The organism is Dyella sp. SYSU CM1112 (genome assembly GCF_058216415.1).
Map to the genome: position 1 here is coordinate 1 of NZ_JBZEGI010000011.1, position 57671 is coordinate 57671.

Sequence of the window (57671 nt, forward strand, 5' to 3'; positions counted from 1 at the left end):
CCTGGGCTTTTACGGCCTCGCTGATTTCTTTACGTCCCATGATTCACCTCGACGGTCAGTTTGACCTATCGGGGTGTCCAAGGGGATTAGGCCACTACAACCGCCCATTCAAACCCTCAGGCGGGCTCCTTTCTTTCTTCGCAGGCGCGTTTGCCCCGGACTTCGATCCGAGGCAGGGAGGACGGACACCCGCTTGCGAAAGCCTCCAGGCAAGCACATGCCTCAGGCCTGCGAGATCAGCCCATACCGTTCCATGCGCCGATAAAGCGCCTGACGCGACAAGCCGAGTGCTTGCGCGGCACGGCTCACGACGCCATCCGCCCTATGCAAGGCTGACTCCACCACTTCACGGCTGGGTTCATCAAGATTGCGTACTACCGGTCCGGCCAGCTGCGGCAGATTGAGCTGCTCGGGTGTGATCGCATTCTGACCCGCCAACAATGCTGCGCGCTCGATCGCATTCTTCAGTTCGCGAACATTGCCTGGCCAGGGGTAAGCCAGCAGTGCTTCGCGGGCGGCATCGCTGAGTTCCGCACGGCCAGCCAGGAAGTACTCGGCCAACGGCAGGATGTCGTCGATGCGCTCGGACAACGGCGGCAGATTCACGTCGATCACGTTGAGCCGATAATAAAGATCTTCACGGAAGGTGCCCGCGCGGATCATCGCTTTCAAATCCGCATTGGTGGCACTCAGCACGCGCACCTTCACCTTGCGCGTACGCCCGGAACCCAGCCGTTCGAACTGGCTTGTTTCCAGCACGCGCAACAACTTCATCTGTCCCGGCAAGGGCAGATTGCCGATTTCATCCAGGAACAAGGTGCCGCCATCGGCCAGTTCAAAGCGGCCTTCGCGCGCCTTGTTCGCACCGGTATAGGCACCGGCCTCGGCGCCGAACAGCTCCGCTTCGATCAGCTCGCTCGGCAAGGCACCGCAGTTCACCGCTACGAAGGGGCCGCTCTTGACCGACGAATTGGCGTGGATGATTGCCGCAATCCGCTCCTTACCCGAACCGTTCGGTCCTGTGATCAACACCGGGACATCCGAACGCGCTACCTGGCAAGCCAGATCCAGCGTGCGCGCCATGGCTTCGGAAGCGAAGACCAGTCCATCCAGATCGTATTTGCGCTGCAGGGCATCGCGACGCTTGCGGCGCTCCTGCCGCGTGCGATTGACCTCGCGCGTGGATTCCGACAACTCCAGCAGGTTTTCCACCGTCGCCAGCAGCTTGGCGTCGTCCCAGGGCTTGGCCAGGTAATCGGCCGCACCGGCTTTCACCAGTTCAACTGCCGTTTCCAGGTGGGTCCAGGCGGTGAGCAGGATGACCGGCAAATCCGCATGGCGCTCGCGGATGGCGCGAAACAGCGCCACGCCTTCCTCGCCGGACGTGGTGTCCGTGGTGAAATTCATATCCTGAATCACCACGTCCACGATCTCGCGCGCCAGCGTTTCCAGCCCCGCATCCGGCGTATACGCCACTAAAGGCCGCACGTCATGCAGGGACAGCAATAGCGACAGCGCCTCGCCCACGGTCGGGTTGTCGTCGATGATCAGTACGGTACGCATTCGTTTTCTACACATGCAGGCATGGATGCCGCTCCTGCCAAAAAGGTTGCCATGCCGAATGGCCTACGTATATGAATTTTTACTCGCAACCGCCCCGTGCGATCACCGGGTGCGCGTTGAAGGCGTCCTGGCGCACGCTGTTCTTCGGAAGAACTCGCCAAAGCCAGCACGGTAAACATCGTCATGCTGGCGCCGCGGCTTCGCGTCACGCTTCGAAAGGCGAGATCCACGTAATCCGCAAGCATGACGGCCGCCTCCCCGTATCGCTCAGGCCGAACGCGTCGCCACTACCGGCGGTACGTTGGATGCCCGCCGAGCGGGTACAAATACCGCAGCCTGACCAAGCAGCATGACCACCAATAGCCCTATCAACACGTAGTACATCGGCATCCTGTTCATCTCGAAATGCTCGATCAACACCATGTTGAGCCCGACGGCCAATGCAATGCCGACGATCGCGCCGATCCCTGCGATCATCAGGTTCTCAAGCTGGAAGTAATGCAGGATGTCTATTTTGCGTGCACCCAGCGCACGACGCACGCCGATCTGGCGATGCCGCTGCCCCACCCAGAAACTGGTCAGTCCGACGATGCCGGCCGCCGTCACCGCGAGCAGAATCAAGCACACCACGCTCATCAGCACGGCCATGCCGATATCGGCGCGGTAGGCCTCCGCGCGAATGTCCGCAAAGGACTTCACGCTGTCGTCGTCGAGCACGCGCAGCGGATTTACCTTGTAGAGCGTATCCGGCACCTCATGCATGGCCGCCACCAGGCGTCCCGGTTTTGCACGCACCGCGTAGCGCGAGAAACTAGCGTCCAGTCGCACCGGCTCGATCACCGCGTTCCATACAAAGGTGCTGGCCCACGAATCGACCGAAGGGGATTGCAAGCGCGCAACCTCGCCGATGATCGTAGTGGGTTTGCTGCCACCGTCCAGGTAGATCACCTTGCCGACCGCGTCGCCCTTGGGAAACAGTTTGTCCGCCAGCGCCTTGGTGACGATGGCGATCGAAGGCTCGGCCGGATCGCGAAAACCCTGGTTGGTGATGTCCGCCGCATTGAAGGCGCGCCCGGCAATGAGTCGAACGCCCAGGGTGCTAAGCAATTGATCGTCGCCGAAGTAATAAGTCGTTCTGGCATTGCCTGCACGCAGGTCGCTACCCGGCTTGAGCGCTACCGAACCATTCCAGCTCGAATTCAATAACGGAAGCGAATTGGCGGACGCCACCGACGCAACATCCGGAAGCGCACGCAACGCCGCCACATCCTCGCGCTGCATGGCATCCAGCTTCTGCACGCCGGCGGGATCGTCTCCGCTTGGCGCGCCGACCCATTGCTGAGTCACCAGAAACAAATCGTTCTCGTTAAGCCCGGTCGGCCTTCGCACATTGTCGATGCGCGTGTAAATGATGAAGATCGCATTGCACACAATCGCCAGCGTAAGCGCGATTTGCAAAGCGATGAGGACGACGCCGGCCTTGTGCTTGCGTAGTGCGGCAATAATCGGATGCACGGTCATGACACGTCCTCAATTGGCTTTGAGCTGCCACGCGGGTTGTACGCGTGAAGCTCGAAACGTGGGATAGAGTCCTGCAAGCATGGTCGAGACGACCGCTACCAGCAGTGTAAGCGCCAGCAGGGCGAGGTCGAGATGCGCCAGCGATGCAATCTCTTTGGGCAAGACCCAGGAAACCCCGACAATGCCGAGCCAGGTGAGCAGCAAGCCGAGCACACCGCCCACCAGGCCGACGATGGCCGCTTCGACCAGGAACTGCACATAGATCGCCAGGCGTGGCGCCCCCAGTGCACGGCGCACGCCGATTTCCGAACTGCGGCGCAGGAATTTCGCCAGCAGCAAACCTGCGGTGTTGACCAGGCAAACCACCAGCAAGCCGAGCGCCACCAGCAACGAAACCTTGGTATCGCGAGGCACGACGTGCTCGGACTCCAGCCACGCCGGTAGATCGCGCAGGCGATTATTCGGAGCCCAGCTGAAACGTCCGCTTTCCTTCTGCTCGCGTGCGTAACCGTCCAGGTAATTCTTGTAGGCCGTTACCGCAGCCTTGTCATCGAGCTCCACCATATAAGCGATCCACACACAGGTGGACTGCTGCAAACCGACAAAGCCTTTACCTGCTGGCATCTCCGAGCAATTGGTGTTGCCATCATTGCCCATGCCGACGTCGATGGCACGGCGGAACGGCAGGAACACATCGTCCTGCCCGCTGGTAAAGCCGCCCGTGTTCACCACATCGTAGAACATCGGCTTGGGATCCCAGTGGTTCAGCACGCCGACGACGCGGTAATCCTTGCCTTCCATGTCGATCGTCTTGCCGACGCTGTTCGCGCCCGCAAATAACTTCTGGTTGAGCTTACTGCTGATAACCACCACCGCAGCACGTTGCGCATCATCTTCCGCACTCCAGCCGGCGCCGTATTTGAACGGCACGTCCAGCATGGGAAAGAATTCGCTATAGACGGCGTGACCGCTGACATTGATGGGATGCTTGGAGGGATCGGCCGGTACGATCGATGGCGATACGCGATACATCGCCGACTGAAACGTGGCGCGATGCGCCTGCATCAGTGCGACGGCATCGTTGTAATCCATCGCATCCGGCGGATCACCGCCGGCACTGCGGCCTTTCGGTCCCCATATATCGATCTGGGGAACGAACAGCCGCGACGACTTCCAGGGAATCGGATCTCCTGATACCGCCCGGAATACCGAATACGTCGTCATCGATGCCGCCACGCCAAAACCGATCGCCAGAATCATCAGCAACGTGAGGCCGGGGCTTCGCTTCAGACTGCGTACTGCCAAATCAACGTAATAGCCCAACATATGTGCTCTCCATTTTTCTTGACCACTCTCTCGCGAGAGCCCCTCACCCTTTACACCGACCGTGTGGCTTCCACCGGCGGCACCTTCGACGCGCGCATCGCCGGCGCCAATACCGCCGCCTGTCCCAGCAACAACAAGGTCACCACCCCCGCCACCACATAGCCGGGCGCAAGCCGTCCTATTTCAAACTGCTTCATCAGCCAAAGATTCAATGCTGTCGCAAGCACGCATCCGAGCACCACGCCAGCTACCCCGATCAACAGGTTTTCCGTCATGAAATAACTGAGGATGTCATGTCGGGTGGCGCCCAAGGCACGGCGGACACCGATCTGCTTGCGGCGCTGGCCGACCCAGAAACTGGTGAGCCCCACAATGCCCGCGCCGGTCATGGCAAGCAGGATCACGCTGATACCACTCATCAGGATGGCCACGCCGCGATCGCCCTTGTAGGCAGCCGCACGCACCTGGGCGAAGGTCTGCACGCCGTCCTTGGGACTGATCACCCGCAACCGGTTCTCCGCGTATAACGCACTGCGCACATGTCTCGCGACGTCCAGCAATTGGCCCGGCTGCGTTCGCACCATGTAGTAGGTCGTACCCGTCAATTGGCGGAACGGCAGTAGAACCGAGCAACCGGACCACTGCGCCACGCTCACGTCCACGAAAGGCGATTGCATGCGATCGACGACGCCAACGATGACACTCGGTTTATCGCTCACATACGCAAGCTTGCCGACGGCCGAGCCATCCGGAAAAAGCCGTTGCGCAAGGTCGCGCGTGATGATGATGACGGTCGGCACGATTTTGTCGCGCCCGCCTAGCTGGCCGATTTCGTCCGCACGGAAGTTGCGGCCAGCCACCAGTTTCAAGCCGAGTGTCGGCAGCGCGTGTTCGTCGGCAAAGTAAACGGCCGTCGTCGCCACGAATTTACGCTTGTCGGGATCATGGCCAATGCCATATCCGATGCCGCTGCCACTGAGCGGATAGCTGTTGCTGGCATAGACATCTTGTACGCCCGGTATCTTTCGTACCGTATCGAGGTCTGTCGCCATCAACGAGGCGATCTCGTCCTTCGATGGCTTGCCTACCCATTCGTTTTGAACCACCAGCAAATTCGTCTCATCGAGGCCGCTCGGTTGCCCAAGGCGAGCCAGGCGTTCGTGGATGATGAAAAGTGCGTTGCAGACAATCGCCAAGGTCAACGCAATCTGCAAGGCGATCAGCAAGGTGCCTGCCTTGTGGTGTTTGAGCGCGGCGAGAATCGGTCGGATCTGCATCATCGGTCGCCGCCTCAGTGGGATTTCAACTGCCACGCCGGCTGCACCCGCGAAGCGCGCCAGGTTGGATAGAATGCCGCCGCCACCGTGGCAATCACGGCAGCGGCCAGCGTCAGACCGACCAGGCTTGCATTGATACTGGCCAAGCGGGCAATGTCCGGTTCAAACACCAGGCCAATACTCAAGACGCCAACACCGGTCAGCAGCACTCCCAACACACCGCCGCTCAAACCCACCATGGCCGCTTCGGCAAGAAACTGGGCCCAGATTTCCCGCCGCGATGCACCGAGCGCACGGCGCACACCGATCTCGCCTGCGCGACGCATGAACTTCGCCAGCATCAGTCCCACCGTATTGATCAGGCAGACCAGCAGGAATCCAAGCGCCAGCCACAGCGAAATGCGCGTTTCCGGCGGCACCACTTTTTCGTAATCCATCCATTGCGTGAGATTGCGCAAGGTGTAATACGGCGCCCAATGGAAACGTCCGCTGCGGTTCTGCTCAGCGGCGTACGCTTGCAAATAGCTGCGGTACGCCAGGACCGATGCGGCGCTTGGCAACTCCACCCAATAGGACACCCAGGCGCAGTCCGAATTGAGCCAGCCATTGAATCCCGGTGCACGACCGGTGCTGCCATAGCAATTATTGTTGCCCGCAGTATCCGTCTGCACATCGACCGCCCGGGTGAATGGCATGAAGACATCCGGAGGATCGCTGAAGCCATTCGAATTGTTCACGTCGTAGAAACGCGGATGTGGATTCCAGTCCTGCAGCACACCGACGATTTCGTAATCGTGATCATCCAGCCTCACGGTGCGGCCAACACTGTTCGCGCCGCCAAACAATTGCTGATTGAGTTGGCGACTGATCACCACCACCGGCGCGCGCGCCTCGTCTTGCGTGGCAGACCAGCCACTCCCATAGAGAAACGGCGCCTCGAACATCGGAAAGAAGTCTGCGTAGGAAGCGTAGCCGCTCACGCCAAACGGCTCGGCAGACGGATCAGGCGGCACCACCGTGAACTGCACGGGATAGATGGCCGTCTGCCGTTTGGCCTTGTGGTCGCGCATCAATGCCATAGCGTCGGCGTAAGTAAGAGCGTCAGGAAGATCCTCGCCACGCATGCGGCTCTGTGGACCCCACACGTCGATCTGCGGAGCGAACAATCGAGCTGATTTGTCCGGCAGCGGATTACCGGAAACCGCACGAAATACCGCGTACGTCGTCATCGACGATGCCACGCCGACACCGATGGCAAGCACCATCAGTGCCGTGAGAACGGGGCTGCGCCGCAGACTGCGCCATCCCAGGCGAAGGTAATAGGCGAGCATCTGCCGGTCACTCCCCTGGCTGCTTAGGTGTATGCATCATTGTCATGCCGGACGCGTGGCCTCCACCGGTGGAACACGCGACGCACGCAGCGCCGGCGCAAAAACCGCTCCCTGGCCTAGCAGCAGCAAGAGCACGCCCCCTCCCAACACATAAGTGAATGGCAGCATGTTCAATTCGAAGCGCGTGACCAACCAAAGGTTCAGGCCAAATGTCAGCAGCACACCGATGACGATGCCACCCAGGCTGATCAGCAGGTTTTCCGTCAGGAAGTAATTCAGGATGTCCCGATGCGTGGCACCCAGCGCGCGACGCACGCCAATCTGCCGCCGCCGCTGCCCCACCCAGAAGCTGGTGAGTCCGACGATGCCCGCGCCGGTAATAGCCAGCAGCACGACGCAAATGATGCCCATCAGCAAAGCCATGCCGCGATCAGTATCGAAAGCACGGTGACGGACCTGCGCGTAGCTGAGCACGCCGTCTTTGGGCGGGATGATGCGCATGCGGTTTTCCGCGTACAAAGCTTTCGGTGCTTCGCGCATCGCAGCCTCAAGCTGGCCGGGCTTGGCACGTACCACGTACTGAAGGCCGTAAGGCTCCGCCAGACGAATCGGTACCAGCATCGACTCTCCGGCATACGGCGTGCTCCAGCTCGAAACATCCTGCCTGGCGAAGGTATCCACGATGCCAATGATGGTGATCGGCGTGGGACTCATCGCATAGAACGTCCTGCCTAGCGCATCACCGTTCGGATACAGCTTGTGAGCCATTGCCTTGCTGACAATGGCGACGGGCGGCATGGTGCTTTCCCGCAGCCCCTTGTTCTGCACTTCGTCCGCGCGGAAATTTCGCCCGGCAATAAGCTTCAGACCGAGCGTCGGCACAAACTGTTCATCGCCTACGTAAAAAGCCGCGTCGGTAGTCTGTTCGACCTGATCCGGCTTCAAGGTAATGAAGTTGTCCCAGTCCATGCCACCCAACGGATAACTATTGGTGGGCGTGGCGTCCTGCACGCTCGGCAACTGCCTGAGCGTTGCCAGGTCCTGCTGGATGCGTGCAGCGGCCTCATCGGTGGAGTACTGCTCTCCCCAGAGGTTTTGGATCACAAACAGGTTGGGTTCGTCGACACCGCTGGGTTCGGACAGGTGCGCCAACCGCTGATGAATGATGAACAGTGCATTGCAGACGATGGCCAGCGTCAGCGCGATCTGCAGCGCAATCAGCAGCGTGCCGGCTTTGTGTCGGCGCAGGGCGGCGAGAATGGGTTGAATATGCATAAGTGGTTCTCCGCCTCAGTTGGACTTGAGCTGCCAGGCAGGCTGCACTTGCGCGGCACGCCAGGCGGGATAGAACGCGGCGGCGACCGTGGCGAAGATCGCCACGGTGAGCGTCAACCCCACGAGTGAAAGATCAAGATGGGCGAGCTGGGCAATATCGGGGGCAAACAACAGACCCACGCCCGACATGCCCACCGCGGTCAGCAAGAGGCCCAGCAAGCCGCCAGCCAAGCCAACCGCTGCCGCCTCCATCAGGTACTGCGAATAGATTTCGTACCGGGTCGCACCCAACGCGCGCCGCACGCCGATCTCGCCAGCGCGACGCATGAATTTGGCAAGCAGCAGTCCGATCGTATTAACCAGGCAAATCGTGAAGAAGCCCAAGGCCACCACCAGGGAAATGCGACTTTCAGGCGGAACCACCTCCATGTACGCCAACCACTCGGTCACGTTGCGCAAGCGCGTATTGGGTGCCCATCCGAAACGTCCGGCATGCTGCTGGTCGGCGGCATAGGCTTCGAGAAATCGGCGATAGTGCGCGACATCCGCGGAGGTATCCAACTCCACCCATGGCATCAGCCATACGCAATCGCTCTGCAGCCATCCATTCCAACCGTTGAAACTCAGATTTCCGCGGCAACTGTTTCGGCCTGCGTTATCTGTTTTTAGATCGAGTGCCCGATTGAGCAGCACATAAAAGTCGGGTGGGTTGCCAAATCCGGATTCACCCCAGACATCATAGAAGCGTGGCTTGGGGTCCCAATGCTTGACGACACCGACAATGCGGTAATCGTGCCCGGAAAGCGTGATTTCCTTGCCTACGCTGTTGGCGCCACCGAACATGCGTTGATTGAATGCTTCGGAAAGCACGACATCCGCTGCACGATTGTCATCGTCGGCCGTACTCCAACCGCTGCCGTACAGGAACGGTACGTCGAACATCGGAAAGAAATCGCCAGTCACCGCATAGCCGGTTACGGAAGACGGAACGCTGTTTTCGCTGCGCGGCAAGGCAGACAGCGTCACTTTATAAATGAAGGTTTGACGCGGCGCCTGATGCGCCTTCATCAAGGCCATGGCGTCGGTATAGGTCAACGCACCCGCAGGCTCGCCCTTTTCATTTTGCTGCGGGCCCCAGGCATCGATCTGCGGCACGAAAAGCCGGGATGATTTTTCCGGTATCGGATCACCAGACACGGCCCGAAACACCGAATAGGTGATCATCGATGCTGACACGCCAAAGCCGATCGCCATCACCATCAGCGCGGTGAGCATGGGATTGCGGCGCAGGCTGCGCAGGCCGAGCTGAAGGTAGTAGGTGAACATGTATGACTCTTGGTTTCGATGTGTAAAGAACCGCTTGCGAGGCTCCTTGCCGTCATCTGCTCGTGCGTCCCGTGAAGCAAGCATGGGAGCGCACGCTTCACGCGGGTGGCAAGCTCATGCCATCCGCCTGAGTCCTCCCCTGCTTAACAGGGGAGGAAGGCCGGTTATCCGCGCACCTGTCCTGCGGCGGTGGTGTACGCGGTGTGGAAGCGCGGATCCTCGGCAAGATCCACCACCTGGCCATCGATGATGTGCACGTTGCGCTGCGCACGCGCGGCCAGTTCCGGATCGTGCGTCACCATGACGATGGTGGCGCCGTCGCGATGGATTTCTTCCAGCAGCTCCATCACGCCACGCGCCATCTGCGTATCCAGGTTGCCGGTGGGTTCGTCGGCGAGCAGCAGGCGCGGCGTGCCGGCAAGCGCACGTGCAATCGCAACACGCTGCTGCTGACCACCGGAGAGTTCAGCCGGATAGTGCTTGGCGCGCGAGGCAAGTCCGACGCGGTCCAGCGCATTCATGATGCGCTCTTTGCGCTCCGGTGCCTTCATGCCGCGGTAGCGCAGCGGCACTTCGACGTTATCGAACACGTTGAGGTCGGGGATCAGATTGAAGGCCTGGAAGATGAAGCCGATCTTTTCGTTGCGGATCTTCGAACGGGCGTTGTCGTCGAGATGGCTGACTTCGATGCCGTCGAGATGGTATTCGCCGCCGGTGAACGTTTCGAGCAAGCCGGCAATGGTGAGGAAGGTGGTTTTACCGGAGCCGGAAGGTCCGGTGACCGCCACGAACTCACCTTCTTTCACGTCGATATTGAAATCGCGAAGCGCATACGTTTCCACCACTTCGGTGCGATAGACCTTGGACAGGTGCGTCATCTTCAACATGGTTGGTTTCCTTCATGGTTTTTTTGCCCCTCCCCTGTTCACCAAGGGAGGCTGGGAGGGGGTGAAGGCTTGCCGCAAGGACTCACCCACCCCAGCCCTCTCCTGCACGCAGGAGAGGGAGTATTCGCTATCGGCTGATAACTACGTGCTGTGCGCCTTTGAAGTTGTCGGTGCCGGAGATCACGATGTTGTCTCCTTCCTTCAGGCCTTCGAGGATTTCCACTTTATCGATGCTGCTTTCGCCCACGCGGATCGGCGTCTTGGTAGCGATACCGTCGCGCACGACATAGGCATAGGCGCCACCGGATTCGTCCACGAACGAACCGCGCTGCACCGTCAAGACATTGTTGCGGTGATCGAGCAGGATCCGCACCGACAGCCGCTGGTTCTGGCGCAATTGCCTGGGTGTGCCACCTTCGAAGCGCACGCGTGCCGCCACTTCGCCGTTGACCACTTCTGGCGAGATCGCGCTGACGATGCCTTTCCAGGTCTGGTCGTTGCCGCTGATCTCGCCCGTCATGCCGACGGCCAGATCACGCGCGAAGCTTTCCGGCACTTTCACCTCCACTTCCAGCGCGGAGAGATCGATCACGCTCAACAGCTGTGCATCTTTCGCGACCGTCGCACGCTCGGCGATGAAGAGCTGGCCGACCTGGCCGTCCACTGGCGAACGAACGTTAAGGTCATCGACCTGGCGTTGCAGATCCTTGACCAGCAACAGTTGACGATCGTGCGCGAGTTTCTTCGCCCTGATATCGAACGATCCGCTGTCACTGTTGAGGTTGAGATCGGATTGCGCATGCGCAAGTACGATCTTCGCCTTGGTGAGCGTGTCCTTGGCCTTATCGACGTCCATCTGCGGTACACCGCCCAGGCTATATGCTTTTTCATAGCGGGCAAGATTACGCGCGGCGGTTTCTTCATCGATCTTGGCGTTTTCGTAGGCTTCCTGCATCTGCGATTGCTTCTGGCGCGCGGCCACTTCCGCGCTCAGGTAGCCCACCTCCATCCCATCGGCGTTGGACTCTTCCTGCGCAAGCTTGTTGACCAGCTCGGGGCTGTCGATCACTGCCAGCACTTGCCCTTTCTTCACCGTATCGCCGGCATGCACTTTCAAAGTGACGGCGCCGCCGTAAGTGGCATACAACGTAGGACTGACCGCGGCGACCACCTGGCCCTCGGCGGCGATGTCGCGCACGAAAGGACCACGCTGCACGGTGGCAAAAGCCAACCGCGACGCACTGACCGACGCGTCGGCCGAGAACAGCCGCGCGATGCCCGGCAAGAAGAACGCCAGCACGGCCACGGCGACGACCGCGCCGCCGATCCACAGCAGTTTCTTCTTGGGGCTGGATTTGACCTCGATCAGGCGATCCTGGGCGGAGGTGTCTCGAATCATGGATGCAGTCCTAGGCCGCGGACAGTGCGGCCCCGAGCTCTACTCAGCAATCTGCGTGCCAGCCGCGGCACCGCCAATTAACTCCTTTCAATCAATGGCTTGGAGACAGCCTCACCCTGGAAAGCACTGTCCGCGGACAGACGCCGGACAGTGGACAGTCGTCCGGACGCCCGCCTGGGGAGGGGCTTGTCTTGCAGACGAAACGGTCGGCGGCAAGCAGCCGATCCCCGATAAAGCAATGCAAGGCTTACGGACGCAAGAGCGCGGATTCCGCCGCAGCAATACGTGCGGCAATGCATTGGCCCAAGGGTGAAAGCGGCAGCTCATCGTGTTCCAGCACACGCAGGCCAGCGAGCGAGCGCAAACGAAAATTCACCACACTGGCGCTATCCGGCCTCAGCGGATGCGCGTCGGCGAGCGGAGCCATGTCATCGACGTCCCGCGACGTGATCAACGCATCCCAGGCGAGATAATCCGTATCCGGCAACAGGTGCAAACGAGCACGCGTATAGCCTGTGCGGTCGATACATTCACACCACTCGCGCGGACCATCACTGGTGATCACGGTAGCAGTCAGCAACCAATGGATATCCAGCAGAGGGGCAAAGGCCCGCTGGTTGACGAGCAATCCGGCGGGCAAGGTTTCCGTCATCACTGCGCGTTTAGTGTCGTACAGATAAAGCACGCTGCCGAGTTGAGGCAATGCATCCAACCATGCGTGAGGCGTCGTCGACCGGATGCGGCGCGACACGACTGTCTGCGTTGCGTGACGGCAAAACCAGGATGAGCGAGTTGCCAGCCAGCCAAACATGGCCTTCTCCTGAGCAAGGACCCGGCTGGCATGGCGTGAGCGTGCTGGCGAACAGGTGGATGGGATCGCCCCTGCCCGGCAGAGGCGACCAGGTTTACTTGGTGAGAATCAATTTGCCGTTGCGGGTGACCCGCAGGTGGTATTCGCTGCCCAGATGCTGGATCACCAGCTCGCGCTCGCCAGCCAGCAAGCGCTGGCTGGAAATGCGCCGTATCGGAGAAGCGACCGGGGCACTGCTATCCACGCTCGCCAGCGTCAGTGGCTGCGACGAATGGGGGAGGCTGAGCGTACCGGGGGTGGACATGGCGAGGACTCCATCGTCTTGGGATGACGATTAGATGATAATAATTCTCATTTGATAGTCAAGGGACGCGAAAACGCGAAGCGCTTCCGCCTTGCAGGACAAGGCTGGAAGCGAACAGCCGGGCTTAACGCGAGACGACGCGCGGGAGGTGACCCTGATTTTGTGCAGATGTCTGCCCATGCCGCTCACCCGCCAACCCAACGGGATGGGTCTGTCTGTCCACCCTCCGGCCTCATCCCTCAGCCGTGTACGGACGAACACTCCCTCGCGCTTCCGTGGCTGGCGACCAAATAGATCCCTGCGCAGGCCATGCGAATCGTGTAGACAGGCCTTAGGCCAGCGTGCGCTCGATCCGTTCTTTCAGCGCCAGATCGAAGCGCGGAAGCAGATCCAGCGCCCCAAGATTCTGCTCCAGCTGCTCTTTGCGGCTTGCACCGAGCAATACAGTGGAAACGTTCGGATTGGCCAGGCACCAGGCGATGGCGAGCTGCGCCGCCGTAGCGCCCACTTCGGCCGCGAGGGCCGGCAGCTGCTTCACCTTATCTGTGCGTTCGCCGCTCTCGCCCAGCACCACGTCACGCAGCCATTCGTAACCCGGCTGTGTAAGGCGCGAGCCTTGCGGTACACCCTGGGTGTATTTGCCGCTCAGCAAACCCGAAGCCAATGGCGACCAGATGGTCGTGCCCATGCCGTAGCTGGCGTAGAGCGGCGCGTACTCTTGCTCTACGCGTTCGCGATGCAGCAGGTTGTATTGCGGCTGCTCCACCACGGGCGCATACATATGCGTTGCCTGCGCAATGCGATGCGCCTCATGGATGGCAGTGGCCGGCCACTCGCTGGTGCCCCAGTACAGCACCTTGCCTTGGCGTACCAAGGTGTCCATGGCTGCCACCGTTTCCTCGATCGGCGTTTCCGGATCGGGGCGATGGCAGAAATAAAGATCCAGATGATCCACGCGCAGACGTTCGAGCGCCTGATGGCAGGCTTCGATCACATGCTTGCGCGACAGGCCGCGCTGCGTGGGGCGCGGCCGTTCCGCGGTACCGAAATACACCTTGCTGGACACGCAAAAGCTATCGCGGGGAAAGCGCAGATCGGCGAGCACATCGCCCATCAGGCGCTCGGCATCGCCATGGTTGTAGGTTTCGGCATTGTCAAAAAAATTGACGCCGCGATCCCACGCCAGCGCCAGCATCTCGCGCGCTTCGGAACGTCCCACCTGACGACCAAAGGTCACCCATGCGCCGAACGAGAGCGCGGACAACTGCAAGCCGGTGCGGCCGAGACGACGGTATTGCATGGGACTCTCCCGATTTGTATCAGTGGCTTCCAATCAAAATAGCGTGCGCATGCTGACAACTATGTCTTTGCCGCTGTGCCTTCAAACGGATTGCGCACGCCCACCAAGCAAACACCCGCGCATCACGGTTCAATGAACGCTGAAATCCAGGATCGTGCTATCCACCGTGCGCTGATCGTTACTGATGCGCAGCGTGAGTGCGACGCCATAATGTTCGAGATACGCCAAGGTCACCTTGTCGGTAACGATGCCGTTGTTATCGATGGCGCGACAATTGAGTTCGCGCGCCTGGCCACCGATGGAAGGACCAAGCTGCGACGCCGGATAGGTCTTGCCGCTATCGCAAAGAAACTGGCCGGGATCCTGGAACAGAACGTCGCTCGCATTGCCGTACAAATACACGAAAGCGATATGCCCATGGGACTGGGTATCCAGCCGCAGGATTTTTCTGGCGACCTGGATCGGCGGCGCGTCATTGCTGTTCACCGACACGCCCTGGGTGAGAAACGGGAAATACCCACGGTATGTCAGGTTGAAACTCAGTCCGATCTCGGTACCGTTATCCTCCACAACCTGCATGCTGCGCACCAGGCCATGCCCGGCATTTTGCATGGTGACAATGCCGGAATAGGTCGAAGGCCGCTGCTGCTGATCCGGCATCGTCACCGTATCGCGCGTATGCACGACGATCTCGTTGAACGATACCGGTGCGAGATTTGCGCGAGCAATCGCTGCCTTCACGTCAGGGTTGAGTGAGTCGAAGGTGAAGTACTGCGACAGGTAACCGGACCGGTCACGAAGGATATCGGCCCTGCTCGCAGGCGCCCTATCCGCGGCCGGAGCGCTGCCGGAACCCGCCTGTATCCCCATGGCATCGCCTGCATGCGCCGCGACAGCCAGCGCCATGACAGCCGTTGCGATCAGCCCTTTCGTCCATGCCTTTGCCATGATGATCAACCTTCTGATGGAAGCGGTTCCATACGATAGCAAGGGTGCTTGTCGTTCTGTAACCGCAGAAAGAACAGCTTCTCGCAATAGACTGTGCGAACAAGCCTGCTGATAGCTTGCAAGGTAAAAGGTCGATTACGCGACATGCAGGATGAGCGCAAGCACGATGGCGGCAAAAACACCTGCAATCACGTCATCCACCATCACGCCCAGGCCGCCTTTCACATGCCGATCGACGTAACCAATCGGCCATGGCTTCCACACGTCGAACAAGCGGAATAGCGCAAACCCGATCACCACTGCCCACCATGGCGCCCATAGCGCCGGCAACAGTGCGATCCACTGGCCAACGAATTCATCCCATACCAGGCTGCGATGATCATCCACACCGAGCTTGCGCCCGGCGACATCGCAAGCCCATACACCAATAGCAAAACCCAGCACAATCACCAGCACATACAACGGCCACGGCAGATGGCGCCCTAGCAACCACGGCAGGATCGACGCAAGCGAACCGAACGTGCCTTGCGCTATCGGCATCAAGCCAGAGCCAAAACCACAGGCCAGCCATCCTGCCGGTGTCGAGAGCAGCGCGTGACGCTGTGCAGTGGTCAGAACTTTACGGTCGCTCATGCGCTGAAATGATTCCAGCCTTGGCGCTGCGGCTCCAGCATGCGGCCTCGGCGATCAAGGACCGCCACGCCATGACCCGCCACGATGCGGCCAATGCGCGTCGCACCGCAGCCCGCACGCGCAAGCTCCCCCAACACGGCATCGCACTGTGAAGCCGGTACGGTGAAACACAATTCGTAATCGTCGCCGCCACTCAAGGCCAGGCCGAGCGACGTATCGTCATCGAAATGCGTAAGCAAGGCCGGCGAACGTGGCAGACGAGCTGCGTCAAGCTCCGCACCCACGTTGCTGGCGATGCAGATGTGGGCCAGATCAGCGAGCAAGCCATCGGAGACATCGATGCATGCTGTCGCACACTCGCGCAAAGCAAGCCCGGCGGCAACGCGTGGTGTCGGCCGGTTGAGGCGTTCGACCAGATAGCTCGCCTGGGCATCGATACCGCCACCTTGTTGTATCCATCGCAATCCGGCTGCCGCATCGCCAAGCGTGCCGGTTACCAGCACCGCATCTCCCACCTGCGCACCTGCGCGCGTCAGCGCCTTGCCAGGCGGGACAAAACCGTGCACCGCAACGCTGATCGTGAGCGGACCACGCGTGGTATCGCCGCCAACCAGCGCCAACTTATATAGCTGCGCCAGATCGGCCAAGCCTGCCGCGAAGCCGTCAACGAAATCGATATCCGCATTTGGCAAGGTCAGCGCCAGCAGCGCCCACGCCGGCACGGCGCCCATGGCAGCCAGATCGGAAAGATTCACGGCCAGCGCTTTCCATCCGATATCTGCCGCCGCCGTACCGCTCGGAAAATGCACGCCTTCAACCAGCGTATCGATCGCTACCGCCAAGTGCTGTCCCGGCGGAACGGCGAGCAAGGCGGCATCGTCGCCGATGCCAAGCGGCACGTCTTCGCGTACTTGCGCAGTGCGCTCACGAATGCGGTCGATGAGGGAAAATTCCATGGGATTGCGCGTGTTCCCTGACCTTACAAAGATAGGCGCCTGTACATCTTTGTGACGCCGTATGCCGCATTGCCGTCGTTCCCGCGAAAGCGGGATTGACGACCGCATGAAACATGCACCTCACGCCGGATCATGCCGGCGCCAAGCATCCGTCAGCCCCGCTTCTCCGCAACTCTGAGCTGCGCCGCCAGCTTGTCCAGGACACCATTGACATAGCTATGCCCATGATCAGCACCGAAGCGTTTGGTTACTTCGATCGCTTCGTTGATGATCACGCGATAAGGCACGTCCAGGCGGTACTTCAGCTCATAGGCTGCCAGCCGCAACGCCGCGCGCTCTATCGGATCGATCTGTTCCACGTCACGGTCGATGTAGGGGCTGATCGACTCATCCAGATCATCGAGGTGCTTGTCCACGCCGTGAAGCAGATCCTCGAAGTACTCCTGGTCGGCTACTTCCATGTCCTGCTCGTGGCGAAACTGGTCGATGACCGCCTTCATCGCGCTGCCGCTCATCTGCCAGGCATACACCGCCTGCAGCGCGCGGCGACGGGCGCGCGAGCGCGCCGCAAGATCGATGCCTTCCGGCCGGGAGTTCATCACAACTTCCCGTACAGATTGACCATCTCCAACACGGCAAGAGCGACGTCGGCACCCTTATTGCCGGCCTTGGTACCGGAGCGCTCGATAGCCTGTTCGATCGTGTCGGTAGTAAGCACACCCAAGGCCACCGGCACGCCCGAGCCCAGTGCGGCCTGTGCAAGCGCCTTGGCGCATTCACTGGCCACGTAGTCGAAGTGCGGGGTAGAGCCCCGAATGACGGCGCCCAACGCAATCACTGCAACATATTTGCCGGAATGTGCCAGCTTATGCGTGGCGAGACCGATTTCCCACGCTCCGGGAACGCGAATCAGGTCGATGGCGTCATCGCTTACGCCGTGGCGAACCAGCACGTCGCGCGCGGCGGCAACCAGCGACTCGACAACGAAACCGTTGAAGCGACCGGCGACAATGGCAAAACGGCCTTCAGGCGTGGCGAAATCGCCTTCGATGGTTTTCATGCTTGCGTGATTCCTGGGAGCAGAGGAGCGGCCCGTGACAGACCGCCTATTTTACGTGTTTGAGGGAACGACTGCTTGACCTGGGGCGGGAGTTGCTCAGCCCATCGAGGGTTCGTGCGGCCGTTGCAGATGGGGATACCCGTGGAAATCCAGGCTGGCGCGCTGCCCCACCACGCGCAGACGCGCAGGCACGCCGAAGGGCAGGCTGAACTTGTCCGGATCGTGGCCGAATGGCATACCGGAAAGCACGGGAATACCCGCGATGCGGCGAATCTGGGCAAAGCCATCGGCCAGGTCATAACCGTTGTCGTAGGCTGCCGGCCGGCACTGCGTGAAGTCGGCCAGGATCAGGGCACGTTGCCGGCCCAGTATGCCGGACAGGTGCAGTTGATAAAGCAGCCGCTCGATACGGAACGGCGGCTCGCTGACATCCTCGACGAACAGGATGCCGCCTTCGATGTTTGGGAAATAAGGCGTGTGCAACAGGCTGCACAGCATGGCGAGATTGCCGCCCCATAGGGGGCCTTCCACGCTCAGCTCCGCGGCATCGCCGCAATCCCAACTGGCATTGCCATGCGGCGCGCTGAGCGTGCGCCAGAAATGCCGCCAGGTCAGCGGACTCAGTTTCGGAGCACCGAAATCCGGTCCGAGCATCGGACCGCCGAACGTGACCAGGCTGCTTTTCGCGTAGAGCGCCATCTGCAGGGCGGTGAAATCGCTATGCCCCACCAGTGCCACCGGCTGCCCGGCCAGCCGTTCGCGCAGGGCACCGTAATGTACGTGCTCCAACAAGCGCGTCGCACCATACCCTCCTCGGATGGACAGCACGATGTCCGGCAGGGTATCGAGCGTCGCCAGCCCGTTGATGTCCGCCAGGCGCTCCGCATCGCTGCCGGCATAACGCAATTCCGTGCGTTCAAGGACCTCCAGCCCTTCCACCACGCATCCTGCTTCCCGCAAACGCGCAACGCCGCGCGTCACCGCATCGCGATCGTGCGGATAGCCGGAGGGCGCAATCAGACGGACCGCGCAGGAGTGATCGACCTGCATACAGAGTTCCTTGTTACCGATTCATCCAGATGGGTGTCTCGCAACGCGACGTTGGTTTAAGCCATGCTCGAAAACAGGCCTTAGGGCGCCATCGTCGCCGCCGCAACATTCGCGTTGCCGTTCAATGCAAAGTCGCGCGAGGAATGTCCAACCTGGATCGGATAGCTCCCCGCGGCCACCTGCCAGCGATGCCCCTTCACATCAAAGATGGCGAGCAAGCGCGGATCGATGGTGACCGTGACGATGCGGCTTTGTCCTGGCTGCAGTGCGACTTTTTGGAAACCGGCCAGGCGGCGCGGCGCTTCGCCGCTATCGGCCGGCATGCCGACATAGACCTGCGGGGTATCCATGCCGGCGCGGCTGCCAGCATTGCTGACCTTGAAGCTCACCGTCACATGGTCGCCTTGAGCGCTGACGTGCAGATCGCTGTAATCGAAGCGGCTATAGGAAAGACCAAAGCCGAACGGAAACAGCGGTTGCAGATGCTTTTCGTCGAACCACTTGTAGCCGACCGCAGCGCCCTCGATGTTGTAATCGACTTCCTGCGCGTCGGTGATCTGCGGACGCGGCAACTGCTGCTCATCCTGCGGGAACGTCACCGGCAGGCGCCCGGATGGATTCACTGCACCAGTGAGCACATGGGCGATCGCCTCGCCGCCACGCGCACCCGGATACCACGCTTCCACCACCGCGCTCACTTTCGACAGCCACGGCATCTTGACCGGACCGCCATTTTCCAGCACGACGATGCTGTGCGCGTTGGCTGCTGCCACGGCATCGATCACGTCATCCTGCTTGCCCGGCAAAGCCAAGTTCGGTTGGTCGACGCCTTCGCAAGTCCATTGCGTCGCGAAGACGATCGCGATGTCGGAAGACTTCGCCAACGCCGCCGCCTTTGCCGGATCGCTGCCATCGTCGTACACCACTTTTGCGTTCGGCAGCAGTTTTTGCAGGGCCTTCATCGGCGAGGAAGGATCGTAGACCTTCCACTGCCAGTCCGGCCCTTTCACCGGTGGAATGGCAGGGCCGCCGATCGGCCACACCTGCGCCGAACCGCCACCGGACAGCACACCTTTGTCAGCATGACCGCCGATGATCGCAATGGTCTTGATGTCATGCTGCAATGGCAATTGCGCATGATCGTTCTTCAGCAACACGATGGCCTGCTCGGCAGCGTGTTGCGACACCAGCGCGTCCGCCTCGACATCAAGCGGCTTGATGACCGGCGGATCATCGAACAGACCCACCGCATACATCGAACGCAGGATGCGATGCACCATGTCATCCAGGCGGCTGCGCGGAATTTCGCCTTTGGCAATGGCCTGCATCAACGGCGCACCGAAACTGCTCGACATGCTGCCGAAGCTCAACCCCGTTCCAAGATCGATGCCGGATACCTGGTCGGTGCCTGCCATCGCATCCATCGGCCCGTGATCCGCGCCCCAGTCGGTCATCACCCAGCCGGGGTATTTCCAATCGCCTTTGAGAATGTCCGACAGCAAATGATGGTTGGAACAATCCCAAATGCCGTTGACCTTGTTGTAGCCGCACATCACCGAACCAGGATGGCCGTCTTCGATCGCCAGCTCAAACGCGAGCAGGTCGGATTCGCGCATCGCGCGCTCATCGATCTTGGAGCTGACTGTCAGGCGATTGGTTTCCTGATCGTTCAAGGCGTAGTGCTTGATCGTCGAGATCACATGCTGCGACTGGATACCGCGAATTTCCGCACCATCGATGCGTGCCGCCAGCAACGGATCTTCACCCAGGTATTCGAAGGTACGGCCATCACGCGGCTCGCGCGTAAGGTTGATGCCGCCGGCCAGCAGCACATTGATGCCCTGGCGATGCGCCTCGCCGGCAATCATGCGTCCGCCCGCATAGGCGATCTGCGGATTCCAGGTCGCAGCGAGTCCCAGCAGCGACGGCAATGGCGTGGCATTGCCCGCCTCGCCGCGCACATGCCGCGGCGGCTTGCCCGGACCGGCATCGATCGGATAGTTGTGCACGCCGATGCCGGCATCGTTTTCCTGCAGTGCCGGAATGCCGAGCTTCGGCAACGCCGGCACGTAGCCTGCCGTGCCGATGCCGCCGGGCGGTTGCTGGGGGAGCATGGTGTTGTAGCTCTGCACCATGTGATGTTTGTCGTCCAGCGACATGCGTTGTTCCAGCTTGGCCGCGCGCTGGTCCGGCGAAAGCGCCTGATCCGCAAGAGCCGGCGACAGGCAGGCCAGCGAAAGGGCCGTGAACAACACGGTCCGTGCATGGATGGAAGGCGATGGCACGTGGGAGAGCTTCATCCGGATCCCTTTCTTCAGCCGAGCAGATGTGATCATGCAGAGGATGCCATAGGATCCCCTGCATGATCGTCATGGCCTTGCACGATTGGCGTTCAAGCAACCGGGCTCAAGCCCTACTCCGTGTACTCCACGACTTCCAGTTCGAATCCCGCCAGGCCCACCATTTTGCGCGGCGTACCCAGCACACGCAGGCGATGCACGCCCAGATCGGTCAGTATCTGCGCGCCCAAGCCGTGCTGCCGCCATTCCTGCCGCTGCGCTTCGTCCGGCGCCTGCGTGGCCGGCTGGCGCGAGAGACGGCGCAGCAACGCATCCGGCGTGTCTTCGCCGGACAGCACCAGCAATACGCCGCGATTTTCATCGGCAATGCGGCGCAACGCTGCCGTGACGGTCAAGCCAAGATCGTCGCGCTGCAGATGCAATACGTCCGACAAGGTGTTGCGAACGTGGACGCGTGCAAGCACCGGCGCACCGTCATTCACCACGCCACGCACCAGCGCGAAATGCAACCCCTGGCGAATCACATCGCGATAAGCCACCAACCGGAAGAGACCGAATTCGGTTTGCACCTGTTCTTCATGCACACGCTGGATCGTTTTTTCGGTTTCCAGCCGATAGCGGATCAGGTCGGCGATGGAACCGATCTTCAGGCCATGCTTTTTGGCGAATACTTCGAGCTCAGGACGACGCGCCATCGAGCCGTCCTCATGCAGCACTTCGATCAGCACCGCTGCCGGTTCCAGGCCGGCCAGCGCGGCAAGATCGCAACCCGCTTCGGTATGACCGGCACGCGTCAGCACACCGCCTGGTTGCGCAGTGAGCGGGAAAATATGACCCGGCTGCGAGAGATCCTGCGGCTTGGCGTCGGACTTCACGGCGGCCTGGATCGTGCGGGCACGATCATGCGCGGAAATACCGGTGGTCACGCCCTCCGCCGCCTCGATCGAAACGGTGAAGTTGGTGTGATACGGCGACGTATTGTCGGCCACCATCGGCCGCAGCCCGAGCTGGCGCGTGCGTGCTTCGGTCAAGGTCAGGCAGACCAGGCCACGTGCTTCACGCACCATGAAATTGATGTCTTCGGGCCGCACCATTTGGGCGGCCATGATCAGATCGCCTTCGTTCTCGCGATCCTCATCATCAACGATCACCACCATGCGACCGGCGCGGATGTCTTCGATGATTTCGGGAATGGTGTTGAATGCCATGATCGTATTCCTTGGTATAGAAACCGCTCGGCGATGACGCACGAGCCGGCATACATCGATGTGTGCGACCTCCTCGCCTCACCGCCGTCACTTCCACGCAAGCGGAATGACGGCGATGAACAGAGAGATGCACCATCAAAAACGCAGTTCAAGAGATTGCCCCCACCCCTGCCTGCAGCATCGGAGGGAGAGGAAGAACAACAGCTACGCAAACCCGTGCTGCTTGAGAAACGCTTCATCGATGCGCGATGTTTCGCTGCCTCCGATCAAGCGCTCCACATAGCGCGCCACCACATCCACTTCGATATTCACCGCATCACCGGCGCGTCGTGCCTGAAACGCGGTATGTTCCACGGTATGGGGGATAAGGTTTACGCCGAAGCGCGATCCGTTCACTTCGTTGACGGTGAGGCTGGTGCCATCGATGCAGATGGAGCCCTTGGAAGCGATATAGCGCGAGAGAGGTGAAGGCACCTCGAACATCCAGCGCTGCGAACGGCCATCCGGGGTAATCGACACCACCTTGCCGACGCCATCCACATGGCCGGATACCAGATGGCCACCCAATCGATCGGCAAGACGCAACGCCTTTTCCAGATTCACCGGATCGCCCGGCTTGTGCTTGCCGAGCGTGGTCAGCGACAGCGTTTCGTTGGAGACATCGGCGGCAAAGCCGCGCGATTCCAGCGCCACCACCGTGAGACAGGCACCGGATACCGCAATGCTGTCGCCAAGCTGCACATCGGACAGATCAAGATCGGCGGTGTCGAGATGCAAGCGCACGTCGCCGCCGCGAGGTTCCAGCCGCACGACGCGGCCTATGCTTTGGATGATGCCGGTAAACATCAGCGCACCTCCCGCGGGGAGGCAGTTACAACGTGGCCGTAAGGCATGGACATGAACGTTCTCCACGAAATTCTGATGTGGGAACGCCCCAAGGCATGAGGCACACGCATCGCTTCACACGATGCATGCCGCCGTCTTCTTTCATCCGGACTGTGACCGTCGGCTCCGGCATTCGACCGGATCTGCTGACCTTCCGGCTTGACCGGAAGCGCTCGCGGGCTCAGGCCTTGCGGCCCCTACCGCCGGTGGGGAATTGCGCCCCGCCCTGAAGACGTTTGTGGTAAGTGCCGAAATCGGCCGAACAAGTTTAGCACCGAATGCGCGGCGCACTGTTCATCGGCGGATACGGAGCGTCCCGCGTATCAGCTAAGCAAACACCTGCTTCGTCTGCTGCCGGTAATCGCGCAACACCTGATCCATCACCCAGCTGGTGCGCGCCGCGGATTCGGCCGTCGAAGGGCAGGCGCCGCGCTCGCCATTGAGTTCCGCCACGATGGTTTCGATCAAGGGCTGCTGGATATGGGCCGGATTGGCGACGTGATGCTCCTGCACGCCATCCGCACTCTCCACGCGGATCGGTCCGTCGCCAAAGGTGGCAAACGTGATGCTTCCGCGCTCGCCGATCACCTCGACCCGGTCTTCATGGCGGTAGCCGCCGAACTGCCACAGGCCGGTACCCAACATGCCGTTGCCGAAGGCGAACGACATCGCCACGCTATCTTCGGCAGGATAGGCGCCGAGCTGGTTACTGGCGTGTCCACTCGCCGAAACGATGGGGCCAAACAGCCAATCCAGGATATCCAGCGTATGGCAGCCGAGGTCCATGAAGATGCCGGCGCCCGCGAGTTCCGGCTGCACCCGCCACGGTAGATTCGCCGCATCGTGATAGCGCGGATGATGCGGCTCGTAGAGCACCACGTTGACCATGCGCGGCGTGCCGATCGCGTGCTCCTGAAACAACAACTCACGCACCTTGCGGAAACGCGGCAGGCAGCGGCGGTAATAAGCCACGAACACCGGCACATTCGCCGTGCGTCCGGCGTTCACCATCGCCAGGCATTCGGCATGGTCGCGCGCCATCGGCTTCTCGACATACACCGGCTTGCCGGCGGCCATCGCCATCAGCGCATAGGACTTGTGCGTGGAGGGCGGCGTGGCGACGTAAATCGCGTTGACCTCGGGATCGGCGATCAACGCAGCGGCATCGCCGTACCATCTCGGCACCCTGTGACGTTCGGCGTAATCGCGCGCCTTGTCGGCATCTCGCCGCATCACGGCGACCAGCGCGGAGCGCGGCACGCGATCGAAGGCCGGCCCACTCTTTACTTCCGTAACATCGCCGCACCCGATGATGCCCCAGCGGACGGTGGCCTTGGTCATAGCGTCATTCACTCCTTCCATATCAGATTGCAGGACGCAATAGCATGCGCAGATCGTCGCCGACAGCGCGCCGATCCACCATCGCAAGTTTCCATCGCGCCGCCATGTCGCTCAGCGAAGGCAGCGACAGCAATGGCCTTGCCGTATCGCCCAGTAGCGAAGGCGCCATATAGATCAGCCATTCATCCACGAGTCCGGCCGCAAGCAGGGCGCCACATAAGCGAGCACCCGCTTCGACGTGCAACTCGCTGATATCGCGCTGCGCCAGTTCCACCAGCACGGCTTGCAAATCGAGCTTGCCATCCCGTTCTGCCACCACCGCCAACTGTGCGGACGCAAAACGCGCATCGACCGGCGTGGCATCCATCGCATGCAATAGCAAGGTCGGCGCCGATCCATCGAGCACATGGCTATCCGGCGGCGTGCGCAAGCGGCTATCCAGTACCACGCGCCAGGGCGGCGTGAACGCAGCGCCATCGGTCAGGCGTACGGTCAGGCGAGGGTTGTCGGCCAGCACCGTGCCCGAACCGGTGAGGATGGCCGAACTGCGCGCACGCCAGCGTTGCACATCCGCGCGCGCAGCTTCACCGGTAATCCACTTCGATTCGCCATTGGCCAGTGCGGTGCGTCCATCGAGACTCATCGCCAATTTCACGCGCACCCAGGGACGATGCCGCTCGATACGACTGAAGAAGCCAAGATTGAGTTCGCGCGCCGCCTCGCGCATCAAGCCGCTTTGCACAGCGATACCGGCCGCACGCAGCTTTTCGATGCCACGGCCATCTACCTTAGGGAACGGGTCTTCGGCAGCGATCACCACGCGCACTACGCCAGCGGCGATCAAGGCGTCCGCGCAAGGCGGTGTGCGTCCATGATGTGCGCAAGGTTCCAGCGTCACGTAGGCCGTCGCGCCCCTCGCCTGGTCGCCCGCTTCACGCAACGCGAACACCTCGGCATGCGGCTGTCCGGCGCGCTCATGCCAGCCCTGCCCCACCACGCGTTCGGCATGAGCGATCACGCAACCGACGCGTGGATTGGGATGCGTGGTGTAAAGGCCGCGTTCGGCCAGGCGCAGGGCCTGGGCCATGTGCATCGCGTCGATGGGAGAGAAGTCCATGGAACGATCTGAAATATGGATATGCAGGATTGTCAGTGTGCGTGAACCCGCGACGTTTGTCGCCTTGCCGACATCGGGAGTAGCCTTGAGGTCTTGCCTTCCACGCCGGGAAAACAGCCATGATCTACGAAAATATCCTCGACACCATCGGCAACACGCCCATCGTTCGCCTTCATCGCGTGGCGCCGGATCATGTCACCTTGTACGCCAAGGTGGAATCGTTCAATCCCGGCGGTTCGGTGAAGGATCGACTGGCCATCGCCGTGATTCTGGACGCTGAAAAAAAGGGACTGCTGAAGCCCGGCGATACCGTCGTGGAAGCGACCTCCGGCAACACCGGCGTGGCGCTGGCCATGGTGTGCGCCGCACGCGGTTATCACTTTGTCGCCGTGATGACGGAAACCTTCTCGGTCGAGCGGCGCAAATTGATGCGCGCCTATGGCGCCAAGGTGTTGCTGACGCCTGCAGCGGAACGCGGCACCGGCATGGTGAAACGTGCCGAGGAACTGGCCACGAAGCACGGCTGGTTCCTGCCTCGCCAGTTTCAGAACCCGGCCAACCCGGCCTATCACCGCAGCACCACCGCCGCGGAAATCCTGCGCGATTTCGCCGGCAAACAGCTGGACGCATTCGTCACCGGCTGGGGCACCGGCGGCACCCTGACGGGGGTCGGCGAAGTGCTCAAGCTGGCGCGCCCGGACGTGAAGATCGTCGTCTCCGAACCCGCCGGGGCATCGATGCTTGCGGACAAGCCATGGCAGCCGCACAAGATCCAGGGTTGGACGCCGGACTTCGTGCCGGAAGTATTGAACCGCAACATCTTCGATGTGGATGTGCCGGTCGATGAAGTGGTCGCTCGCGACACCTCGCGGCGGCTAGCGAAGGAGGAAGGTCTTTTCGTCGGCATTTCGGCTGGCGCCACGGTCGCCGCCGCACTCAAGTTTGCCGAGACGGCGGAAAAAGGCAGCGTGATCCTGGCAATGCTGCCCGATACCGGCGAACGCTATCTGTCCACCTTCCTGTTCGAAGGCGTGAGCGAAGGCTCGGATGACGAGTGGTTGGCGAGTCTTGGCTGATCGCGAGGGTGCTAGTACCCAAGACGCCAGGCCCCGGCGTTCGCCGGGGCGACGGTGAGGAATCGTTGCAGGACCTTGGTGGATGGCAGAGGTGGCTACCGCCGCTGATTCATCGTTCCAGCGAAGTCCCTGCTCTAGCGTCCGTCGTGCTGGCGCGACGGGGTTGGTGTGCTGAAGGGATGAGCGAAGCAAGCGCTCACCGTGAACTGCGGCCTTCGCGTGAAGCGGCGCGGGTGGATGTCCAAGCGATATCGCTGATAGGCTGTGCCGACTCGGGGCTTAGCGTCGCCCCTTCAAACGGCCTGACCCAAGCCAGCCATGGAAGATGCACCGGATGCACCACTGAGTTTTATCGATCGCCTCGATCATCTGCCCGCGAACAAGCGTCGCGAGTTGGCGTTTATTGCGCAGATTCTGTTTGAGGAATTCGCCGAAGCGCAGAAGGGCAAGGAATCGGAAAAGAACAAGAGTGGGCGCATCCTCAAGCTGATTCTGTTCGGCTCTTACGCACGCGGCGATTGGGTGGAAGACCTGGCCAGCGGCTACCGCTCCGATTTCGATGTGCTGGTGGTGGTGAACGACGACCACTTCGCCGAATTGCATGAGTACTGGAACCTGGCCACCGAACGCTTGTTGCGCGAAGAAACGATCACGCATCGATTGAGCACGCCGGTCAATTTCATCGTGCACAGCCTCCGCGACTTCAACAACCAGCTGGCACTCGGCAGGCCGTTCTTCGTGGACATGGCCCGCGATGGGGTGGTGCTGCACGAAGCACCGGGATTTTCATTTCCCTCACCGAAGATGCTGGAACCGGAGATCGCCAAGGCGGAAGCGCAGCGGCATTTTGAGCATTGGTTTCCAGACGCGGTGGAATTCCAGACTGTCGCCGAGTTCTGTCGTGAACGCGGCAACGTAAAACTTGCAGCTTTCAATTTGCATCAGGCTACCGAACGCCTCTACCACTGCGTGCTGCTCGTGCTGACGCTCTACAGCCCCAAGATGCATAGCCTGAAAAAGCTTCGGTCCTTTGCCGAAAACCTGGATGCCCGATTGATCGACGCATGGCCGCACGATACGAAATTCGCCCGGCGCAGCTTCGCTCGTCTCGATCGTGCTTACGTGGATGCGCGTTATTCCCCGCAATATGAAATCACCCACGAAGAACTCAGCTGGCTGTTCGAACGCGTCAAGGCTCTCACTGCCATCGTCGAAACGATCTGCGCCGAGCGGCTTGGCACGCAGCCCTGAACCCCAACTCGCCACTATCCCCCTCTCTTGCCTGCAGGGGTGGTGGGAGTCGTACGTGAAGTGATTGATCTGCTCTGGCGAAAACCAGGGCTCAGAGCCTTCCAAGCCTGCCTATTGATACGTCCCGGTGTTCGCCAAGGCGACGGATCACGCAGATTGGATGGCGCTCTGCAAATTTCCGGCAAGCTCGTACCACCCCACCCCGACCCTCCCCTGCGCGCAGGGGAGGGAGCCATGGGTTTGCCGTAGAACGAAACGTGCGCTCACATCATGGTCGACACGATCCGTATCGAACCGTTTGGCAAACAGCCGCAAAACACCACCCACCGACAGCCGCTCCCTCCCCTGCACGCAGGGGAGAGAGCCATGCGTGTGCCGTAGAACGAGACGTGCGCTCACACCATGGTCGACACGATCCGTATCGAACCGTTTGGCAAACAGCCGCAAAACACTACCCACCGACAGGCACTCCCTCCCCTACGTGCAGTAGGGGAGGGTTGGGGTGGGGTGAAGCCCTTCAGGCTTGCGATGCACTCACACAACCCTCCCCTGCTCAGGAGAGGAAGCCATGTCTACGCGCACGATGGAGAGGACGCTCAGCCTTTGCGCTGTCCACGCTTTGCGGCGGCAGCGCCAGCTTCGCCTAGCAAGGACAATTGCAGGCTATCCAGGCCCGGCAGGTCGCGTTCCAGTTTTTCGATCTCTTCGCGGAAGGCATGCACGTCTTCGAATTTGCGGTAGACGGAGGCGAAGCGTACGTAAGCCACCTGGTCGAGCTTTTTCAACTCGCGCATCACCAGTTCGCCGACAAAACGCGAGGGCACTTCCCGCTCGCCGCTTTTGCGCAAGTCGTCGATGACGGCGCGCACAGCAGCATCCACGTCATGGCTCGCCACCGGCCGCTTTTGCAATGCGCGTTCGAAGCTGGTGCGCAGCTTGCGTTCGTCGAAGCTCTCGCGCCGCTCGCCGCTTTTCACGATGGCGGGCAGTTTCAGTTCGGCCGTCTCGAAGGTGTTGAAGCGCTCGCCGCATTGCGGACACTCGCGACGGCGGCGCACGGTGGCGCCGTCGTCGGCAAGGCGCGAATCAATCACGCGCGTGTCTTCGTGCTGGCAAAAAGGGCAATGCATCGGAGCGAGCGTGAGTGCCTTGGCTTATGCGCCGTAAACGGGGAATGTCTTGCACTGTGCGGATACTTTCTCGCGCACGGCTGTAATCACGCTTTCATCCGTAGGCGCATCCAGCACGTCGCAGATCCAGTGCGTAAGTTCCACCACATCGGCTTCCTTGTAGCCGCGTGTGGTGACAGCCGGCGTACCGACGCGCAAGCCGGAGGTAACGAACGGCGAGCGTGGATCGTTCGGCACCGCGTTCTTGTTGACGGTGATGTGCGCCTTGCCCAGTGCCGCTTCGGCATCTTTGCCGGTGACGTCGCGACCGATCAGGTCGATCAGCATCAGATGGTTTTCGGTGCCGCCGGATACGACCTTGTAGCCGCGTTCGATCAAGGTCTTGGCCATCGCCTTGGCGTTCTTCACCACTTGCGCCTGGTAGTCCTTGAACGAGGGCTCCAGCGCTTCCTTGAATGCCACCGCCTTGGCGGCGATGACATGCATCAGCGGACCGCCCTGGATGCCGGGGAAGACGATGGACTGCAGCTTCTTTTCGATCTCCTCGCCCGCATCCTTGGCGATGACGATGCCGCCGCGCGGACCGCGCAGGGTCTTGTGCGTGGTGGAGGTGACGACATGTGCGTGCGGCAACGGGCTGGGATACACGCCGGCTGCTACCAGGCCCGCCACGTGTGCCATGTCGACGAACAGATAAGCACCCACCTTGTCGGCGATGGCGCGGAAGCGCGCCCAATCCATCACCTGCGAATAGGCGCTGAAGCCGGCCACGATCATCTTCGGCTTGTGCTCGACGGCGAGGCGCTCGACTTCGTCGTAATCCACCAGGCCGTGCTCGTTCACGCCGTACTGGACTGCGTTGTAAATCTTGCCGGACAGATTCACCTTGGCGCCGTGCGTGAGATGGCCGCCATGCGCCAGGCTCATGCCGAGGATGGTGTCGCCCGGATTGAGTAGCGCGAAATACACGGCCTGATTAGCCTGCGAACCGGAGTGCGGCTGCACGTTCGCATACGTGGCCCCGAACAGCTGCTTGAGGCGTTCGATCGCGAGGCGCTCGGCAATATCCACGTATTCGCAACCGCCGTAGTAGCGCTTGCCAGGATAGCCCTCGGCATATTTGTTGGTGAGCACCGAACCCTGGGCTTCCAGCACGCGGGGGCTGGCGTAGTTTTCCGAAGCAATCAGCTCGACGTGGTCTTCCTGGCGGCGGGCTTCCTCCGCAATGGCCTTGGCCAGCTCATCGTCATAGCCGGCAATCGTTTGATGCTTCGGGAACATTCGAGCCTCGTGGGGTTGTAGCGGGGGTCAAGACTTAAAAGTGTAATGGTCGGGGGTGTTTGCGGCCACAACCTGCACTTGCGACTTGGTCCCGTACTACGTACGGTACGTCGTACGAAAATCAAGGGGAGCCACAGAATGCGGTCCGCTCGCATCCGGTTTGCCGGCACCTGGCGCTGGTTCACGCTGGTATGGCTGTTGGCACCTGCCCCGCTCTTTGCACATGCGGTTACCGGTGTCGGCTTTTACGCCATCACCATCCCCGATCCCGTGAATGGCGGCACGATGCCCGGCTATGTGTTCTATCCGTCCGCCCAGGCCAGGGGCGTCACATGCCCAAAGCGCTAAGCGAAAACGAAACCGAAGCCTTTCGCGCCCGGGTCCGCCATGCGGCTGCGACGCTCTTCGTGGACGAAGGTCCGGCGGCGGTCACCATGCGCCGCCTGGCTAAAGCGCTCGGCTGCGGCACGATGACGTTGTATAGCTACTTCAACAACAAGGAAGACATCATCACTGCGGTGCGCTCGCACGGCATGCATGCACTCTCTGAAGCGCTAGAGAACGCGCTCGATACCCAAGGCGACGGGCGCACGCGCAGCCGCAATGTGCGTGACGCGTGCATCGAATTTGCGCGCCATAACACCGCCACTTATCGGCTGATGTTCGACTACCCGCAAGCGGACAGGAACGATCCCGCCTACCGCGAAGCGCATGCGCGCCTGTCGCAGCGCATCGCGGCGGATATACAGGTGATGATCGACGAAGGCCTGATCGATGCGGATCCAGCCCTTCTCGGTCACCAGGCCTGGGCCGCGCTGCACGGCGCGGTGATGCTGGAAATCGCCGGTCTGCTGCCGGAAGGCGTCGATGCCGCATCGCTGCACACCCGCACGTTTGCCGCGCTGATGGAAGTGGCACGGCCGACGTCGAAGCCCTGAACCCTGTTGACACCTGGTCATCATGGTGCCGACGTAAGCTACTGGTTTCATCACACTGCGGGAGTGTTGTTCGTGAAAACTCGTCAACTTGGCAAACACGGACCCCATGTCTCTGTTCTAGGTCTCGGCTGCATGGCCATGTCAGACGTCTACGGCAGCACCGACCGCAGCGAAAGTGTCGCCACCATCCACGCCGCGCTGGACGCGGGCATCACCCTGCTCGACACCGGCGATTTCTATGGGATGGGTCACAATGAAATGCTGCTAGGCGAAGCCCTGGCCGGACGACCGCGCGACAGCTACCGACTTAGCGTCAAGTTCGGCGCACAGCGCGGACCGAATGGCCAATGGCTGGGCTACGACACCCGGCCGGTCGCAGTAAAGACAGCACTGGCCTATTCGCTCAAGCGCCTGCGTACCGATTACGTCGACCTCTATCGTCCCTGCCGTCTCGACCCCAACGTGCCGATCGAAGACACCGTCGGCGCCATCGCCGATCTGGTGAAAGCGGGTGATGTGCGCTATCTCGGCCTCTCCGAAGTCGGCTCGCAAACCATCCGTCGCGCCAACAGCGTACTGCCGGTGTGCGATCTGCAGATCGAATATTCGCTGATATCGCGCAGCATCGAGCACGGCATTCTTCCCACCTGCCGCGAACTGGGCATCGATGTCACCGCTTATGGCGTGCTCGCGCGCGGCCTGATCAGCGGACACTGGTCGAAAGATCGTAAAGATCCCAGTGATTTCCGCGCACACTATCCACGCTTTCAGGGCGAGAACCTGGAGCGCAATCTCGCGTTAGTGGACCTGCTGCGCAAACGGGCGGAACAGCAAGGCGTGACGGTCGCGCAACTCGCGATTGCCTGGGTGATGGCGAAAGGCACGGACATCGTTCCCTTGATCGGGGCACGCACACGTACCCGCTTGCAGGAGGCACTCGGCTCGCTCGATGTAAACCTCAGCGCCGACGACATGGCGGCCATCGAACGCGCCGTGCCGGCCGACGCAGCAGCGGGCGACCGCTACAACCTGCAAGGCATGGCTTCGCTCGATAGCGAAAAGGGTTGAATAAAAAATCCCGTTATTTCGGATTGTTCCCGCCACATCTGGCCTGCTTGGCGACACGTGGCAGCACGCAGGCAGGAACCCGTCAATGCGTGATGCTGGCTCGCAACTAGGCTTGAGCCTGTCACCGGCCTTTACACATAAGCCGCTATAATAGGCAGTTCTATACCCACGCCCCTACGCGTCGCCCCCTCCTCCGGGTTGGCCGCGCGTACGTCAACGGAGCCAGCATGCAATACATCTACACCATGAACGGGGTCAGCAAGATCGTTCCCCCGAAGCGTCAGATCATCAAGGACATTTCGCTGAGCTTCTTCCCTGGCGCCAAGATTGGCCTACTGGGCTTGAACGGCGCAGGCAAGTCCACGGTGCTGCGCATCATGGCCGGCGTCGACAAGGACTTCCACGGCGAAGCCCGTCCGCAGCCGGGCATCAAGGTCGGCTATCTCGCGCAGGAGCCGGATCTGGATCACGAGAAGACCGTACGCCAGGCGGTGGAAGAAGGCGTTTCGATCATCTTCGACGCACAGAAGCGCCTTGAGGAGGTCTATGCCGCCTATGGCGAAGAAGGCGCGGACTTCGACAAGCTCGCTGCCGAACAGCAGGAACTGGAAAACATCCTGGCCGTGAACGACGCCCATGCCTTGGAGCGCCAGCTCGAAGTGGCCGCCGATGCGCTGCGCCTGCCACCGTGGGACGCCAAGATCGGTCCGTTGTCCGGCGGCGAAAAGCGCCGCGTAGCACTGTGCCGCCTGCTGCTGTCCAAGCCGGACATGCTGTTGCTGGACGAACCGACCAACCACTTGGATGCCGAATCGGTGGAATGGCTGGAGCACTTCCTGCAGGACTACCCCGGCACCGTGGTGGCGGTCACGCATGATCGCTACTTCCTCGACAACGCCGCTGAGTGGATCCTGGAACTCGATCGCGGCCGCGGTATTCCGTGGAAGGGCAACTACACGGAATGGCTGGAACAGAAAGATGCACGCCTGAAGCAGGAAGCACAGCAGGAAAAGTCGCGCCAGAAAGCGATCGAAAAGGAACTGGAGTGGGTGCGCTCGGCGGCCAAGGGTCGCCAGTCCAAGGGCAAGGCGCGCCTGAACCGCTTCGAAGAACTCAACGCCGTCGAATACCAGCGCCGCAACGAAACCAATGAAATCTTCATTCCGCCGGGCGAGCGCCTGGGTCAGGAAGTGATCGAGTTCAAGAACGTCAGCAAGTCCTTCGGCGACCGCCTGCTGATCGACGATCTGTCGTTCAAGGTGCCGCCGGGCGCGATCGTCGGCATCATGGGTCCGAATGGTGCGGGTAAGTCCACCCTGATGAAGTTGATCATGGGCAAGGAGCAGCCCGATTCCGGCGAAGTGAAGCTCGGCCACACGGTGAAACTGGCCTACGTCGACCAGTCCCGCGGCGCGCTGGATGCGAAGAACAATGTGTGGCAGGAAGTCTCCGGCGGTGCGGACATCCTCACCATCGGCAACTTCGAGATCCAGTCGCGCGCCTACATTGGCCGCTTCAATTTCAAGGGTACTGACCAGCAGAAGATTGTCGGCAATCTTTCCGGCGGTGAGCGCGGCCGCCTGCACTTAGCCAAGACCCTGCTGCAGGGCGGCAACGTGCTGTTGCTCGACGAACCGTCGAACGACCTGGATGTGGAAACCCTGCGTGCGCTGGAAGATGCGCTGCTGGAATTCCCGGGCTGCGCGATGGTGATCTCGCACGATCGCTGGTTCCTCGACCGCATCGCCACGCACATCCTCGCGTTCGAAGGCGATTCGCACGTGGAATTCTTCCCGGGCAACTACAACGAGTACGAAGCGGACAAGAAGCGTCGCCTCGGCGATGAGGCGGCAAGGCCGCATCGTGTGAAGTACAAGAAGCTCGCCTGATCCAACGCAACGCCCGGCCTTCGCCGGGCGTTTTTTCAGCGCTGGTCTAGACGGCGCTCAGCTGTCTATCTGTGCAAGCACGGCGCTGCCGCGAGGTATGTGCAGTGCGAATTTCGCCTCACTAATCGCCAGGATTCCTTCGTCGCGCGGCGCCCATGAACCATCGTCGCCTGCTTGTGCGTACTTATCCATCGTCCAGTCCTGCGGGCAGTCCGGAGCGCATGAGCATGCGGGTAAACTAGGGCCTGTTACACAATTGGCGTGGCTCGCGCTGGGAGCTGTTTGCGCGCCAGACAAGGAAGCGCGAAGACGTGTACGCCGGTACACGATTGAGCGATGACGCGGCATGGCGAACAAGCAGACCCTAGCAAGCATTAAACAAGACAACGTGTCACCACGACATAGGAACAACGGCATGGTCTTTAACGACGCCCTGCGGCAGCGCTGGCAGCAGCACGACACCTTGGTATGCGTAGGGCTGGATCCGGAACCTTCCAAATTTCCTGCCCATCTGCGTGGCGACGCGGACGCAGTCTTCGCGTTCTGCAGTGCCATCGTCGACGCCACCGCTGATCTTGTGTGCGCGTACAAGCCCCAGATCGCTCATTTCGCCGCACTTCGCGCAGAGGACACGCTGGAACGCCTGATCGCGCATATCCATGCGAAACATCCGGGCGTGCCGGTCATTCTCGATGCCAAGCGCGGTGATATCGGCAGCACGGCCCAGCATTACGTCACCGAGGCGTTCGAACGCTACGGCGCGGATGCCGTCACCTTGAATCCCTATCTCGGCCGCGATTCCGTGCAGCCGTTCCTCGATCGGGCCGATAAAGGCGTGATCCTGCTCTGTCACACCTCCAACCCGGGCGCCGCTGACCTGCAAGACCTCGACGTCGGCGGCATGCCGCTATACCAGCACGTCGCCCGCATCATCGCGCAGGAATGGAACGCGCATGGCAATTGCGCGCTCGTCACCGGCGCCACCTGGCCGGAACAGCTGGCGGAAGTCCGCGCGCTGGTCGGCGAGATGCCGTTGCTGGTGCCCGGCATCGGGGCGCAGGGTGGCGATGTGGAAGCAGTGGTTCGCAATGGCCGCACACCATCGGGCGCCGGCCTGATGATCAGCTCCTCGCGCGCCATTCTTTACGCCGGCAACGGTGAAGACTTCGCCCAGGCGGCGCGCGCGGCAACGATCGCATTGCGCGACAGCATCAACCGTTATCGCGGTCATTGATGCCGCAAGGTCGTACCGCGCAACGACCGGCATCAGGTGACCACGCGGCCAAAGCCAGATCGACATGCCGGCACCGACATGCCGCTCCCTGGGCTTTGGCGTCGGCGGTCGTTAAAAAGCCCCTTCCCGCCCATCCCAAATAGCTGGCGCTATGTCAGTATCTTGCGCGGAGCCGACCTAAGGCAGGTCGACCATAACCGTAAAAAGGGAATGTATGCGGGTATCGATTCGTCAGGCTGGGGCTGCCGTTTCTGAAACGTTCGGCATTTTTCGTCGGGTGACATTGAGCTTGTGGTTGATCGCGCTCGCGCTGGGCATGACGGGAGCCGTCCACGCTGCCAGCCCCGATCCGTCGCTGGTTCCCAAGATTGACGCCGCCACGTTCGAGGTGGTGATACCCAGGGCCGTCGACGATCCGCTTACCTACGAAAAGCCGCTCCCGCTCGATTTGTTGCCGTATCAGGAACGCACCGATAAGTATTTTTCGGTCGGCACCGCGTTCGCACTGGGGCACAATCATTACGTCACCGCCGGCCACGTGTTGTTGGTCGCGGTCGGCGATCTTACTGGGCCGCCAGCGCTGCGCGACGCCAGCGGCCGGGTCTATGCCATCGACAAGATCGAGAAATTTTCCCTGCAGCAGGACTTCGTGATGTTCTCGCTGAAGGAGCAGCCACCCGGCAGCGCCGCCTTGCAGGCAAACACCAAGCCCGCCTTGAACAGCGTGGTTTATGCGGTGGGTAATGCGCTCGGCACCGGCGTGGTGATCCGCGATGGCTTGTACACCTCCGACACGCCGGAGGACGAAAACGGCCGCTGGAAATGGATGCGTTTCTCCGCAGCCGCTTCACCGGGGAATAGCGGCGGCCCGTTGCTCGATCAGGATGGCAAGGTGATCGGCGTGGTGCTGATGAAGTCGCCGAACGAGAATCTCAATTACGCGCTGCCGATCGGCGAAGTGCTCAAGGCGCCGGATAATCTCGCGCTCATCGACAAGCGCGAGTCTTATCAGCTCGACGTGCTGGAAGACGACCAGAACGGCCACTTCAAGGCTCAATTTCCCTTGCCTACGAGCTATGACAACTTCAGCGCCACGTATCTGAAGTTGTTCTATGCCAACAACGAGGCGCAACTCAAAGCGTTGCTGCAGCAACAGAGCAATGATCTGTTTCCGCACGGCGCCGGTTCCAACCAGATCCTGCACGACACGCCTGGCCTGAGCTTCTTTCCGGAACTGATCGTGCACAACCGCAGCGGGCAGTGGGTGTATTCCGGGCGCGAACTCAGCCGCGTTCCGCTAAGCGGGAACGGCTACGTGGCTAGCGGTTTCGTCGGCCATAATTTCCTGATGCATCTGCGCCGCCCCGACGACATGAAGGCGGCCACGTTCTACAACGATCCGAAGCAGATGATGGATCTGATTCTCAAGACCGGCTACTGGAATCGCCAGATTGGACCCGAGAAGATCAAGATCACGTCGCTCGGCCGCCCCACCACAAGTTCTTCCTACACGGATAGCTGGCAGCGGCGCTGGAAAGTATTCATTTGGCCGGTGCCTTATCTCAACGGGCAGATGGTGCTGTTCGCGCTGCCCGTGCCGGATGGCTACGCCATCATGATGCGCATGAATCCGTCCGTGGTCACGTACGATAGCTTGATCGACATGAAAGCGTTGACCGATTTCTTCAACGTCGACTACGGCGGCACATTGGCGCAATGGAAGGAGTTCCTGGCCGATACATCATTGCTGCCGGAGGTCTTGAAGGATGCGCACATTGACTTCGACTACGGCAAGCGCTTCAGCTACGACTCCAGCAACATGGCTTTCAGCTATCCCTCCACCTTGCAGCCCGTCAAGCCGGACAATCTTCTGGCTGTGGGTGTCGACTACTATCAAAACCATGGCGCTTTTGCCTTGCAGACCGGCGTGATCCAGATCCGCCTGGATATCACTGATCCCGATCGCATCAGCATCAAGCGCCGTATCGCGCCCAGCCCCGACCTCGACGACGATTTCAAGGAAGCCTGGGGCAAGCTGCTGCATAAGCAGCATCCCTTCGATGACGTGCCTTACAGCGACGGCGATGAAATGGATGTTGCAACGGTGATCGACAACCCAGCGAACAGTGCGCCGTCCGAGCTTTACACCGCGTTCTACGGTACGCAGGGGACGCATAAGCCCGAGGACATGAAAGCAAAGCTTGCATTGCTCACCCGGGAGTTCAAGGTCAAATCGCCTTGATGCCGGCGCCATCCATGAAGCATGGGGGTCGTGCGCGTCATTCGCGCGCCCCTCATCTTCAACCACGATAATGGCAAGCCGGCCGCTTGCTGCCCAAGCGAATCGGCCATAACCGTCGACTGCCCCATAAAGAGGATGGATGCGTGAGCATGTGGTTCCTGATTTTCCTTAGCGTGCTGCAAGGCGTAACGGAACTTTTTCCGGTCAGCAGCCTTGGCCACACCTTGCTGGTTCCTGCCTTGTTTGGCATGCACATCGACAAGCACGCGCCACAGCTCATTCCCTTCCTGGTCGCTTTGCATCTGGGTACGGCGCTGGCGCTGCTTGGCTATTTCCGGCATCGCTGGGTTGCCCTGGTGCGCGGCTTTTTCGCGTCTCTCGGCGGCCGTCCCAATGACGAGGGCCATATGATGTGGGCGCTGGTCATTGGCACCATCCCGGCTGGCATCGTGGGCTTCCTGCTGGAAAAAAAGCTGGAATTGGTGTTCAAGGATCTGCGCATTGTCGCCGTGGCCTTGATCGCCAATGGGGTGTTGTTATGGATCGGCGACCGGCTGGAACGCCATCGCGCCCATAAGGCTCCCGAAAAACTCACTTTCCGACAGGCATTTCTGGTCGGACTGGCGCAGATCGGCGCCTTGATCCCGGGCTTTTCCCGCAGTGGCCTTACCATGATCGCGGGCTCGGCCACGGGGCTGGATAAAGAAAAAGCCGCCGAGTTTTCATTCTTGCTCGGCACGCCCATCATTCTTGCGGCTGGATTGCTGGAAATACCCAAGCTCTTCAAGGCGCCTGAGCAACTGGGCAATGCCTTACTGGGTGGCGTGCTGACCGCGATCGCGGCGTGGCTTAGCCTGCGTTTCCTGATGGGTTATTTCGAAGGACGCGGACGCCTGGCATCGTTCGGCACGTATTGCGTGATCGCAGGCGCGTTTTTCCTTGGCTGGTTCTTGCTGCATCCGCAGCCTGTCTAAGGTATCGCTCGCAGCAGCCGGGATATGGTTGCTTGCTGCGGCCAGGTTTTCGTTATGACGGCGGCTCGACAGCCCATCGTGCCGCTACGAAATCGATGAACGCACGCGTACGTGCCGGCAGCTGCCGGCTGGGGGACCATACGATGTGCACCGGCTGACCCGGCAATTGCCAATCGTCCAGCACCGTTTCAAGCCGGCCCAGGGCCAGTAACTCGCGCACTTGCCACCATGCAGCCACGGCAATGCCCAAGCCGGCCACGGCCGCTGCATTGCAGGCAGCCGCGTTATCGGCACTGAAGCGCCCATCTATTTCTACCGACTGATGGCGGTTGCCTCGCCGATAATCCCATCGCTGCGCCGAGTCGGCAGTGCGTCGCACGATGCACGCGTGCTTGCGCAAATCCGACGGTACGCGCGGACGACCGTGCTTCGCAAAATAGCCGGGCGCGCCAATCGTCACCATGCGCAGTGTGCTGAGTTGGCGCGCATGCAGACGGCTATCCGGCAATTCGCCTAGACGCACGGCGACATCCAGCTTCTCGCGCTGCAAATCGACACGGTGATCCGTAACCACCAGCTCGACATGGACGTCCGGATAGCGCTCCATGAAAGCGGCAACCACCGGCACCACATACGGGGGACTGAACAGCGTGGAGCCACCAACCCGCAACAAGCCGTCGATGCGGGCACCATGCTCGGCCAGTTCGGATCGGGCCAGATCGATATCCGCCAGGGCCGTCTTGATGCGGGCATGAAACGCCAAGCCTGCTTCAGTGGGTTGCGCACGTCGCGTGGTGCGTTGGACGAGCTCGATACCCAGTTCGCTTTCCAACGATGCCAAGGCGCGGCTGACGGCCTGCAACGAACGATGCAGATAGCGCGCCGCGGCACTGAGATTGCCCTGCTCCACCACGGCGACGAAAACACGGTAGTCGTCCAGACTGGCCATGGTGGAATGATCTCGCTGGATGGAGTGATCCATCCATCTTATCGTCCCTTCCCGCAGCAGGCGATGCGCTCCAGGATGCCGATGACCGATCCGCGTGGATCAATCGTCCGCCCCTGGATCCATATCCGGGAACAGCACTTCGGTAAAGCCGAACTTGGTGAAGTCGGTGATGCGCGAAGGGTAGAGCCGCCCGATCAGGTGATCGCATTCGTGCTGCACTACCCGGGCATGAAAACCTTCCGCCGTGCGATCGATACGTTGGCCTTTAGCATCGACACCCTCGTAGCGAATCAACGAATAGCGGTTCACCGCTCCGCGCAATCCCGGCACGGAAAGGCATCCCTCCCACCCCTCCTCCATGTCTTGCGACAACGGCGTAATGACAGGATTGAGCAAAATGGTTTGCGGCACGGCCGGAGCATCCGGATAGCGCTCGGATTGATCGAATCCAAAAATCACCAGCTGCAAATCGATGCCGATCTGGGGAGCCGCGAGCCCGACACCACCTGCATCGTGCATGGTTTCGAACATATCGGCGATCAAGGCATCGAGCTCGGCGCTGCCAATCATGGCTTCGGGCACCGGTGGCGCGACACGCAGCAAGCGTGGATCACCCATCTTCAGAATTTCGCGAATCATGCCAACCTCACGCAGGTGTTTGCTGAGCTTCAACTTTGGGCTGAACGGCATGAACGCAAGCCTTTCTTGCTGCTTTGCAGGCGCGCGTCGGCACGTATGCCCAGTGTTCATGACGATAAACATAAGGCACTCATTTTGGCAGTGCAGCACAAGCTTGGGGCGGTACGCAGACCGGAATGCCGGACAGCGGTATTGACCCCCGCCGCCGACAGGACGAACCTAAGCACTGGCATACGTCCTGCATTGAACAGACTCTTTCCCTATTCCGGAGATCTTCAATGGAAACGATCGCTATGAAGAAGCCAGTCAGCTGGGCAGGGAAAATCCTGTGGGGCATTCTCGCCGTGATCGGCGCGGCATGCCTGGCAGTCATTACATTGCGACGCGGCGAACCGATCAACGCCATCTGGCTGGTGGCCGCCTCGGTTGCCATTTTCTTGATCGGCTACCGCTTCTACGGACGCTTCATCGAGCGCCAGGTGTTGCAAATGGATCCCGGACGCGCGCCACCCTCGGTGCTGCACAATGACGGGCTCGATTACGTGCCGACCGATAAATGGGTGGTGTTCGGCCATCACTTCGCCGCCATTGCAGGCGCCGGACCGCTGGTCGGGCCGGTGCTGGCTGCGCAGATGGGCTATCTGCCGGGCACGCTGTGGATTCTGTTCGGGGTGGTACTGGGTGGCGCCGTGCAGGACTTCATGATCCTCGGGCTTTCCGTCCGACGCGACGCTCGTTCGCTCGGACATATGCTGCGCGAGGAACTGGGGCCGTTGGCTGGCATTGTCGCCATGTTCGGCTTGCTTGCCTTAATGATGATTGTGTTGGCCGTGCTGGCCCTCGTGGTCGTGAAAGCGCTGACGCATAGCCCTTGGGGCACCTTCTCGGTCGCCTGCACGATTCCGATTGCCTTGCTGATGGGCGCGTACCTGCGCTGGGTACGCCCAGGCCGCATTCTCGAAGTGTCATTGATCGGCCTGGTGCTGCTGTTGGCCTCGATCGCCTACGGCGCGCACGTGGCGACCACGCCGGAACTGGCTGCATGGTTCAACTTCGACGCCAGCACGCTGGCGTGGCTGTTGATCGTGTACGGCTTCGTTGCATCCGTATTGCCAGTATGGTTGTTGTTGGCCCCCCGCGATTATTTGTCCACCTTCCTCAAGATCGGCACCATCCTCCTGCTGGCCATCGCTATCCTGTTTGCCGCCCCGCAGCTTCAGATGCCGGCGGTTTCCCGCTTCATCGACGGCACCGGTCCGGTCTTCCAGGGACAACTCTTCCCATTCCTGTTCATCACCATCGCCTGCGGTGCGGTATCGGGCTGGCACTCGATCATCGCTTCGGGCACCACGCCGAAATTGCTGTCCAATGAAGGCGAAGCCCGCATGGTCGGCTACGGCGGCATGCTGATGGAAGCGTTCGTGGCGATCATGGCCTTGATTGCCGCCGCGTCGCTGCATCCTGGCGTGTATTTCGCCATGAATTCGCCATCGGCTCTGATCGGGAATACAGCGGAACACGCGGCAAGCGTGATCAGCCAATGGGGCTTTGTGGTGACGCCAGATGAGCTGACGCGCACCGCTCACAATATTGGCGAAATCAGCATTCTCAGCCGCGCTGGCGGCGCGCCGACGCTTGCGGTGGGCATGGCGCAGTTGCTGCATAACATCCTTCCCGGCGAACGCATGATGGCCTTCTGGTACCACTACGCCATCTTGTTCGAAGCGCTCTTCATTCTCACGACGGTAGACGCAGGCACACGTGTCGGCCGTTTCATGATCCAGGAGATTGCCGGCCTGGTATACGCGCCATTGAAGAGCACCGAATCATGGGTGGGCAATGTGCTGGCTACGTCGATCTGCGTCGCGCTGTGGGGTTATTTCCTCTATCAGGGCTCGGTCGACCCGCTCGGCGGCATCAATACATTGTGGCCGTTGTTTGGCATCGCGAATCAAATGCTGGCAGCCATCGCGCTGATGCTCGCCACCGTGGTGACCATAAAGCTCAAGCGCGAGCGGTATGCATGGGTGCCGGGTATCCCCGCCTTCTGGCTGGTGACATGCACGCTGACGGCAGGCTGGGAGAAGTTGTATGGTTCCATCAGCTTTACGGCAGCTGCCCAGAAATACACGCAGGCAATGCAATCCGGCCACTTGCTGGCCCCCGCCAAGAGTATGGGTGAGATGCAGCGCATCATCACCAACAATAGCGTGGATGCCACGCTCACCGCCGTCTTCATGCTGCTGGTGATCAGCATGTGCGGCTTCAGTATTTACGCCGGCGTAAAAGCGTGGCGCAGCCGTGCTCCCACTGCACATGAGGCACCACGCATCGCGCTGGCCAGCGTGGCGGCTGGCAGGAGTACGTAATCATGAAACTTACGCATATCTGGCATCGATTGGTGCAGACCGCACGCCTGAGCTGCGGCGTGCCGGATTACGACGTGTACGTCGCGCACCTTCGCGCCCATCATCCCGAACACAAAATCCCCACCTATGCGGAGTTCTTCCGTGATCGGCAAGCGGCCCGCTACAAGGGGACGGGTGGACGATGTTGTTGAATTCCCGGCATTGGAACCAATCTTGAGAACAAGGCCATGTCGAAACCAAGACATGGCCTTGTTTTATCTGCAGCTAGACTTGTGCGCTCAGACCTAAATCCTCACCACGCTACTGCAACCACGGCATGACCAAACCCATTTCCGAGATCGAAGCGCGCCATAGCTTTGGCCTGCGTGTCATCGCCATCTACAAGGCCATCAAGACCGTATGCCTGATCATCGTGGCCACCGTAGCCTTTGGCCTGCACAAAGAGAAAAATTTCGATCATCTGGTGTACATGCTGGAACATCTGTCATTGCAGGACAGCAGCGGATTGCGTTGGCACCTGGTGGGATTACTGGAAGAAATGGGACCCAGCAAGTTCATCGCCATCGGCATCGTGGCGCTGGCCTATGCGGCGATTTTCGCGACGGAAGGCACAGGCCTATGGCTACGCAAACACTGGGCGGAATGGTTCACCGTGATCGCCACAGGGTCGCTGATTCCCGTGGAAGCATATGAGGTAATCCACAAGTTCAGCTGGCTGAAGCTGGGTGCGTTGATCGGCAATATAGTCATCGTCATCTATTTGATCCGTATTGCCATGCAGCCACGCAAGCATTCAAATTCCGTGCAATAACGTCAGCACTGGTGTGTCGTGCACATGTCCATTGCCGTGCATTCAACGCACCAAGATATCCTTGACGCCATACACCTTCCACGCCATGCCATCTAGTTTTTTTAAGGCCCTAAAAAAACGGCTCTCTGAACGCTACCGGTAGCTGATGCGCTGGAAAGCTTTTTGACGCGCACCGAAGATACTGTTCCATCGACTGAATAGGGCTGCTCACGGCAAAAGCTCCGAAGCAAACGGCACGTACTGACGAGATGGAATCTCACCGTCGCCAGAGCAATCGAGGCCGACTATGGCTCCGCTGAGCGACTATGGCCCCGCTGAGAAAGGGCGGCTAATCGTATGTTCTCAACGCAGGAACGTAGAGCTTGTTTTCTTTCAATGACACAATAGCGGCATTCCTTTCCAACCAATCCAGACCCAAGATACCTTTCACCTGCAAAGGAGGAATGACAAACCGGAGGTTCATGGTCAGAAAACCCTTTGGAAGGCTGGCGAAAAAATAATGCTCTCCAGACCTTATGGAAAACACGTCACTGGTATAACAAACCCTGCTTTTTCCGACTTGGCTTTCCCCCTGCTCACAACGATCATCCTCAATATGAAGGCCTATTTGCTCAGCATAGGCTTTATCGATAAGGCTCACGCTCGTCCCCGTATCCACCAGGAAATTGACCGGCTGTCTTCCGTTTAGGGAAACCGACATATATCTGTATCCGCCAAAGTCTTCCAGAGAGGACAGCGTATATCGCACTTGGCTTTGCTTTACATAGTCGTCCATCAATCCTGGTCGAACACCACCGTAGATTTCTCTTTTACCGAAATTGAACCACAACCCATATTTTTCTATGGAAGATGCTCCAAGATAGCTTCCACGCCCTGACTGATCACTAAAATAGATCGGAAAATCCAGCATGGCTGGCAGGCTCCCGATGGAAACCTTGTGCAAGGACTTCGTGCCATCAGCCAATGAAAGCTCGTCTTTCAATGCCGCATTGACATGGTTATTCAGGTCGCCTGTATCGAACTCCAGGGATACTGGAAAACACTGTTTCTCCTTTTTACAAAGGAGGGCCTTGGCATGCATCTGAAGGTCGTCCCCCAGTGCATAGGAAGCCATGAAAGCCCCACGCTCCAGTAAATAGCGAGAGGGGTCGTTGATGCGCTGCCCGCCACCTTTGGCAACATCTGTATGGGTGAGCAACGGAACTGACATCAATCCAAACAAAATCCAATTTTTAATCATGACTGTTCTCCATCAGCCAATCGTCCACATCACGCTCATTGGGGAAGATAGTCAAACTACGCGCACACCATGGCCATTGAGCGATAAAGCCACTCATCTGCGCAAATCCTGCAGACAGGATCGGCATAACATTTGAAAGTACCACTCCGCTAATGGATGGGATGTCTCAACGAGTGAGGCCAAATCCCCTTTTGTACGGATCGGCAACTCTTCCGCTATTGGTCTGTGTGTCGTAATAGCGATACGTATCAACCGGAAGCTTGCCGACGGGCTTTCGCTTGCCAATCAGGATTTCCGCCAGCGAGCGCATGGATGGCCCCCGCCAGGCACCATTCTCGTAGCCGTAATAGGAATAAGTCGTCAAGATAATACCTATGTCGTAATCAACGTAGTAGACGATATCGTAAGGCGATCGCATCGACACGATAACCACCGTCTTGCCCATGTTTTTTATAGTAAACAGCATATCCCTGACATCAAGATATGCAGACGCTCCGAAGTCTGCCGACATCGTGCCTATGACAAAGACGTCACATGTGCGCATCTTTTCAATGATGGCACTATTGGAAATATCACCTTGTTTGGCGTACTCCACGTTCCCATAGCCATTGTCCTTCAGGGCCTGAGCAATCCCTGCCCCCTGCTCCATCCAAGGGGTGAAAATAAAAAAACGCTTGCTCGGCGAGCTTATCGGCAGTGCGCCTCGTGCGTCCTGTAGCAAGGTGATGGAATCATCGGAAATGTCCTCATCTGGGGATGGATCCGCTGTTTCACCTCTATCACCCATAACTTCCGGCGCCTGCAACAACGAATGCGTCAACTTCAGTTGCAAGATGCGCTCCACCGATGCCGTAATATCGTCCTCGTTGATCACGCCGCTTCTCACCTGGTTCGCAACATATGCGATGAGTTCTGGCAACAAATAACTATCCGTTTCCTGGTAAATGCCGATTGGCATCAGAGCAATGTCTACGCCCGCCTTGAACACGTTTTCGATGGCGCTTTCACGGGTAAAATAATTAGTGATTGCACCCATGGACAGCGCATCCGAGATCGTGACACCCTTGAATTGCAGGATATTCCGCAGAATGTTGGTTTGAATTTCGCGCGACATGGTGGCTGGAATAAGGATTTTTTTGCCAGTCATATCGGTGATCAGGGTATTGTCTAGCGAGGCGTACTGGATATGCGCTGTCATGATCAGGTCCGGCGCAACACCCTCGCTGATAGCTCTTTGGTAAGGCGCTATGTCGATGGCAAATGCCTCCTCCCGGGTCCGGTTCACGCTAGGAAGCGTGTCATGGGAATCTGCGGACGTGGCGCCATGTCCCGGAAAATGCTTATAAGTGGTAATCAAGGTTTCACTACGCATACCGGCTGTCATTTGCTCGGCCAGCGTAGTCACCATCGCCACATCGTCACTGAACGAGCGCACGTTGATGACAGGATTGTAGGGATTGGTATTGACGTCCACCACTGGCGCGAAGTTGGTATTGATGGACAGCGATAACATGTCCTGCGCCATGCGTTGGCCTTGTTTGAATGCGAGATCGACACTGGCCCCGCCTTCCACCGCCGCACCAAGGGCCATATTTCCTGGAAAGGAGGGGAAATCTCCCCGGGGAAGCCGAAATACATTTCCCCCCTCATTATCGGTGCCGATCAGAAGCCGCGCTCCCTGCTTCGTCTCAAGTGAGGCATACCAGCGCGTTAGCGTTTTAATCTGCGCCGTGGTCTTCAAGTTGTTAGAAAAGAGAATGATCCCGCCAATATTATTGGCGACAATCAGCGACTGAACGTCGTTATTCGGCTCCGTCATGTCATGGTCTTTTTCACCAGGCTGATTCCAATAACGAAAATCAAGCATGATCTTCTGACCAATTTTTTCCTCGAGCGTCATAGCACCAACGATGAGCTTTATGTCCATGAAAAGTCTCCGTTATAAGCCAATGAAGCATTGCGTCGCATGATCGTTCAAATGATTCGCTACGACTATGGTTGGGACAATGGGAACCATGATGCGTTCCCTGCATGCCGTCAACGCGATAATGCCCCAGCGTGAAGCGTCGATGGGCCATGCGCCGTTTCTCTTGAATCTTGAAGGCCATTGCGCCTATGTCTTGGTGACATATGGCGTAGGCTCACCTGATTAGGCGGCAAGATCATTGCCAACTGCATCGCGACACTGCTCAACGACCACGCAGACACGGGGCGGAATGGTGAAACGGTTCACGGTGGTCGCCACACGCTCTCTGATCCCGGTTGGAAGCGTATGAGGTATTCCACCAGTTCAACTGACTGTAGCCCGCTGTTCCAATCGGCAGTGTGACCGTCATCTATCTGATCTGCATGACCATGCAGGCGCATGGACAGAAACCGTAGCAACCGCCGTTTTCACACTTCGTGATGGATCGCTTCCGCCGGTGGCTCACTACTGCGCGGCATCAGTTCCACCAGGTACATTGCAGCGAGTACCAGACCGCCGCCGCAGGCCATGCGCCACGTAAGCACATCGCTACCCAGTGCCACGGCAAAGGCCGCGGCGAACACCGGTTCCGTCGTCATGACGATAGCCGCGCGCGTGGCGGGCAGATGCGCCTGTGCCCAAGTCTGCATCAGCATCGCACCGGCACCGGCCACCAGTGCCATGTACAGCACAGCCATCCACACGCTGCGATCGGGTGGCAGCACGGGACCACCGTGTCCTGCCGTGGCGAGCAGGCAAACGAACGCAATCACGGCCATCTGCACGGCGGACAGGCCGAAGGCTTCTTCGGCGCGTGACCAATGTCCCAACGCGACGATATGCAGGCCATAAAGCAAGGCGGAAACAAGCGTCAACCACACGCCAGCATTCACGGAAAAGCCATTGAGCGAGAGCAACGCAAGGCCAAACGTGGCCAGGCCAACTGCCAGCCAGACCGTTGCCGGCATACGCTGCCGCAGCAGGATCGTGGCGAGTATCGGTGTAAACACCACATACATACCCGTCGCAAAGCCGCTGACGCTGGGTGAGATCAGTGCAAGCCCCCAGGTCTGTAGCAACTGGCCGACACCGTAAATCGCGCCAAGCACCATGCCGCGCCACAATTGTCGCCGCTCCAGCCGCATCACGTGGCGATGAAACAACGCGAACATCACCAGCGCGGCCACGATGAAGCGCACGGCCAGGAAATCTGCGACCGGCATACGTGCAATCACATCCTTGATCAATACGAAGGTCGAGCCCCATACGGCGGTCATCGCCAGCAGCCCGATCATGGCCACGGCCTGTATGCGCGAGGTCGAACTCATCGGTTGACGAGCCGATAGAGCTGCATAGGGATCTTTATCAGGAAATGCGCCCAGATACCGGCCCACACAAAGGGTGCAATCAACGGTTTGCGAGCGGCCGGATCGAACTTGCGGAACCAGCGCCACATGCCTCGATGCTTGTGATAGCTCACGAATACCGGCCGGTGCCTGCTCGACCCACCTTTACCGTGCAGAACGCGGACATCGCCTGCCAGCAACACGCGCCAGCCAGCATCGCGCACGCGACGGCAAAGATCGAGGTCTTCGCAGTGCAGAAAATAGTTTTCGTCAAAGCCGTTCAACCACTCAAAGACACGCTTCGGCATCGCCATCACTGCGCCGGACACAGCGTCGGCCTCGACCACCTGCTCAGGCATGGACGCCCTGTTGACGCCATTGCTTCGTTTGAACAGTGTGGCAAGCGCTCGGCCCAATACGGGATCGTGCCGATAAGAGGCCGGATCTGGCGTACCTTGCGCATCGCACACGACAGCGCCGACCAATCCCGCCTTTTTCTCCGTCGCCAGCACGCTCAACAACCGCTGCACAGATGAAGAGTCGATCACACAGTCGGGATTGAGGATCAGCAGCACCTCTCCCCGCGCCCGTGAGGCAGCTCGATTGACGGCTGGGCCAAAACCCAGGTTGGCGCGGTTGTAAATAACCCTGAGGCGGCCATCGCGTTCGTGTGCCCTGGCAATGGCTTGCGGAATGCCGTCTTTCGAATCGTTATCGATCAACAACACTTCGAGCGAGATCGCGCATGACAGCACGCTGTTCACGCAGTCCCGCAAGCTGGCACCGCTATCGGCGGAGACGATGATGACGCTGAGCTCGAGCGGGGTCGTATCAAGGGCTGTCATGATGGTTTTGGGGCGGATACGACGTCATTCTTCCAATAGGTCTTGGCCGAGTACATGGGACAATGCAAGTGGCGGCTGGTCTTCACCGCGCGTCAGCCACGCCTCGCCGACATGCCAGCCGTACAGTTGCCAGCCGCGCAAGCGATGCTGTCTGCCAAGCTTGCGATCGTACAGCACGACGCCCCGCCAACCTCGGACAGGCCACGCCATCCACCGTTCACTGGGCGCCAAGGACAGCTGCGGCTCGACGCCTTCGATATGAGTGCCATCTTGAAGGCTGCATGTATGCATGGCTGTCATGACGACGCCCTCATACCCTGCCGTGACGTCATCGATCGTTATCCAGCCGGGTGGCTGCAATTCGATCAGCGTGCCGGATGGACCGATAGGTGCAAGCGCCATCTCGCTCCATTCGGGCGACGCTGCCGCCATCGCGGCGCTGCGACGCGGCTTGTGGTCCTGCCATGACTCCAGCAGTACCAGCAAGGAAAAACCCACCAAGGCGGCCAGCAGGGTCCAGGTTAATGCGAGCGCATACCCATCGAAGGCCCGGTAGGCGGCGACCAACACGCCGACCAATCCCCAGCGCAGGAAATACCTGAGCCATCCGCTATAACGCTGCAACCGCGTCAGTTGCGCCGCCTGTATGGCCGCACATCCCAGCAGCAAGGGCAGCCCTACCCACCAGGGAAAACACGCGAGCGCACCGCCCCATGCGATAGCCGGCAACCAGACCGGCCATCGACGCGATAGTGCGGTCAACCTCAGCCGCACCACACCCTTGCATTGCGGAACATGCGCATCCACGGTGAATCCTCGCCCCAGGAGTCCGGATGCCAGCTCATCTGTACCGTGCGGAACACGCGTTCCGGATGCGGCATCAGGATGCTCACGCGGCCATCCGCAGCCGTGAATCCGGCGAGACCGCCCGGTGAACCATTGGGATTGAGTGGATAGTTTTCAGTGGGTTTGCCACGGTTGTCGACAAAACGCACCGCGCCGCCTGATTTCGAAGGACTGCAAGTGTTCGGAAAATTGACCCGTCCCTCGCCATGTGCAACCACCACCGGAATGCGCGAGCCAGCCATACCCTTGAAGAAGATACTGGGAGAATCCAGCACTTCGAGCGTCGCCAGGCGTGCTTCGTATTGCTCAGACGCATTGCGCAGGAATTTCGGCCAGTGCTGCGCACCCGGAATGATGTCCTTGAGCTGACTCAACATCTGGCAGCCATTGCAGACACCCAGCGCAAATGTGTTGGGATTAGCAAAGAATGTCGTGAACTCCGCGCGCAATAGATCGTTGTACAAGATCGATGCGGCCCATCCACGCCCAGCACCGAGCACGTCTCCGTAAGAGAATCCGCCGCACGCTGCAAAGCCGCGGAAATCGCCCAGCTTGAGGCGACCGCTGGCGAGATCGGACATGTGCACGTCGACCGCTTCGAAACCGGCACGGGTGAAGGCGGCTGCCATTTCCGCCTGCCCATTCACGCCCTGCTCGCGCAGAATGGCTACACGCGGACGCACACCTTGCTTTACGTAAGGCGCAGCGATGTCTTCAGCAGGATCAAACGTGAGCTTCGGACTGATGCCCGCATCGGCGTCATCGATGCGCCATTCCATTTCCGCATCGGCGCTGACTGGATTGTCGCGCGAGCGCTGCATGGCATGACTGGTTTCGTTCCACGCCTTGAACAGCTGCGTCCAGTTCCACTTGAACAAGGTATCGCCGTTGAGGAATAGCTTGATGCCGAGCTTTTCCTTCGGGCGGCCGATGCGACTGCTCATGCCTGCCAGGCCATGCTTCACCAGCAAGGATTCAAATGCCTCGCGGTTCGCTGCGGCAACCTGCACCACCGCACCCAGCTCTTCGTTGAAAAGCGCGCGCAATGTCGCGTCGCCCCAACCGTCCAGCGTGATTTCCAGGCCGCAATGGCCGGCAAACGCCATTTCCAGCAAGGTCACAATCGCGCCACCATCAGAACGATCGTGATAAGCCAGCAACAAACCGCTGCGACTGGCTTCCTGCACCAGATCGAACAGTGCCTTCAGGCGCTTGGGATCATCCAGGTCGGGCGGTACGCCGCCGCCGCGATTGAACACTTGGGTCAATGCCGAACCACCGAGCCGGCCACGCCCCGCACCAAGATCGATCAGCCACAAATCGGAATCACCGCGATCAAGCCGCAGTTGCGGCGTGAGCGTGCGACGCACATCGCTGACGCGTACGAAAGCCGTGATCACCAGCGAGACAGGAGCCACCGTGCGCTGCGGCGTGTCGCCGTCCTGCCAGACTGTCTGCATGGATAGCGAATCCTTGCCGACAGGAATCGAAATATCCAGCTCGGGGCACAACTCCATGCCCACGGCTTTCACAGCATCGAACAATGCGGCATCTTCGCCCGGATGATTGACCGCAGCCATCCAGTTGGCGGAGAGCCGGACTTCGTCCAGCGCGTCGATGGGTGCCGCGGCAAGATTGGTAATCGCTTCGCCAACTGCCAGGCGTGCCGCATTCGCGCTATTGAGCAAGGCCACCGGCGCGCGTTCGGCCATGGCCATCGCTTCGCCTTGGTAGCCATCGAAATCCAGCAAGGTCACTGCACAATCGGCTACCGGTACCTGCCATGGGCCAACCATGGGATCGCGTGAGCATAAGCCGCCGACGGTGCGGTCGCCGATGGTGATAAGGAAGCTCTTGCTGCCCACCGTCGGCAAACGCAGCACGCGCATGAGTGCTTCGTCCATGCCGATCCCGCTCAAGTCGGGCACCAGATCGATGCGCGGCTTCGTACGCTTGGCATCGCGGTGCATACGCGGCGGCTTGCCGAACAACACATCCATCGGCAGATCGATCACCGTCAATTGTCGACGCGCATCGGTGACCCGCAGCACACGCTCCTTGGTTGCGGTGCCCACGACTGCATAAGGGCAGCGTTCGCGCACGCAGTAGGCTTCGAATTCCGGCAGATTTTCAGGCGTAATCGCCAGCACGTAACGCTCTTGCGATTCGTTGCTCCATACCTGCATGTGGGAGAGTGACGGATCGTCACACGGCACTTTCGACAGATCGATCTCGCCGCCTACGCCTGCATCGTTGAGCAACTCGGGAATCGCGTTGGACAAGCCACCCGCACCCACGTCATGAATGCTCACAATAGGATTCTGCTCTCCGCGCGACCAGCATGCGTCGATGACTTGCTGACAACGGCGTTCCATCTCCGCGTTGTCTCGTTGCACCGACGCGAAATCCAGTTCTGCGCTTGAGGAACCGGAAGTCACCGAAGATGCTGCGCCGCCGCCTAGTCCGATCAGCATAGCCGGACCGCCCAGCACGATGACCGCATGGCCGGGTTGCAACTCATGCTTCTGAACGTGTCCGCTGCGGATATTGGCGAGGCCGCCCGCGATCATGATCGGCTTGTCGTAGCCGCGACGTACGCCAGCCTCACCGGTTTCATGTTCATAGGTGCGGAAATAGCCACCCAAACAAGGACGCCCGAATTCGTTATTGAATGCAGCAGCACCCAAGGGACCATCGCGCATGATCTCGAATGCACTGGCCATGCGTGGCGGCAGCGGGCGATCTGTTTCCCATGGCTGCGGGTGACCCGGAATGCGCAAGTCCGATACGGAAAAGCCGGTCAGGCCGGCCTTGGGTTTCGCACCTCGACCGGTGGCACCCTCGTCGCGAATTTCACCGCCCGCACCCGTCGCAGCGCCAGGCCACGGCGCAATCGCCGTCGGGTGATTGTGAGTTTCGACCTTGATGGCGTATTCGATGCGCTCGTCGTGCGCGCGCCACGTGCCGTCGTCATCGCAGAAGAAACGCTTGCCGGCATGCCCTTCGATCACGGCCGCATTGTCCTTGTAAGCCGACAAGGTATGCGCAGGTGCGTGCTGATGGGTGTTCTTGATCATGCCGAACAGGCTTTTTTCCTGCGGCTCGCCGTCCAGGGTCCAACTGGCGTTGAAGACTTTGTGGCGGCAATGTTCGGAATTGGCCTGCGCGAACATGAAAAGTTCCGCATCGGTCGGATCACGACCCAACTCGGCGTAGCACGCGGCGAGATAGTCGATTTCGTCTTCGGCCAACGCCAGGCCCAGCTCACCGTTCGCCTTTGCCAGCGCCGCACGCGCGTCACCGCCCAGGGCAATGTGGACCAAGTCGCCCGGCTGACCCGCAAGGAACAATCCCTGCGCCTGATCGAGCTGCGTTAGCACCGATTGCGTCATCGCATCATGCAACACAGCCAGCACGTCGCCATAGCGCGGATCGCTGGCGGCAGGTAACCCTGCTACCTGGTAGGCCGTGCCGCGCTCGACGCGGCGAACGTCGAATCCGGCGCCATGCAGGATATCGGTCGCCTTGCTTGACCATGGAGAAATAGTGCCCAGGCGCGGCACCACCCAAAGCGAAGCCGTCTCGGGTTTGCCGTCTTTTGCCTCCAGCGCTTCCAGCAGCCGGCTACGTTGCTCGTCCTCAGGCTCGACGGCAGCATCCACGAAATAAACGAACCAACAAGCCTGTACCCGAGTGCCCCGATGCAAGGCATCCAGGCGGGCGTTGAGACGTTCCAAACGAAAAGGCGAGAGGGCGCTCTGCCCGTCAAGTGCGATCATGCGGGGAAACGACGCTGTAGCGGCGGAGCAGCTTATTCTAGCTCATGCTGCATCACCGCATAAGAAGCGGGTTCCCAGACCCCAGGACTCCGGGGCTTAGCTGCCCGTCCCAGAGTGCTCCTTGACCGCTTCCAGCATGTCCGCCGGGGAAAGATAGCCGCCGATCAGGGTGCCATCTTCGGCATAGACCGCCGGTGTACCGGTGACACCAAGCCGCAGACCCAGATCGAACTGATCCTTGACCGGATTGCTACAGGTTGCCGGTTTCGGCTCGCGCCCCTGCTTGGCCTCCGTGAAAGCATCCTTGCGATCCGCTGCACACCAGATCGACACCATTTCCTTATAGGTGGCGGTGGGCTTGCCATCGTCGCCCACCACCCCTGCACGCGGCCACGCCAGATACTGCACAGCAATGCCTTCTTTGTTGAAGGCGCCGATCTGCTCATGCAGCGCACGACAGTATGGACAAGTGACATCCGTGAAAACCGTAACGGTGTATTTGGGATGCGGCGGGGCAAATACGATACGGTCCGATGCCGGCACTTTGGCCAGCTGAGTTCTGCGATAGGCGCCCCAGGCGTCTTCCGTAAGACTGGTGCCCTTCATCGCGTCAATGAGATCGCCGTTCATCACGAACTTGCCGTCCGCGCTGATGTAGACCAGATGGCCGGATGCGATCACCTGGTAAAACCCGGGCACTGGCGCCGGCATGATCTGGTCGATCTTGGCCTTAGGCACCAGCCGCAGCAATGTCTGCCGCACGATATTCTCGGGCGTGGACGCGACCGGTGGAGGTGTGGAAACGGCTGCCATGCCCCATGCGCCAGCGGCGTAAATCCCTAGCACGCCGACACACAACAACGACCAGAATTTCTTGGACATGACGACCTCATAACATGCGGCAACGCGGGGACTACGCACCGTGAAAAGCCAGTATGGCATATCGGAATACACCGACCGTGACCCATCTTCTGTTTCTTATCTGGTTCTGTTTCTTATCTGGCAAGGATTATCCGCGCGGATGATGTTGTGCATGCAACCGCTTCAATCCTTCCTTGGCGACCAACGTATAAATTTGCGTGGTGCTCAACGCACTGTGCCCCAGCAACATTTGCAAGGCGCGTAAATCGGCACCGTGGTTAAGCAAATGCGTGGCAAAGGAATGCCGCAGCACATGCGGGGAAATACGCTTGGCATGGATGCCCACGACGACCGCGTAACGCTTGACCAGCGTCCAGAACATCTGGCGCGTCATGCCTTCGCCCCGCTTGCTCAAGAACAATGCGTGCGGCTGCCTTCCCTTGGCCAACACGGGACGCGCCTGAGCCAGATACGCCTGGATATGCTCCAGAGCCACCTCTCCTACCGGTACCAATCGATCCTTGCCACCTTTGCCGGTAATGCGCAGAACCCCCTGGCGAGGGTTCAGCGCCGCCAGCGGGAGCTCGACCAATTCAGAGACACGCAAGCCGGATGCATACATCAGCTCCAACATCGCCCTGTCGCGCAAACCAAGAGTGGTAGACGCATCCGGCGCATGCAGCAGCCCTTCCACTTCGCGCTCGGCCAATGCCTTGGGCAAGCTGCGCGGCATTTTGGGGCGTTCTATCAACAGCGTCGGATCGTCGAAACCCGGCTCGTCCCGCACTACCGATGCGTAATAACGGCGAAAAGCCGATTGGCGTCGCGCCATCGAACGCACCGACACCGGCTGCGATCCGTGGAACGCCGACAGGTCTTCGCGCCGCGCCGTACGCAACCGTCTGCCACGCGCCGCCAACCAGCGTGACAATGCCTCAAGGTCTTGCCGATAAGCGGCCAGCGTACGTTCGGCCAATCCATCCTCGGACCACACACGCTCGATAAAAACGGCGATTTCCTGCTCGTCCGCCTCGCACAGGCGTACCGACTCTTTACGTTCACTCTGTTTCATGCGCAGGATGCTGGGCATTGTCCGCCTGCCACGCAAGCTTCCGATGACAACGACTGATGCAACTTGCCCACTGTGGCGACGATTGTTCGCATTGCTCTATGACCTGGTTGCGGTAACCGCGATCGTGATGGTGGTGGGCCTGGTTTGCCAGCTGGCCACCGGTGGCCAGTTGATCACGACCGGTTCGCAGGTTCGCATTGCGTGGTGGTACCAGCCATTGCAGGCCGCGGTCGTGGGCAGTTATTTCCTGCTTTCGTGGCTGCGCGGTGGGCAGACGCTTGGCATGCGCCCGTGGCGTATTCGCGTCGCCGCAGCCGACGGCTCTTCTTTGACCTGGCGCCGGGCGCTGCTTCGTCTTTGCATTGGCGTTTTGCCCTTGGCGCTCTTGCTGCTCGCCCCGGCAACAGGGCTGCGCATCGCGTTGGGTGCCGTGGCTGCGGGATGGATTGCCTGGTTTGGAGTGGCTCTTTTCGATCGGCGCCATCGCGCCCTCCACGATCTCCTTGCTGGCGCTGAAATCCGCCGCCTCGCCTAAGCCGGATGGGTCGTCCGCTGATTTCCCTTCACAAGGTCTTGATCGATAACCCTTTGATGTATATGGGACGGGCAAGGTGCCGCAATGCAGCAATCAGCGCCATAACCCGCTATGATGCAGCTTTGGATCGTCGGTCCCGCCCACCATGCTTTATCAGCTTCATGAATGGCAACGCGCCTTCCTCGGCCCCCTGAGTCATTACGCCGAAGCCAGCGCACGCATGCTCACCGATCCCAGCAGCCCCCTGGCCCAGGTGCCGGGTGCGCAGCGGATTGCTGCGGGCTACGAATTGATTCACCGGCTGGGCAAGGATTACGAGAAGCCCGCGTTCGACATCCATAGCATCACGAATCCCCAGGGCAATCAGATTGCCATCGTGGAGCGTATCGATCTGGAAACGCCGTTTTGCCAGCTGCGCCGCTTCAAGCGCTTCAGCGACGATCCGGAAACGATCGAAAAAATGAAATCCGAACCGGTGGTGCTGGTCGTCGCCCCACTGTCGGGCCATCACGCCACCCTATTGCGCGACACCGTGCGCACCTTGCTGCTGGATCACAAGGTCTACATCACCGACTGGGTAGACGCGCGGATGATCCCGTCCGCTGAAGGCCCCTTCCGCCTGGACGATTACGTGGCGACCATCGAGGCTTTCATCCGCCACATCGGTGCCGAGACCTTGCACGTCATTTCGGTCTGCCAGCCCACCGTGCCGGTGCTGGCGGCCATTTCGCTGATGGCGGCGCGCGGGGAACCCACGCCGCGCAGCATGACGATGATGGGTGGTCCGATCGACCCTCGCCGCAGTCCTACCGAAGTCAACAGCCTCGCCACCACGCAGCCGCTGACCTGGTTCAAGAGCCATCTGATCCATACCGTGCCGGCCAACTATCCCGGCCATGGACGTCTGGTATATCCAGGCTTCTTGCAGCACGCCGGCTTCGTCGCGATGAACCCGGGTCGCCATCTGAGCTCGCACTGGGATTTCTACCTGAATCTGCTACGTGGCGATCTGGAGGATGCCCAGGCGCATCGCAAGTTCTACGACGAATACAATGCCGTGCTCGACATGCCTGCCGAGTATTACCTCGACACCATCAGCACCGTCTTCCAGCAATTCCTGCTGCCGCGTGGCTTATGGGAAATAGACGGCGAACGCGTGGATCCGTCGGCCATCAAGCGCACCAGCCTGCTCACCATTGAAGGTGAACTGGACGATATTTCCGGCATCGGTCAGACCGAAGCCGCGCATGATCTATGCACCGGCATTCCTGCCTCGCGCCGCGCACACCGGATGATTCAAGGCGCCGGCCATTACGGCATTTTCAGCGGTCGTCGCTGGCGCGAAGTGGTTTACCCGCAGGTGCGCGACTTCATTCGCCGCTCGGAGTTGTCGCTGGTATCTAGCAAGCTCGCCTAGCGGGCAAAATCGCCGCTTTCATTTCAGCAGGAATGAAAGCGGCGCCCCATCCGGAAAACCGGCTGCGTCAATCCGTGCGATGAGCGGTCAACGCG

General features: G+C 60.1%; 51 protein-coding genes and 1 riboswitch (1 of these 52 running past the window's edge). Of the genes, 14 read left to right on the top strand and 37 right to left on the bottom strand.

Annotation, left to right across the window (positions count from 1 at the left end; all coding sequences use genetic code 11):
• Window positions 1-222 precede the first annotated feature (222 nt).
• The 23 genes from AC4HNJ_RS15255 to ribD form a co-directional block, all read right to left on the bottom strand.
• Window positions 223-1563 carry a sigma-54-dependent transcriptional regulator gene (locus AC4HNJ_RS15255; protein ID WP_490480448.1) on the bottom strand — a complete coding sequence of 447 codons (1341 nt, stop codon included), beginning with the start codon at window positions 1561-1563 and terminating at the stop codon, window positions 223-225.
• Between the two features lie 267 nt (window positions 1564-1830).
• Window positions 1831-3084 (bottom strand): ABC transporter permease, encoded by a 1254-nt coding sequence (locus tag AC4HNJ_RS15260; protein ID WP_490480449.1) that lies wholly within the window; start codon window positions 3082-3084, stop codon window positions 1831-1833.
• 9 nt (window positions 3085-3093) lie between these two features.
• Entirely contained in the window at window positions 3094-4410 is a 1317-nt protein-coding gene (locus AC4HNJ_RS15265; RefSeq protein WP_490480450.1) for an ABC transporter permease, read from the bottom strand.
• 50 nt (window positions 4411-4460) lie between these two features.
• Window positions 4461-5690 (bottom strand): ABC transporter permease, encoded by a 1230-nt coding sequence (locus AC4HNJ_RS15270; RefSeq protein WP_490480451.1) that lies wholly within the window; start codon window positions 5688-5690, stop codon window positions 4461-4463.
• A gap of 11 nt (window positions 5691-5701) precedes the next feature.
• Complete coding sequence (locus AC4HNJ_RS15275; RefSeq protein WP_490480452.1) at window positions 5702-7018, bottom strand: ABC transporter permease; 1317 nt, start codon at window positions 7016-7018, stop codon at window positions 5702-5704.
• A 42-nt stretch (window positions 7019-7060) separates the two neighbouring features.
• Window positions 7061-8293, bottom strand: a complete 1233-nt coding sequence (locus AC4HNJ_RS15280) for an ABC transporter permease (RefSeq protein WP_490480453.1) — start codon at window positions 8291-8293, stop codon at window positions 7061-7063.
• A 15-nt stretch (window positions 8294-8308) separates the two neighbouring features.
• A complete protein-coding gene (locus AC4HNJ_RS15285) occupies window positions 8309-9619 on the bottom strand; it encodes an ABC transporter permease (protein WP_490480454.1) in 1311 nt (436 codons plus the stop codon).
• 164 nt (window positions 9620-9783) lie between these two features.
• Window positions 9784-10506: an ABC transporter ATP-binding protein gene (locus AC4HNJ_RS15290; protein WP_490480455.1), complete on the bottom strand. Its 723-nt coding sequence runs from the start codon at window positions 10504-10506 to the stop codon at window positions 9784-9786.
• 127 nt (window positions 10507-10633) lie between these two features.
• The gene (locus tag AC4HNJ_RS15295) at window positions 10634-11905 is read right to left on the bottom strand and encodes an efflux RND transporter periplasmic adaptor subunit (RefSeq protein ID WP_490480456.1); all 1272 of its coding nucleotides are present in this window, start codon (window positions 11903-11905) and stop codon (window positions 10634-10636) included.
• 247 nt (window positions 11906-12152) lie between these two features.
• Window positions 12153-12716 (bottom strand): hypothetical protein, encoded by a 564-nt coding sequence (locus AC4HNJ_RS15300; protein ID WP_490480457.1) that lies wholly within the window; start codon window positions 12714-12716, stop codon window positions 12153-12155.
• Between the two features lie 94 nt (window positions 12717-12810).
• A complete protein-coding gene (hemP, locus tag AC4HNJ_RS15305; RefSeq protein ID WP_490480458.1) occupies window positions 12811-13020 on the bottom strand; it encodes a hemin uptake protein HemP in 210 nt (69 codons plus the stop codon).
• A 331-nt stretch (window positions 13021-13351) separates the two neighbouring features.
• Window positions 13352-14320 (bottom strand): potassium channel beta subunit family protein, encoded by a 969-nt coding sequence (locus AC4HNJ_RS15310; RefSeq protein WP_490480459.1) that lies wholly within the window; start codon window positions 14318-14320, stop codon window positions 13352-13354.
• A 129-nt stretch (window positions 14321-14449) separates the two neighbouring features.
• Window positions 14450-15268, bottom strand: coding sequence for a hypothetical protein (locus tag AC4HNJ_RS15315; protein ID WP_490480460.1), 819 nt, complete (start codon window positions 15266-15268; stop codon window positions 14450-14452).
• Window positions 15269-15403: 135 nt separating this feature from the next.
• Complete coding sequence (locus AC4HNJ_RS15320; RefSeq protein ID WP_490480461.1) at window positions 15404-15901, bottom strand: phosphatidylglycerophosphatase A family protein; 498 nt, start codon at window positions 15899-15901, stop codon at window positions 15404-15406.
• The gene (gene thiL / locus AC4HNJ_RS15325) at window positions 15898-16857 is read right to left on the bottom strand and encodes a thiamine-phosphate kinase (protein ID WP_490480462.1); all 960 of its coding nucleotides are present in this window, start codon (window positions 16855-16857) and stop codon (window positions 15898-15900) included. Before thiL ends, AC4HNJ_RS15320 begins: the two co-directional genes overlap by 4 nt.
• Before the next feature lie 152 nt (window positions 16858-17009).
• Window positions 17010-17456: a transcription antitermination factor NusB gene (gene nusB / locus AC4HNJ_RS15330; RefSeq protein ID WP_490480463.1), complete on the bottom strand. Its 447-nt coding sequence runs from the start codon at window positions 17454-17456 to the stop codon at window positions 17010-17012.
• Window positions 17456-17917 (bottom strand): 6,7-dimethyl-8-ribityllumazine synthase, encoded by a 462-nt coding sequence (gene ribH, locus AC4HNJ_RS15335; protein ID WP_490480464.1) that lies wholly within the window; start codon window positions 17915-17917, stop codon window positions 17456-17458. The genes nusB and ribH overlap by 1 nt, the downstream gene beginning before the upstream one ends.
• 96 nt (window positions 17918-18013) lie before the next feature.
• Window positions 18014-18967 (bottom strand): muramoyltetrapeptide carboxypeptidase, encoded by a 954-nt coding sequence (gene ldcA / locus AC4HNJ_RS15340; RefSeq protein ID WP_490480465.1) that lies wholly within the window; start codon window positions 18965-18967, stop codon window positions 18014-18016.
• 80 nt (window positions 18968-19047) lie between these two features.
• The gene (locus AC4HNJ_RS15345; protein WP_490480466.1) at window positions 19048-21267 is read right to left on the bottom strand and encodes a beta-glucosidase family protein; all 2220 of its coding nucleotides are present in this window, start codon (window positions 21265-21267) and stop codon (window positions 19048-19050) included.
• Window positions 21268-21380: 113 nt separating this feature from the next.
• Complete coding sequence (gene ribBA, locus AC4HNJ_RS15350) at window positions 21381-22475, bottom strand: bifunctional 3,4-dihydroxy-2-butanone-4-phosphate synthase/GTP cyclohydrolase II (RefSeq protein WP_490480467.1); 1095 nt, start codon at window positions 22473-22475, stop codon at window positions 21381-21383.
• 204 nt (window positions 22476-22679) lie between these two features.
• Entirely contained in the window at window positions 22680-23321 is a 642-nt protein-coding gene (locus tag AC4HNJ_RS15355; protein WP_490480468.1) for a riboflavin synthase, read from the bottom strand.
• Between the two features lie 129 nt (window positions 23322-23450).
• Window positions 23451-23598, bottom strand: a riboswitch (FMN riboswitch).
• 89 nt (window positions 23599-23687) lie between these two features.
• Window positions 23688-24701 carry a Gfo/Idh/MocA family protein gene (locus AC4HNJ_RS15360; RefSeq protein ID WP_490480469.1) on the bottom strand — a complete coding sequence of 338 codons (1014 nt, stop codon included), beginning with the start codon at window positions 24699-24701 and terminating at the stop codon, window positions 23688-23690.
• A 22-nt stretch (window positions 24702-24723) separates the two neighbouring features.
• Window positions 24724-25818 carry a bifunctional diaminohydroxyphosphoribosylaminopyrimidine deaminase/5-amino-6-(5-phosphoribosylamino)uracil reductase RibD gene (gene ribD, locus AC4HNJ_RS15365; protein ID WP_490480470.1) on the bottom strand — a complete coding sequence of 365 codons (1095 nt, stop codon included), beginning with the start codon at window positions 25816-25818 and terminating at the stop codon, window positions 24724-24726.
• A 119-nt stretch (window positions 25819-25937) separates the two neighbouring features.
• Between ribD and cysK the strand changes: the two genes are divergently transcribed.
• Window positions 25938-26894 carry a cysteine synthase A gene (cysK, locus tag AC4HNJ_RS15370; protein ID WP_490480471.1) on the top strand — a complete coding sequence of 319 codons (957 nt, stop codon included), beginning with the start codon at window positions 25938-25940 and terminating at the stop codon, window positions 26892-26894.
• A gap of 318 nt (window positions 26895-27212) precedes the next feature.
• Window positions 27213-28145 carry a HEPN domain-containing protein gene (locus AC4HNJ_RS15375; protein ID WP_490480472.1) on the top strand — a complete coding sequence of 311 codons (933 nt, stop codon included), beginning with the start codon at window positions 27213-27215 and terminating at the stop codon, window positions 28143-28145.
• A gap of 596 nt (window positions 28146-28741) precedes the next feature.
• On the opposite strand, the gene nrdR is transcribed toward AC4HNJ_RS15375, so the two are convergent.
• Window positions 28742-29275: a transcriptional regulator NrdR gene (gene nrdR / locus AC4HNJ_RS15380; protein ID WP_490480473.1), complete on the bottom strand. Its 534-nt coding sequence runs from the start codon at window positions 29273-29275 to the stop codon at window positions 28742-28744.
• Window positions 29276-29299: 24 nt separating this feature from the next.
• Window positions 29300-30556: a serine hydroxymethyltransferase gene (gene glyA / locus AC4HNJ_RS15385; protein WP_490480474.1), complete on the bottom strand. Its 1257-nt coding sequence runs from the start codon at window positions 30554-30556 to the stop codon at window positions 29300-29302.
• A 138-nt stretch (window positions 30557-30694) separates the two neighbouring features.
• On the opposite strand from glyA, the gene AC4HNJ_RS15390 reads away from it, so the two are divergent.
• The 4 genes from AC4HNJ_RS15390 (at window position 30695) to ettA (ending at window position 34451) form a co-directional block, all read left to right on the top strand.
• The gene (locus AC4HNJ_RS15390; RefSeq protein ID WP_490480475.1) at window positions 30695-30904 is read left to right on the top strand and encodes a hypothetical protein; all 210 of its coding nucleotides are present in this window, start codon (window positions 30695-30697) and stop codon (window positions 30902-30904) included.
• Window positions 30889-31494 (top strand): TetR/AcrR family transcriptional regulator, encoded by a 606-nt coding sequence (locus AC4HNJ_RS15395; protein WP_490480476.1) that lies wholly within the window; start codon window positions 30889-30891, stop codon window positions 31492-31494. Before AC4HNJ_RS15390 ends, AC4HNJ_RS15395 begins: the two co-directional genes overlap by 16 nt.
• A gap of 72 nt (window positions 31495-31566) precedes the next feature.
• Window positions 31567-32562, top strand: coding sequence for an aldo/keto reductase (locus tag AC4HNJ_RS15400; RefSeq protein WP_490480477.1), 996 nt, complete (start codon window positions 31567-31569; stop codon window positions 32560-32562).
• A 227-nt stretch (window positions 32563-32789) separates the two neighbouring features.
• Window positions 32790-34451, top strand: coding sequence for an energy-dependent translational throttle protein EttA (gene ettA / locus AC4HNJ_RS15405; protein WP_490480478.1), 1662 nt, complete (start codon window positions 32790-32792; stop codon window positions 34449-34451).
• 57 nt (window positions 34452-34508) lie between these two features.
• Here the strand turns inward: ettA and AC4HNJ_RS15410 are convergent, their stop codons facing one another.
• A complete protein-coding gene (locus tag AC4HNJ_RS15410; protein ID WP_490480479.1) occupies window positions 34509-34643 on the bottom strand; it encodes a hypothetical protein in 135 nt (44 codons plus the stop codon).
• Between the two features lie 223 nt (window positions 34644-34866).
• Between AC4HNJ_RS15410 and pyrF the strand changes: the two genes are divergently transcribed.
• The 3 genes from pyrF to AC4HNJ_RS15425 all read left to right on the top strand — a co-directional run bounded on the left by pyrF (window position 34867) and on the right by AC4HNJ_RS15425 (window position 38901).
• The gene (gene pyrF / locus AC4HNJ_RS15415) at window positions 34867-35685 is read left to right on the top strand and encodes an orotidine-5'-phosphate decarboxylase (protein ID WP_490480480.1); all 819 of its coding nucleotides are present in this window, start codon (window positions 34867-34869) and stop codon (window positions 35683-35685) included.
• A gap of 214 nt (window positions 35686-35899) precedes the next feature.
• Entirely contained in the window at window positions 35900-37927 is a 2028-nt protein-coding gene (locus AC4HNJ_RS15420; protein ID WP_490480481.1) for a S1 family peptidase, read from the top strand.
• 149 nt (window positions 37928-38076) lie between these two features.
• Window positions 38077-38901 (top strand): undecaprenyl-diphosphate phosphatase, encoded by an 825-nt coding sequence (locus AC4HNJ_RS15425; protein ID WP_490480598.1) that lies wholly within the window; start codon window positions 38077-38079, stop codon window positions 38899-38901.
• Between the two features lie 52 nt (window positions 38902-38953).
• On the opposite strand, the gene AC4HNJ_RS15430 is transcribed toward AC4HNJ_RS15425, so the two are convergent.
• Together AC4HNJ_RS15430 and def are read right to left on the bottom strand one after the other, a co-directional pair.
• The gene (locus tag AC4HNJ_RS15430) at window positions 38954-39883 is read right to left on the bottom strand and encodes a LysR family transcriptional regulator (RefSeq protein ID WP_490480482.1); all 930 of its coding nucleotides are present in this window, start codon (window positions 39881-39883) and stop codon (window positions 38954-38956) included.
• 66 nt (window positions 39884-39949) lie between these two features.
• A complete protein-coding gene (gene def / locus AC4HNJ_RS15435) occupies window positions 39950-40489 on the bottom strand; it encodes a peptide deformylase (RefSeq protein WP_490480599.1) in 540 nt (179 codons plus the stop codon).
• A 278-nt stretch (window positions 40490-40767) separates the two neighbouring features.
• Between def and AC4HNJ_RS15440 the strand changes: the two genes are divergently transcribed.
• From AC4HNJ_RS15440 to AC4HNJ_RS15450, 3 genes are all read left to right on the top strand, one after another.
• Window positions 40768-42858 (top strand): carbon starvation CstA family protein, encoded by a 2091-nt coding sequence (locus tag AC4HNJ_RS15440; protein WP_490480483.1) that lies wholly within the window; start codon window positions 40768-40770, stop codon window positions 42856-42858.
• Window positions 42859-42860: 2 nt separating this feature from the next.
• On the top strand, window positions 42861-43049 hold the full coding sequence (locus AC4HNJ_RS15445; RefSeq protein ID WP_490480484.1) for a YbdD/YjiX family protein: 189 nt from the start codon (window positions 42861-42863) through the stop codon (window positions 43047-43049).
• A 125-nt stretch (window positions 43050-43174) separates the two neighbouring features.
• Window positions 43175-43669, top strand: a complete 495-nt coding sequence (locus tag AC4HNJ_RS15450) for a DUF2127 domain-containing protein (protein WP_490480485.1) — start codon at window positions 43175-43177, stop codon at window positions 43667-43669.
• A 328-nt stretch (window positions 43670-43997) separates the two neighbouring features.
• Here the strand turns inward: AC4HNJ_RS15450 and AC4HNJ_RS15455 are convergent, their stop codons facing one another.
• From AC4HNJ_RS15455 to xerD, 8 genes are all read right to left on the bottom strand, one after another.
• Window positions 43998-44909, bottom strand: a complete 912-nt coding sequence (locus tag AC4HNJ_RS15455) for a retropepsin-like aspartic protease (RefSeq protein ID WP_490480486.1) — start codon at window positions 44907-44909, stop codon at window positions 43998-44000.
• A gap of 166 nt (window positions 44910-45075) precedes the next feature.
• Entirely contained in the window at window positions 45076-46836 is a 1761-nt protein-coding gene (locus AC4HNJ_RS15460; RefSeq protein WP_490480487.1) for a glycoside hydrolase family 3 protein, read from the bottom strand.
• A 467-nt stretch (window positions 46837-47303) separates the two neighbouring features.
• A complete protein-coding gene (locus tag AC4HNJ_RS15465) occupies window positions 47304-48203 on the bottom strand; it encodes a DMT family transporter (protein WP_490480488.1) in 900 nt (299 codons plus the stop codon).
• Entirely contained in the window at window positions 48200-49066 is an 867-nt protein-coding gene (locus tag AC4HNJ_RS15470; RefSeq protein ID WP_490480489.1) for a glycosyltransferase family 2 protein, read from the bottom strand. Before AC4HNJ_RS15470 ends, AC4HNJ_RS15465 begins: the two co-directional genes overlap by 4 nt.
• A gap of 24 nt (window positions 49067-49090) precedes the next feature.
• Complete coding sequence (locus tag AC4HNJ_RS15475; protein WP_490480490.1) at window positions 49091-49873, bottom strand: hypothetical protein; 783 nt, start codon at window positions 49871-49873, stop codon at window positions 49091-49093.
• Window positions 49831-53691, bottom strand: a complete 3861-nt coding sequence (purL, locus tag AC4HNJ_RS15480) for a phosphoribosylformylglycinamidine synthase (protein ID WP_490480491.1) — start codon at window positions 53689-53691, stop codon at window positions 49831-49833. Before purL ends, AC4HNJ_RS15475 begins: the two co-directional genes overlap by 43 nt.
• A 96-nt stretch (window positions 53692-53787) precedes the next feature.
• Window positions 53788-54573 carry a thioredoxin fold domain-containing protein gene (locus tag AC4HNJ_RS15485; RefSeq protein WP_490480492.1) on the bottom strand — a complete coding sequence of 262 codons (786 nt, stop codon included), beginning with the start codon at window positions 54571-54573 and terminating at the stop codon, window positions 53788-53790.
• 127 nt (window positions 54574-54700) lie between these two features.
• On the bottom strand, window positions 54701-55624 hold the full coding sequence (xerD, locus tag AC4HNJ_RS15490; protein ID WP_490480493.1) for a site-specific tyrosine recombinase XerD: 924 nt from the start codon (window positions 55622-55624) through the stop codon (window positions 54701-54703).
• 43 nt (window positions 55625-55667) lie between these two features.
• Between xerD and AC4HNJ_RS15495 the strand changes: the two genes are divergently transcribed.
• Window positions 55668-56159 carry an RDD family protein gene (locus AC4HNJ_RS15495; protein WP_490480494.1) on the top strand — a complete coding sequence of 164 codons (492 nt, stop codon included), beginning with the start codon at window positions 55668-55670 and terminating at the stop codon, window positions 56157-56159.
• A 145-nt stretch (window positions 56160-56304) separates the two neighbouring features.
• Entirely contained in the window at window positions 56305-57576 is a 1272-nt protein-coding gene (locus AC4HNJ_RS15500) for a polyhydroxyalkanoate depolymerase (RefSeq protein WP_490480495.1), read from the top strand.
• Window positions 57577-57663: 87 nt separating this feature from the next.
• Here AC4HNJ_RS15500 and ltaE read toward each other — a convergent pair whose 3' ends face one another.
• Window positions 57664-57671, bottom strand: partial view of a low-specificity L-threonine aldolase gene (gene ltaE, locus AC4HNJ_RS15505; protein ID WP_490480496.1) — the end only. 1009 nt of this gene lie beyond the right edge of the window; 8 of the gene's 1017 nt are visible here — the last part of the coding sequence; the start codon falls outside the window, past its right edge; the stop codon is at window positions 57664-57666.

Bases quoted from the DNA above. Each gene is read 5' to 3' on its own strand.
- AC4HNJ_RS15300 (WP_490480457.1), bottom strand. From the start codon at position 12,716: ATGTTTGGCTGGCTGGCAACTCGCTCATCCTGGTTTTGCCGTCACGCA.
- AC4HNJ_RS15440 (WP_490480483.1), top strand. From the start codon at position 40,768: ATGGAAACGATCGCTATGAAGAAGCCAGTCAGCTGGGCAGGGAAAATC.
- AC4HNJ_RS15285 (WP_490480454.1), bottom strand. From the start codon at position 9,619: ATGTTCACCTACTACCTTCAGCTCGGCCTGCGCAGCCTGCGCCGCAAT.
- AC4HNJ_RS15470 (WP_490480489.1), bottom strand. From the start codon at position 49,066: ATGACAGCCCTTGATACGACCCCGCTCGAGCTCAGCGTCATCATCGTC.
- thiL (WP_490480462.1), bottom strand. From the start codon at position 16,857: ATGGAATTTTCCCTCATCGACCGCATTCGTGAGCGCACTGCGCAAGTA.
- AC4HNJ_RS15485 (WP_490480492.1), bottom strand. From the start codon at position 54,573: ATGTCCAAGAAATTCTGGTCGTTGTTGTGTGTCGGCGTGCTAGGGATT.
- AC4HNJ_RS15270 (WP_490480451.1), bottom strand. From the start codon at position 5,690: ATGATGCAGATCCGACCGATTCTCGCCGCGCTCAAACACCACAAGGCA.
- ribD (WP_490480470.1), bottom strand. From the start codon at position 25,818: ATGGACTTCTCTCCCATCGACGCGATGCACATGGCCCAGGCCCTGCGC.
- AC4HNJ_RS15345 (WP_490480466.1), bottom strand. From the start codon at position 21,267: ATGAAGCTCTCCCACGTGCCATCGCCTTCCATCCATGCACGGACCGTG.
- AC4HNJ_RS15315 (WP_490480460.1), bottom strand. From the start codon at position 15,268: ATGGCAAAGGCATGGACGAAAGGGCTGATCGCAACGGCTGTCATGGCG.
- AC4HNJ_RS15255 (WP_490480448.1), bottom strand. From the start codon at position 1,563: ATGCGTACCGTACTGATCATCGACGACAACCCGACCGTGGGCGAGGCG.
- AC4HNJ_RS15410 (WP_490480479.1), bottom strand. From the start codon at position 34,643: ATGGATAAGTACGCACAAGCAGGCGACGATGGTTCATGGGCGCCGCGC.
- AC4HNJ_RS15320 (WP_490480461.1), bottom strand. From the start codon at position 15,901: ATGAGCGACCGTAAAGTTCTGACCACTGCACAGCGTCACGCGCTGCTC.
- AC4HNJ_RS15290 (WP_490480455.1), bottom strand. From the start codon at position 10,506: ATGTTGAAGATGACGCACCTGTCCAAGGTCTATCGCACCGAAGTGGTG.
- AC4HNJ_RS15445 (WP_490480484.1), top strand. From the start codon at position 42,861: ATGAAACTTACGCATATCTGGCATCGATTGGTGCAGACCGCACGCCTG.
- AC4HNJ_RS15265 (WP_490480450.1), bottom strand. From the start codon at position 4,410: ATGTTGGGCTATTACGTTGATTTGGCAGTACGCAGTCTGAAGCGAAGC.
- AC4HNJ_RS15395 (WP_490480476.1), top strand. From the start codon at position 30,889: ATGCCCAAAGCGCTAAGCGAAAACGAAACCGAAGCCTTTCGCGCCCGG.
- AC4HNJ_RS15465 (WP_490480488.1), bottom strand. From the start codon at position 48,203: ATGAGTTCGACCTCGCGCATACAGGCCGTGGCCATGATCGGGCTGCTG.
- ldcA (WP_490480465.1), bottom strand. From the start codon at position 18,967: ATGCAGGTCGATCACTCCTGCGCGGTCCGTCTGATTGCGCCCTCCGGC.
- nrdR (WP_490480473.1), bottom strand. From the start codon at position 29,275: ATGCATTGCCCTTTTTGCCAGCACGAAGACACGCGCGTGATTGATTCG.
- cysK (WP_490480471.1), top strand. From the start codon at position 25,938: ATGATCTACGAAAATATCCTCGACACCATCGGCAACACGCCCATCGTT.
- xerD (WP_490480493.1), bottom strand. From the start codon at position 55,624: ATGAAACAGAGTGAACGTAAAGAGTCGGTACGCCTGTGCGAGGCGGAC.
- AC4HNJ_RS15450 (WP_490480485.1), top strand. From the start codon at position 43,175: ATGACCAAACCCATTTCCGAGATCGAAGCGCGCCATAGCTTTGGCCTG.
- AC4HNJ_RS15310 (WP_490480459.1), bottom strand. From the start codon at position 14,320: ATGCAATACCGTCGTCTCGGCCGCACCGGCTTGCAGTTGTCCGCGCTC.
- AC4HNJ_RS15375 (WP_490480472.1), top strand. From the start codon at position 27,213: ATGGAAGATGCACCGGATGCACCACTGAGTTTTATCGATCGCCTCGAT.
- hemP (WP_490480458.1), bottom strand. From the start codon at position 13,020: ATGTCCACCCCCGGTACGCTCAGCCTCCCCCATTCGTCGCAGCCACTG.
- nusB (WP_490480463.1), bottom strand. From the start codon at position 17,456: ATGAACTCCCGGCCGGAAGGCATCGATCTTGCGGCGCGCTCGCGCGCC.
- ettA (WP_490480478.1), top strand. From the start codon at position 32,790: ATGCAATACATCTACACCATGAACGGGGTCAGCAAGATCGTTCCCCCG.
- AC4HNJ_RS15495 (WP_490480494.1), top strand. From the start codon at position 55,668: ATGACAACGACTGATGCAACTTGCCCACTGTGGCGACGATTGTTCGCA.
- AC4HNJ_RS15355 (WP_490480468.1), bottom strand. From the start codon at position 23,321: ATGTTTACCGGCATCATCCAAAGCATAGGCCGCGTCGTGCGGCTGGAA.
- AC4HNJ_RS15500 (WP_490480495.1), top strand. From the start codon at position 56,305: ATGCTTTATCAGCTTCATGAATGGCAACGCGCCTTCCTCGGCCCCCTG.
- ribH (WP_490480464.1), bottom strand. From the start codon at position 17,917: ATGAAAACCATCGAAGGCGATTTCGCCACGCCTGAAGGCCGTTTTGCC.
- AC4HNJ_RS15275 (WP_490480452.1), bottom strand. From the start codon at position 7,018: ATGCTCGCCTATTACCTTCGCCTGGGATGGCGCAGTCTGCGGCGCAGC.
- glyA (WP_490480474.1), bottom strand. From the start codon at position 30,556: ATGTTCCCGAAGCATCAAACGATTGCCGGCTATGACGATGAGCTGGCC.
- AC4HNJ_RS15425 (WP_490480598.1), top strand. From the start codon at position 38,077: ATGTGGTTCCTGATTTTCCTTAGCGTGCTGCAAGGCGTAACGGAACTT.
- purL (WP_490480491.1), bottom strand. From the start codon at position 53,691: ATGATCGCACTTGACGGGCAGAGCGCCCTCTCGCCTTTTCGTTTGGAA.
- AC4HNJ_RS15280 (WP_490480453.1), bottom strand. From the start codon at position 8,293: ATGCATATTCAACCCATTCTCGCCGCCCTGCGCCGACACAAAGCCGGC.
- ribBA (WP_490480467.1), bottom strand. From the start codon at position 22,475: ATGGCATTCAACACCATTCCCGAAATCATCGAAGACATCCGCGCCGGT.
- pyrF (WP_490480480.1), top strand. From the start codon at position 34,867: ATGGTCTTTAACGACGCCCTGCGGCAGCGCTGGCAGCAGCACGACACC.
- AC4HNJ_RS15460 (WP_490480487.1), bottom strand. From the start codon at position 46,836: ATGGACATAAAGCTCATCGTTGGTGCTATGACGCTCGAGGAAAAAATT.
- AC4HNJ_RS15360 (WP_490480469.1), bottom strand. From the start codon at position 24,701: ATGACCAAGGCCACCGTCCGCTGGGGCATCATCGGGTGCGGCGATGTT.
- AC4HNJ_RS15390 (WP_490480475.1), top strand. From the start codon at position 30,695: ATGCGGTCCGCTCGCATCCGGTTTGCCGGCACCTGGCGCTGGTTCACG.
- def (WP_490480599.1), bottom strand. From the start codon at position 40,489: ATGATTCGCGAAATTCTGAAGATGGGTGATCCACGCTTGCTGCGTGTC.
- AC4HNJ_RS15430 (WP_490480482.1), bottom strand. From the start codon at position 39,883: ATGGATCACTCCATCCAGCGAGATCATTCCACCATGGCCAGTCTGGAC.
- AC4HNJ_RS15455 (WP_490480486.1), bottom strand. From the start codon at position 44,909: ATGATTAAAAATTGGATTTTGTTTGGATTGATGTCAGTTCCGTTGCTC.
- AC4HNJ_RS15295 (WP_490480456.1), bottom strand. From the start codon at position 11,905: ATGATTCGAGACACCTCCGCCCAGGATCGCCTGATCGAGGTCAAATCC.
- AC4HNJ_RS15420 (WP_490480481.1), top strand. From the start codon at position 35,900: ATGCGGGTATCGATTCGTCAGGCTGGGGCTGCCGTTTCTGAAACGTTC.
- AC4HNJ_RS15260 (WP_490480449.1), bottom strand. From the start codon at position 3,084: ATGACCGTGCATCCGATTATTGCCGCACTACGCAAGCACAAGGCCGGC.